Source organism: Aeromonas sp. ASNIH5, assembly GCF_002902865.1.
GTDB lineage: Bacteria > Pseudomonadota > Gammaproteobacteria > Enterobacterales > Aeromonadaceae > Aeromonas > Aeromonas caviae.
This window is the reverse complement of record NZ_CP026122.1, coordinates 3,514,588-3,568,209: the sequence shown is the minus strand read 5'-3', so window position 1 is coordinate 3,568,209 and position 53,622 is coordinate 3,514,588. Positions and strand designations below refer to the sequence as shown.

Sequence of the window (53,622 nt, the reverse complement as noted above, 5' to 3'; positions counted from 1 at the left end):
GGTTGATGGCAGCACGCCCAGCACCCCCAGGATAATGAAGCAGACCACGAACTGGGCGATGTTCAGCTTGTGCAGGGTGCTGCGGTAACGCACCGAGCGCACCTTGCAACGATCCAGCCAGGGCAACAGGAACAGCACCACGATGGAGAGGCCCATCATGATGACCCCCAGCAGCTTGTCAGGCACCGCACGCAGGATGGCGTAGAAGGGGGTGAAGTACCAGACCGGGGCGATATGCGCCGGTGTCTTCAGGCCATTGGCCACCTCAAAGTTCGGTTTCTCGAGGAAATAGCCCCACATATCCGGCTTGAAGAAGATGATGGCACAGAAGAAGAACAGGAAACCGGCTACTCCGATCATGTCCTTCACGGTGAAATAGGGGTGGAACGCGACCGCATCCAGTGGCCAGCCGTTCTCGTCCTTGTGCTTCTTGATGTCGATACCATCGGGGTTGTTGGAGCCCACCTCGTGCAGCGCCAGGATATGCATGGCCACCAGCATCACCAGCACCAGCGGCAGAGCGATGACGTGCAGGGCAAAGAAGCGGTTCAGGGTCGCACCCGAGATGACATAGTCCCCCCGGATCCACAGGGTCAGATCGTCACCGATAACGGGGATGGCACCGAACAGCGAGATGATGACTTGGGCCCCCCAGAACGACATCTGCCCCCAGGGCAGCAGGTAACCCATGAAGGCCTCGGCCATCAGTACCAGGAAGATCAGCATGCCGAAGATCCACAGCAGTTCCCTTGGCTTCTGGTAAGAGCCGTAGATCATGCCGCGGAACATGTGCAGGTAGACCACGATGAAGAAGGCGGATGCCCCGGTTGAGTGCATGTAACGCAGCAGCCAGCCGTAATCCACATCCCGCATGATGTATTCCACGGAAGCGAAGGCACCTTCCGCCGAGGGGTTGTAGTTCATGGTCAGCCAGATGCCGGTGATGATCTGGTTGACCAGCACCAACATGGCAAGCGAGCCGAAGAAGTACCAGAAGTTCAGGTTCTTGGGCGCCGGATACTTGGCCATATGGTCGTTGTACATGGCCGTGAGCGGGAAACGATCATCGATCCAGCCCATGAGTTTGGCAAACATGGTCAGGCCTCCTTGCCATCGGCACCGACCAGAATGGTGGTGTCGCTAAGAAATTGGTATGGCGGAATGACCAGGTTCAGCGGTGCGGGGACGCCCTGGAACACTCGACCAGCCATGTCGAATTTGGAGCCATGGCAGGGGCAGAAGAAGCCGGAAGTTACCCCTTGAACCTGCTCGCCGAAGCTGTCGGGCAGATAGGACGGGGAGCATCCCAGATGAGTGCAGATGCCAACGGCCACGAAGATTTCCGGTTTGATGGATCTGTAGCCATTGTGGGCATAGTCCGGTTGCTGTGGCTCGTCTGACGCAGGATCCCGCAGCTTGTCATCGTGTGCAGCCAGAGCATCCAGCGTCTGCTTGGTGCGCTTCACCACCCAGACCGGTTTACCACGCCACTCGACGCGGATTAGCTGACCCGGCTCCAGCTTGCTGATATCCACTTCAACCGGGGCGCCTGCCGCCTTGGCTTTGGCACTCGGATTCCATGACTTAATAAACGGCACTGCGGTAAAAGCAGCTCCTACACCGCCAACGGCAACCGTTGACCAGGTAAGAAATCTGCGGCGACCGGTATCAACTGGCGCATTGCTCATCCAAAAACTCTCCCATGTGGACTCCGCTCATTCTTATAGTGTCCCTGTTTACTTCTCCTCTCCCTCTGACAACTGCAATGGAAGCGGAGTGGCAATTGACACAGAAAGACCATGGAAATTTTAAAGAAAAGATAACAATTTGACAAGAAAGGGAGTCGATGGGCAAAAACAATAAATACACAATTTTTTGTCTTTTGTGACGTATGCTTAGCATTGTCACATGTAACATTACCAATAAAAAAAGCCTGGCAAATTGCCAGGCTTTTTTGACACTCCTGAGAGTGCGTACCAAAAGCGAATTAACGCTTGGAGTACTGCGGACGCTTACGCGCTTTGTGCAGACCGACTTTCTTACGCTCAACCTTACGGGCATCACGAGTAACAAAGCCAGCTTTACGCAGTTCGGAACGCAGGGTCTCGTCGTACTGCATCAGAGCACGAGTGATACCGTGGCGGATCGCACCAGCTTGACCGGAGATGCCACCACCGTTAACGGTAATGTACAGATCCAGTTTCTCGGTCATCTCGACCAGTTCCAGCGGCTGACGAACTACCATGCGGGCAGTCGGACGGCCGAAGTATTGCTCCAGGGAGCGCTGGTTGATTACGATTTTACCGCTACCCGCTTTGATGAATACGCGAGCAGTGGAGCTTTTGCGACGGCCGGTACCGTAGTATTGATTTTCTGCCATGTTGCCAGTTCCCGTTAGATATCCAGTACTTGAGGTTGCTGAGCAGCATGAGCGTGCTCTGCGCCTGCGTAAACTTTCAGCTTACGGAACATGGCACGGCCCAGCGGGCCCTTCGGCAGCATGCCCTTGACGGCAGCTTCGATTACCATTTCCGGCTTACGCTGAATCAGCTTGTCGAAGCTGATGGACTTGATACCACCCGGGAAACCGGAGTGAGCGTGGTACATTTTGTCGGTAAATTTCTTACCGGTTACGTGTACCTTCTCAGCGTTTACAACGATGATGTAGTCACCGGTGTCAACGTGCGGAGTGTACTCGGCTTTGTGCTTACCACGCAGACGAGCAGCGATCTCGGTTGCGATACGACCCAGAGTTTTACCTTCTGCGTCCACAATGTACCAGTCACGTTTTACGGTTTCTGGCTTGGCAACGAAAGTTTTCATTAAGTTAAACCCAATTACCTGTTACAGACCCAATTGCTTATGGGGGCTCTCCCACAAACAACAAACGATGGCCTACCTGTACCCCTTCGAATACAAGTAAAGCTTAAAGTGTTGCTGTCTTATCGACAGCTGTAACGTGGGCCGGGCGATTATAAGTGAAGTTGCCTTAAATATCACCTGCTAATTTCACTGCCATGAAGCTAGCAAATGTCGCCCGGCCCTACCTGCCGCAGATGCCCATCCGACTGGCAGGCGCGGTATTGTGACTAAGGAAGGTGCACTCTGGCAAGGTATTCGTGCGATTGCATCTCCTGAAGCCGTGAAAGGCAACGCTTGAATTCGAAATTCAGCAAGCCTTCGCCATAGAGCCCGGTCATGGGGACCGCCGCCGATATGATGAGCTTTACATGCCGCTCATAAAACTCATCCACCATGGCGATGAAGCGGCGGGCCGCGTCATCCGTGCCGCTGCCCATGGGTTGCACATTGGCCAGCAGGACGGTGTGGAACTCACGGGCCAATTCGATGTAGTCGCCCTGGGAGCGTGGAGTACAGCACAGCTGTTCAAACTCCATATAAAGCACCCCTTCCCCCACGCCCAGTGCACTCAGTTGGCGATGGTTGATTTCCAGTGCGGCGGCAGTCACCTGCCCAATCCCGGTCAACTGGCTGAAATAACGATCCAGGTTGCTCCTGACCTGATCATCCAGCGGGAAGTGATAGATCTCTGCCTGTTCCAGGGTTCGCAGCCGGTAATCGACACCGCCATCGACATTGATCACCTCGCAGTGGCGCTCGATAAGCGCGATGGCAGGCAGGAAGCGAGCACGCTGCAACCCGTTGCGGTAGAGATCCTGAGGGGGGATGTTGGATGTGGCCACCAGCACCACGCCATGGCCAAAGAGTTCCTGGAACAGAGTGCCGAGCAGCATGGCATCCGTGATATCCGAGACGAAAAACTCGTCGAAACAGATGACGTCGGTCTCGTCGGTCAGCTTGCGGGCGATCAGCTTGAGCGGATCGGACTGACCGGTCAGCCCTCTGAGCTCGTCGTGCACACGTTGCATGAAACGGTGGAAGTGGATGCGCAGTTTGCGCTCCCCCGGCAGGCTCTCAAAAAAAGTATCCATCAGCCAGGTCTTGCCTCTGCCCACACCGCCCCACATATATAACCCCTGGACGGGGTCACGGGTTTTCGGCTTTTGCAGCCAACCCAGCAGGCCACGGGATCTGGTCGGAGTCGGGCTTGCGCACAGATCCTGATAGAGTCGCTCCAGGCGGGCGACTGCCATGGCCTGGGCCGGATCGGCCACAAAGCCGGGGCGCTGCAAATCCTGCTGATATTTTTGCTGCGGGGTCATCCTGTAAACCGCCTCCAAGTCCCTGAATGAGGGACAAAATGGTATCACGCTCTCGGGGGGCACGGTATAGTGCCAACGAGGCGTTGCGGTCCATCCGACCGCTTCAAATTCATCGTGTTAGCTGTAACAAGGAGCTTCTATGACTCTGTTTAACGGGATCCTGCTGGCGATCGCCGCCCTGATCATCGGCGTGCTGATCGGCCGCTTCTCTGTCCGTAGCCGGGATGCCGGACGCCTGGAACAGGAGCTGAAAAAAGCCCACAAGGAGCTGGAAAGCTACCAGGGGCAGATCACCACCCACTTCGCCGACAGCGCAGCCCTGATGGAGCAACTGGCCGAACAGTACCAGACCCTTTATCGCCATATGGCGGAACAGAGCAAGTTCCTGGCCAAGGTACAGGAACCACTGTTCCGCGAACCCGAAGTGGAAGAAACAGGCGATGCCGCCAACAGCGAGGAGCCGGGCCTTCCTCCCCGCGATTACGCCGGTGCGTCCGGCCTGCTCAAGCAGCCGGGCTGATCGTCGGTTGAACTAATTACGCTTTATCGTGGTCAGACCTTGACGATTGCACTGCAACTTTTTCTGGGAGCTGTTTCTCATATGCGTAAATCTCTTTCTGTATTCAGTGTCTTAGCCCTCAGTGTCGGTATCGCCATGTCCTCAGCACCGGCGCAGGCCGCACTGCCCCTGATGGCGAACAACCAGGAGATGCCGAGCCTGGCCCCCGTCCTCGAGCAGGTGACCCCTGCCGTGGTCAACATCTCCGTCTCTGGCAAGAAGATCACCCGCCAGCGCCTGCCGGAACAATTCCGCTTCTTCTTCGGCCCCAACATGCCTGACGAGCAGGTGAGCGAGCAGCCCTTCCAGGCGCTTGGTTCCGGCGTCATCATCGATGCCAAGAAAGGCTACGTGATCACCAACGCCCACGTGGTCCACGAGGCGGACGAAATCAAGGTCAACCTGAAGGATGGCCGTGAGTATGCAGCCAAGAAAATAGGGGAAGACAAACAGTCGGATATCGCCCTGCTGCAAATCAAGGCCGAGGATCTGGTGCAGATCAAGTTCGCCGACTCCGACGAGCTGAGAGTCGGTGACTACGCGCTGGCCATCGGCAACCCGTTCGGCCTGGGCCAGACCGTCACCTCCGGCATTGTCAGCGCCCTGGGTCGCAGCGGCCTCAACATCGAAAATCTGGAGAACTTCATCCAGACCGATGCGGCCATCAACTCCGGCAACTCGGGCGGCGCCCTGCTCAACCTGCGCGGGGAGCTGATCGGCATCAACACCGCCATCCTGGGCCCCAACGGCGGCAACATCGGCATCGGCTTTGCCATCCCGTCCAACATGGTGCGCGATCTCTCCGAGCAGATCGTGAAATACGGCGAAGTGCGCCGTGGCCAGCTGGGGATTACCGGCACCGAGCTCACCAGCGAAATCGCCAAGACCTTCGGCTACAACAAGAAGGACGGTGCCTTCGTCAACCAGGTCATGCCTGACTCCGCTGCCGCCAAGGCAGGCATCAAGGCAGGCGACATCATCATCAGCATCGATGGCAAGCCCATCCGCTCCTTCGGCGAGCTGCGTGCCAAAATCGCCACCATGGGGGCCGACAAGCAGGTCTCGCTCGGCCTCATTCGTGACGGCAAGGAGCAGACCGTCAAGGTCACCCTGAAGAAAGCAGATGACAGCGAGATCCTGGCCAGCGCCCTGCATCCGGCACTGGAAGGGGCCAAGCTGAGCACCACCACGGACCCCGTGACCGGCGTGGCCGTCTCCGACATCGATCCCCGCTCACCGGCAGCCGCCTCCGGCCTGCAAAAGGGCGACATCATCATCGGGGTCAACCGCCAGCGCATCAACTCCATGGGTGAACTGACCAAGGTGTTGAAAAACAAGCCGGAAGTCCTGGCGCTGAACATCCAGCGCGGCGACTCCTCACTCTATTTGGTGATCCGTTAAGCCCCTCACACCCGCGGCAACCGCCGCGGGTGATTTTTATCCATCGATAATGTTATTCTCTGCCCGCAGCCTGTACGGACGAGAAAGACATGAAAATCCCACCTCTGATCAGCTACTTGGGCAAGTCCGTCGGCTTTGGCCTCGCCATGGCTGCGCTTTTGTTGCTGGTGTTCCCCAATTTTCGCGGCGGCGCCCCCCTGCCGGGCCTCATCACCAATGCCCGCGAGCTGAGCTTCTCCTACGCGGCCCATCGTGCCGGCCCTGCCGTCGTCAACATCTACACCCGCAGCTTCGCCGGCAATCGCGGTGAAAAAGCCGAACTCAGACCCCAGGGGCTGGGGTCCGGCGTCATCATGAACCAGCGCGGTCACGTGCTCACCAACTATCACGTCATCGCCGATGCGGACCAGATCATCGTCGCCCTGCAAGATGGTCGGGTATTCAGTGCAGAGCTGGTCGGCACCGACAAACTGACCGATCTGGCGGTGCTCTACATCGAATCGGACAACCTGCCGGTGATCCCTCAGGACCCGGATCGTCTGCCGGACGTGGGAGACGTGGTGCTCGCCATCGGCAACCCCTACAACGTCGGCCAGACCATCACCCAGGGCATCATCAGCGCCACCGGGCGTATCGGCCTCTCCAGCATGGGGCCGGACAGCAACGGCCGGCAGGATCTGCTGCAAACCGATGCCGCCATCAACGAGGGCAACTCCGGAGGCGCCCTGGTCAATGGCCGTGGCGATCTGGTGGGTATCAATACCGCCGCCTACCACCTCAACGGCAATCAGGAGAGCTATGGCATCAGTTTTGCCATCCCCTACAAGCTGGCCAAGCGCATCATGGACGAGCTGATCGCCAACGGTCGGGTCATCCGCGGCTACCTCGGCATCTCCAGCGTCGAGATCAATCCCATCGTCGCGCGCATGCTGAACCTGGGGGACTTGCAGGGGTTGGTGGTGGAGAGCCTGGATCCCAATGGCCCAGCCACCAAGGCCGGTCTCAAACGTGGGGATGTGCTGCTCAAGATCAACGGAGAGGCCATCACCGGCGTGCGTCCCGTCATGGACAAGATCGTCGAGAGCCGCCCCGGCACCAAGCTCACCATCTCGGTGATCCGCAACGGCAAGCCGCTGGACGTCGATGTCATCATCGAAGAGGACCTGCGCTACCAGAATCAGACCCTGCCGACCAGCAGTGCGGCACCCGCCACCTGAAGGGCGGATCCTCGCGGGGCCCGACAAGGCCCTTTTTTGTGCCCGCTTTCCTCCGGCTCCCACCTGTGCGTGAGACAGCTCACACATTGCGCCAATGGGCAATCGGGCGAAGACGCCGTCAAAACCCGCCACCGATCACACTCCCTTGCAGCCAGTCCGCTCCTTTCCTCTCCTTGATCGCCAAAAGGGCTTCTTTTGATGCCTTTCCCTCCAAATTTCCACTTCGAATCGGAAAAAACCTGCCTCCTCCCGCACTCTCCTCCGCTTTATGGTGATCCCATCCTTTCTGCCAGCCTGGAGAGCAGACCTTGAATACCGACACCCATGACGCCCCCCTGACCCCGGACAGCCCGGCACTGCTGCGCAAGACCGACCTGACCCTGGCCCGCATTCACAACCTGCTGGCGGATCAGGGCATACGCCCCAACGACGTGCAGCAGCAGATGCTGGCCTCCCACGTCAAGGCCATGGTGTGGCGCTCCTACAGCGGGGAATCCCTGCCGGAGGTCGACCTCAACCTGTTCGAGGAGATCTCCCCCCTTTCCCTGCGCCTGGCAGAGCAGGTCGTCGCCTGGCTCGACCGCCTCGCCTACGAGGAGGCGCACCTCTTGTCCGTCCATTTTGAAGTGGCCAAAGAAAACGAACTCAGCTCAGTAAAAGGAGAAAGCTAAATGACTGCCATCAAACTCGTGATTGGAGATCGTCTCGGCAAGGGTCAGAAAGTGGGGGCAGGCGCAGAAGCCGCCGGCGCCACCGTGACCGTCATCCCCGGCATGGCCGCCGACATGAAGCTCGGTGATGTGATGAACAAGGAGCAGGCCGACCTTGGCATCTCCTTCTGCGGCAGCGGTGGCGCGGGCGCCATCACGGCCCAGACCAAGTACGGCTACAAGTGCCGCTACGGCATGCGATCCATCGAGGAGGGTGTCACCGCCATCAACGAGGGGTGCGTGGTACTGGGCTTCGGCTTCATGGACAAGGAAGAGCTGGGCCAGAAGCTGATCGAAGCCTTCGCCAAGAAACACGGGCGCACCTGATGAAAGAACACTTCACCACCCGGATCACGGTCAACGGCAAGGGGGCGACTCGCCAGCAGGCGTTCGCTGCAGCCCTCAGCCAGGTGCAACCCAGCCTGCTCAAGGAGAGCCCCAAGGTGATGCTGCGCATCGAACCCCTCGAGGTCGAGGTGCTCGAGGCCGAGGAGTCGGTACGGGTGGAGAAGTTCCTGTTCTTCTTCCTGCCACGCCAGCGCCACGAGTTCCGGGTCCGGCTGGCGATCACCGTCAAGGTCATCAGCCTGGATGTCGACAAGGTGGATTTCACCCGGGCCTGACCCCACAACCAAAAGGACAAGTTGGATGTTTCTAATCATTTTGATGAAGTCACTCATCATCGGCGGCCTGGTAGGCGTCGGGGTGGGGGCTGGCGCGGCGCGGATGTTCCACGCCCCGACCGTACAGGGGATGGGCGCGTTCCGTACCCTGGGCGAGCTCAACTCCTGCGAAGGGGACCCCGCCTCCCACTTCTCGTTCGGTCTGGGCTTCTTCTTCAACGCCTGGGCCTCCACGGTCGCGGCCGGCGCCTTCACCCAGGACGTGGATCACCGCATCCTGCCGAACTGGGGTGCAGCGACCCTGATGATCAAGAACCGGGATCTCGCCACCACCCTCCATGATCCCAAAAAGATGGCCATCGCCTGCGGCATCATTGGTGCCATCGTGGTCGCCTTCCTCAACAGCACGGCCGCCGCCGTACCTGCCGCCCTGCAGGTGACCGCGGTCAAGGTGCTGGTGCCCGCCGCCAACCTGCTGGTCAACACCGTCATGCCGGTGATCTTCTGGCTGGCCGCCATCGAGGCAGGCAAGAAGTCCGGCTTCTGGGCCACCATCTTCGGCGGTCTGGCCCAGCTCATCATGGGCAACGCGGTACCGGGCCTGGTGCTTGGCATCCTGATCGGCAAGGGGGTGGAGGAGAGCGGCTGGAACCACGTCACCAAGGTGATGATGAGTGCCATCGTCCTGCTGTTCGTGCTGAGCGGCTTCTTCCGCGGCTTTGACATGAAACTCATTGAATCCTTCCACCTGGGCGTTCCCCTGTGGCTGGAAAACGTCCACAACCTCATGAGCGGCAAATAAGGAAGCACACCATGGATGAGAAACTGAGAAACAACTTCTGGTATGCCGACTGGTCCTTCCCCATCTTTGTCGGTCTGCTCTCTTCCGGCGTCTTCGCCGGTACCCACATGTTCTACCTCTACGGGGTCGGCGCCTTCAACGAGGTGGCCTTCGTTGCCATGCTCAAGGCCGGTATGGACACGGGGGCCTATGGTGCAGTCGCCGCCTTCGGTGCCAGCTTCCTGTTCGCCCGCATCATCGAGGGCTCCCTGGTGGGGATCCTCGACATCGGCGGCGCCATCCAGACCGGAGTCGGCCTAGGGGTGCCCGCCCTGCTGCTGGGGGCCGGCATTGTCTATCCGGTGGAAAATTTCACCGCTTCCCTGATCACCGGCATGGGGATTGGGATGGCCATCGGCTACGTGATCATCCTGGCGCGCAAGTTCACCATCAACCAGAGCAACTCCACCTACGGGGCGGACGTCATGATGGGGGCTGGCAACAGCTCCGGCCGCTTCCTCGGTCCCCTCATCATCCTCTCCGCCATGGGCGCCTCCATTCCCATCGGGATAGGCTCCCTGCTGGGTGCCCTGCTGTTCTACATCTGGGAGAAGCCCATCACGGGCGGCGCCATTCTGGGGGCCATGCTGTTCGGGACCTTCTTCCCCATCGCCCTGGCTTAATCCAAGGCCGTCTCTTCGGCGGCATTCAAGAACCTGTTTGCGCTCTGTCGCGAGAGGTCGTCAGCAAGGTGAAGAGCAACACATGAGCCTTGGAAGCAGCCTCGCAGTAAGAGCACAAGCAGGTTCCAAGAGGGATATCAGCATGTACGACATGATCATCAGGGCGGGACGCCTGGGAAACGGGCAGCTTGTCGACGTCGCCATCAAGCATGGCAAGATAGCGGCGCTGGGTTCGCTGCCAGGGAGCACGGAGGCGAAGCAAACCCTCACTCTGGGCGGGCAGGTCCATGTGAGCGCCGGCTGGATCGACGGCCACACCCACTGCTACCCCGCCTCTCCCATCTATCACGATGAGCCGGACAAGGTGGGCGTGGAATCCGGCGTCACCACCGTCATCGACGCCGGCAGCACCGGAGCCGACGATGTGGACGACTTCCAGCGTCTCGCCGCCACCTGCAAGACCCGGGTGCATGCCCTGCTCAACATCTCCCGCATCGGTCTGCTGCGTCAGAACGAGCTGGCGGATCCGGCAGACATCGATCCCGTCCTCGCCCAAGCGGCCATCCGGCGCCATCCCGGCTTCATCGTCGGCATCAAGGCGCGCATGAGCGGCAGCGTGGTGGGTGAAAGCGGTCTGCAACCCCTGCGCATGGCCAAGCAGATCCAGCAGGCCAATGGCAACTTGCCGCTGATGGTGCACGTGGGCAACACGCCGCCGGATCTGGACGAGATCGTCGCCCTGCTGGGGGAGGGCGATCTGCTGACCCACTGCTTCAACGGCAAGCCCAACCGCATCCTGACCCCGGCCGGCGAACTGCGCCAGGCGGTGCGTGAGGCGATGCGGCGGGGGCTCTTGCTCGACATCGGCCACGGCGGCGCCAGCTTCAGCTTCGAAGTGGCGGAGCTGGCCATTGCTCAGGGGATCCTGCCCCACACCATCAGTTCAGACATCTACTGCAAGAACCGCATCAAGGGGCCCGTCTACAGTCTGGCCCACGTGATGTCGAAGTTCTTCGCCATCGGCATGACCCTGGAGCAGGTGCTCGCCTGCGTCACTCACCAGGCCGCCGATGCCCTGCGCCTGCTCGGCAAGGGGCGACTCGAGGTGGGCGCCGATGCAGACATCACCCTGTTCGAGGTGAGCTGCGGCCCCACTCTCTTTACCGATACCGAGGCCGGCGCCCGCAGCGGTGACCGGCAACTGCTCCCTCTCGCTGCCTTGGTGGGCGGCGAACTGGTTCTGACTCACTACGGGAAATCACACCATGCCTTCTGTGTATGAGAAATACCGGCTCAAACCGGTGATCAACGCCTCCGGGCGCATGACCATCCTCGGCGTATCCACCCCCGAGCAGGAGGTGGTCGATGCGGTCAACTTCGGCCTCGGCCACTACTTTGAGGTGAAGGATCTGGTCAACAAGACCGGCGCCTACCTGGCCGAACTGCTGGGCGTTGAAGATGCGGTGGTGGTCTCCTGCGCCAGCGCCGGCATCGCCCAGTCGGTGGCCGCCGTGATCGTGCGCGGCGACCCCTATCGCCTCGAGCAGTTGCATGCTCATGCCCACGACGTGCCGAGCGACATCGTGCTGCCCAAGGGCCACAACGTGAACTTTGGTGCCCCCGTCGGCACCATGGTCAACCTGGGGGGCGGCAGGGTGGTGGAGGCAGGCTACGCCAACGAGTGCTCACCCGCCCAGCTGGCCGCCGCCATCCATGCCAATACCGCCGCCATCCTCTACATCAAGTCCCACCACTGCGTGCAGAAGAGCATTCTGTCGGTGGCCGAGGCAGCCGAGGTGGCCAAGGCCCACGGGATCCCGCTCATCGTCGATGCAGCGGCCGAAGAGGATCTGCGTCTCTACTACAACCAGGGTGCGGATCTGGTCATCTACAGCGGCGCCAAGGCCATCGAAGGGCCCACCAGCGGCCTGGTGCTCGGCAGGCGTCAGTATGTGGAGTGGGTCAAGCAGCAGGCCAACGGCATCGGCCGTGCCATGAAGGTGGGCAAGGAGGGGATCCTCGGCCTCACTCACGCCATCGAACGCTATCTGGCCAAAGAGAAGGAGAGCGGCGCCGCCATGGTCGCCAAGATGACCCCCCTCATCGAGCGCCTCAACCAGCTGCCCGGCGTCACCGCCAAGGTGGTGTGGGACAGCGCGGGGCGCGACATCGCCCGCACCGACATCACCTTCGACCACCAGCAGATCGGCATGACCACGGCGGAAGTGGTCTCCCGTCTGCAACAGGGTACCCCCGCCATCTACTGCCGCAGCTACAAGGCCAACGAGGGGCACATCGAGATAGACGTGCGCAGCGTCACCGTGCCCCAGCTCGACCAGATCCACTCCGCCATTGCCCACCTCGTTCAGGAGAACAACTGATGTCTCTTACCCCCAATTACTACCGCGATCGGGTCTGCCTCAACGTGCTGGCAGGTTCCAAAGAGAATGCCGTCGACATTTATGAGGCCGCCGAGGGTCATGTGCTGGTCGGTGTGCTCTCCAAGAACTACCCGGACATTCCCTCTGCCGTCGCCGACATGCAGGCCTACGCCAAGCTCATCGACAACGCCCTCTCCATCGGGCTGGGAGCCGGTGATCCGCGCCAGTCCGCCATGGTGGCCGAGCTGGCCCGCCAGTTGCAGCCCCAGCACGTCAATCAGGTGTTCACCGGGGTCGGGGCCAGCCGGGCGCTGCTCGGTCAAGCTGATACCCTGGTCAATGGCCTTGTCTCCCCCACCGGCACCCCCGGCATGGTGAAGATCTCCACTGGCCCCCTCAGTAGTCAGCAGCCCGATGGCATCGTCCCCATCGATACCGCCATTGCCCTGCTCAAGGACATGGGGGGCAGCTCGGTCAAGTTCTTCCCCATGGGGGGACTCGCCTACCGCGCCGAGTATCAGGCTGTGGCCGAGGCCTGTGCCCGCCACGGCTTCTGGCTGGAGCCCACCGGCGGCATCGATCTTGAGAACTTCGAGGAGATAGTGCGGATCGCGCTGGAGGCAGGAGTCGAGAAGGTGATCCCCCACGTCTACAGCTCCATCATCGACAGTGTCAGTGGCCAGACCCGGCCGGAGGATGTGCGTACCCTCCTCGCCATGGTGAAGGCACTGCTGGCATAGCAACCCCACAGGCACCGGTCCGATCACTGGGCGGTGCCTGGCTTGTTAATGACCCCCTTGTTAACATCGCCCCACCATCCGCGACAGGAGTCCCCACCCCTCATGACCAAGCTGCCCCACCCCAGACTCCAGCAACTGCTCGCCCTGCTTCACGCCGAGCCTCTGCCACAGGAGGAGCTGGCCCGCCGTCTCAATGTTTCCACCCGCACGGTGCGTACCGACGTGGCGACCCTGAACGAGCTCATCGCCACCCGGGGCGCCCACCTGATCCATCAGCGGGGCAGCGGCTACCAGCTCAAGATCTACAATCAGGGACTGTTCGATGCGCTGCTGGCCGCCCAGGGGCAGGAGAGCCCCCTGCCTCGCACCAGCCGCGAGCGGGTGCTGCACCTCCAGGTCTTGCTGCTGACGGCGGAACAGGGGATCAAACTCGACGAGCTGGCGGACACCTGGTATCTGAGCCGGGCGGCTTTGCAAGGGGACATGACGGAGGTGCGGGAGCGGCTCGCCCACTTCGGGCTCACCATCGACAGCAAACCCAGAGTGGGGATGCGCATTGCGGGAAGCGAGATGGCGATCCGCGCCTGCCTCACCCAACTGCTCTGCCAGGAGCTGCTGCACCAGCATCCGCTCCAGAGCCTGTTGCCCACCCTCTGTCCCAGCAAGACGCTGGAGGTAGTGGGCAACCACATTCACGAGCAACTCGGTCGCCATCAGCTGCGCCTGGCCGACGAGAGCCTGCAGCAAGTCACCGTCTACTGTGCCGTCGCACTGCTTCGCCAGGCGTCTGGCCACGAGTTGCGCCAGTTTGCCAGCGACGACATCACCCCACCCCTGGCAGTGGTGGCCCGCGACATCTATGCCGAGCTGCCAACCCTGACGTCACCGGGGCAGGAAGAGATCGCCTGTCTCGCCATCCAGATCCAGGCTCGCCTCACTGCAGAGACGCCCCTGCTCAGCCCGGCCATGGCGGCCGAGAGCGAGCAGCTGACTACGCACCTGCTGGGTTACATCCACCACCACTACCCCTATGACCTGCGCGGCGACCCGCAATTGCGAGCCGACCTGCAGACCCATATCGGCGCCATGCTGCTGCGAGTCAAATACCAGATTGGCAGCCACAATCCCCTGGCGGACCACATCAAGCAGTATTACCCCCTCGCCTACGACATCACCCTGGCGGCCATCTCTGAGTGGATCAGGCAGACCCCCTACCGGTTGACCCATCACGAGATCGGCTACCTGGTGATCCACATCGGGGTCGGCCTGGAGCGCCACTACGACATCGGTTACACCCGGCGCCCCCAGGCGCTGCTGCTGTGCGATGCGGGCAACGCCACCTTCCGGGTGCTGGAAGCACGCATCCGGCGGGAATACCCCCAACTGCAGCTGACCACGCTGGAGTCGGTACGGGATTACGAAGGGCTTGCGCGGATCGAGCAGGATTTCGTCATCAGCACCCTCAAGGTGAGCGAGAAGAATGCTCCCGTGGTACAGGTCTCCCCCTTCCCGACTCAGTACCAGCTGGAGCAGCTCGGCAAGCTGGTGCTCGTCGATCGCACCCGTCCCTATCTGCTCGACAAGTATTTCGATGCCGACCACTTCATGGTGCTTGATGAACCCATCAGCCAGGGGGTGCTGTTTGATCGCATCTGCAGCCAGCTTGAGGCGGAGGATCTGGTGGAGAGCGGATTCCGGGGATCCTTGCAGGAGCGGGAGCGAATTGTCTCAACCATGCTGGGGGACGGCATCGCTCTGCCCCACTCCCTCGGCCTGCTGGCGCGCCGCACCCTGGTCTATACCGTGCTGGCCCCCCAGGGGATCGATTGGGGCAACGGCGAGAGCGCTACCCTCATCTTCGTGCTGGCCATCGCCAAGGCGGATTATGAGGAAGCCATGGGACTTTATGATCTGTTTCTGGCACTGATGAACGAAAAAGCCAGCAGAAGTCTGCTGGCTTGTCGGGATTTTGCCGCTTTCAAGGCGCTGGCTCGCAGCGCACCTTGAGCACGCCGAGGCGTATTACTCCTCATTGAAGCCCGAGGTGAACAGCGCCACCACGGCGGCCAGGGCCTCCACCTCTTCGGGGCCCTCCACCTGCACCTCCACCTGTTTGCCCTGGGCGGAGTCCAGCATCAGCAGGCCGATCACGCTGTCCGCGTCGGCCTCGACCCCCTCTTCGTTGCGCAGCAACACGTGGGCATCGAACCCCTGCACCAGCTCGAACAGCATCATGGCCGGTCGCGCGTGAATGCCTAACTTGTTTTTGACTTCTACCGAGGCGGAAACGGTCATCTGAGCATCCTGTGGATCTGTCAGGCGGGGTTTGAACGCTTGTCCAACGTGCGATGGCGGATCTGCACGTTCTTGCCAAGCAAGCGGAATGCGCTGGCCAGCCGTTCGGCGATGAACACCGAGCGGTGTTGTCCGCCGGTACAGCCAATCCCGACGGTCACATAGCTGCGATTGTTGCGCTCCAGGTGGGGCAACCAGGTCCCCAGCATATTCTCGATCTGCTGGATGAACAGCATGACATCCGGCTGGCTGGAGAGGTAGTTGGCCACGGGCTCATCCTTGCCGGTGAAGGGCTTGAGCTCCGGGATCCAGTGCGGGTTGGGCAGGAAACGGGCGTCGAACACGAAGTCCGCATCCTTGGGAATGCCGTACTTGAAGCCGAACGACTCGAACACCAGCACCAGCTCGTTCTCTTTCTTGCCGAGCACCCGGGTTTTGATGAGCTCGCTGAGATCGTGAATGCTGAGGTTGGTGGTGTCGATGCGCAGGTCGGCGGTCGAGGAGAGCGGTGCCAGCAGGTGGGTCTCTTCCCGGATCGCCTCGTCCAGCGAAAGCTTGTTGCGGGACAGAGGATGCAGACGGCGGCTCTCACCGTAGCGTTTGAGCAGGGTCGCGTTGTCCGCATCGAAGAAGAAGCTCGAAAACTTGACTCGCCCCTCGTTGCGCACCTGGCTCAGCAGGTTCTCCAGCCTGTCTGCCTGGGCAGGCAGGTTGCGCACGTCGATGCTGACAGCCAGCTTGTCATACTGGCTCTCCACCGACACGATCAACTGGGGCAGCAGGTTGACCGGCAGGTTGTCCACGCAGTAGTACCCGAGATCCTCGAGCACCCTCAGGGCCACCGTCTTGCCGGAGCCCGAACGACCGCTTACTACTATTAACTGCATCTTGTCCCCTCACGCCAACGTGGCTGTGTCAGACCCGGCCTCAGGCCGACGTCATGATCTGATAGAGTTCTTCGTCGCTGGTCGCCTGGCGCAACTGGCGGCAGACGGCCTTGTCACCCAGTTTGGATGCCATCAGGGAAAGAGTCTTGAGGTGCTGCTTGCACTCGCTTTCCGGCACCAGCAATGCAAAGAGCAGGTCAACCGGTTGATTGTCGATAGAATCGAAAGGGATGGGCTCGGAGAAGGTCATCAACACGGCGGTCGGCGCGAAGGCGTCGTCAATCCGGCCGTGGGGGATGGCGATACCGGCTCCGATCCCGGTACTGCCCATCTTTTCTCGCGCCAGCAGGCTTTCAAACAGGACCTGGCGGGAAGCGCCGAGGCGCTCTGCGGCCAGTTCACTGATGATCTCGAGCGCGCGTTTCTTGCTGGTACAAGGGACCGCACTCTTGGTGCAGTCCCGACTCAGTATGTGTTCAAGTTGCATAGTTATTTTTGATTTAACTTATCTTTGTGCTTGATGATCTGCCGATCCAGTTTATCCAGCAGGGTATCAATCGCCGCATACATGTCGGCATGCTGCGAATTGGCGAACACCTCTCCCCCGCTGACATGCAGCTTGGCTTCGGCGATCTGGTTCAGTTTTTCGACGCTCAACACCACGTGTACGTTGTTGATATGGTCAAAGTGACGCTCGAGTTTGGCAAATTTGTTGTTCACATAATCACGCAGAGCTTCGGTAATCTCGACATGGTGTCCGGTCAGGTTAATTTGCATAACGTCTTCCTTTTGTTTGCCTAAACCAGGCGTTTGCGCTGATTGGATGGCGGGATCAACAAGGATTCACGGTACTTTGCGATCGTGCGTCTCGCCACCATAATACCCTGTTCGGCCAGCAAATCCGCGATCTTGCTATCACTAAGCGGCTTGGCGGGGTTTTCCGCCGTCACCAGCTTCTTGATCAGGGCGCGAATAGCGGTCGATGAGCACTCTCCTCCTCCCTCCGTATTGACGTGACTGGAGAAAAAAAACTTCAGTTCAAAAATGCCGCGGGGCGTATGCATGTACTTCTGGGTCGTGACCCGTGAAATGGTCGACTCATGCATCTCCACCGCTTCCGCGATGTCGTTGAGTACCATGGGTTTCATGGCCTCTTCGCCGTACTCGAAAAAGCCCTGCTGCTGCTCGACGATGCAGCTGGCCACCTTGAGCAGGGTGTCGTTACGACTCTCCAGGCTCTTGATGAACCACTTGGCCTCCTGCAAATGAGAACGGATGAACTGGGTATCCGTGCTGCTGCGGGCATTGCGCGCCATGGCCGCATAGGCCTCGTTGACACGGATGCGCGGAGCAGAATCCGGATTGAGTTCAACCACCCACTTGCTGCCCTTCTTGACCACGGACACATCCGGGATCACGTACTGGGATTCACTCTGGATGATGCCGTTGCCGGGTCTGGGCTCCAGTTGCTGGATGAGATCCAGCACCTCCTTGAGATCGCTCTCCTTGAGGCGGGTCTTGCGAGCCAGGGTGCGGTAGTCGCGATTGCCGAGCAGGTCCATGTGTTCGCGGATCACCTCTCTGGCTTCGTCGAGCCAGGGCAGGTCCGGCGAATACTGGCCGAGCTGGATCAGCAGACACTCTTGCACCGAACGGGCGGCGATGCCGACCGGATCGAAATGCTGCACCCGCTTGAGCACGGCTTCGATCTCATCCAGTTCGACTTCTACCTCCTCGCTGCTGACTGCAGCCTGAATATCCTCGAGGGTGGCAGTCAGATACCCGGATTCGTCGATGGCATCGATGATGGCAAGGGCGATGGCCGCATCCACATCACTGAACGGGGTGAGCCGCATCTGCCACAGCAGGTAGTCTTGCAGGTTCTCGGTGGTCTCCCCCTGATAGACGCTGTCTTCCCCGTCATGGATGGGGCCTGCGCTCTGGGCCGTACCGGCCGAGTAGACCTCGTCCCAGGTGGTGTCCACCGGCAGTTCATCCGGCATGCTCTCCTGGGCCATGGCATCGCTGGAGTCGAGTTGACTGGCGTCCTGTGTCTCTGCCTGACTGGTTTCCTGCGCCTCGTTCTCCTCTTGCTCCAGCAAGGGGTTGTTGTCGAGCGCTTGCTGAATTTCCTGCTGGAGTTCCAGGGTGGAGAGCTGGAGCAGACGAATCGCTTGTTGTAATTGTGGCGTCATGGTCAGGGACTGACCGAGACGCAACTGTAATGTCGGCTTCATCTACGTCGGGATATCCTTATGTTCAGCGAGGCAGTCACCTAACAAAAATGAGGGGTGCCCCCTTACTATAGACTGAATTGATCGCCCAAATAGACGCGCTTGACCTGCTCATCGGCGAGGATATCGGCCGGCGCGCCCTCGGCAATCATCTTGCCGTGGCTGACGATGTAGGCCTTCTCGCACACATCCAGCGTCTCTCTGACGTTGTGGTCCGTTATCAGCACACCCAACCCGCGTTCTTTCAGATGCTGGATGATCTTTTTGATATCGATGACTGAAATAGGATCAACACCTGCGAAAGGCTCATCGAGCAGAATGAATCTCGGCTCTGCCGCCAGCGCCCGGGCGATTTCCACCCGGCGCCGCTCCCCACCCGAGAGGCTCTGACCCAGGCTGTCGCGGATATGGGTGATATTGAACTCTTCCAGCAACTGTTCGACCTTATCCTCCCGCTCTTCGCGGCTCAACCCCTTGCGGGTCTGCATGACCCCCATCAAGTTGTCGAACACCGACAGGCGCCGGAAGATGGAGGCCTCCTGGGGCAGATAGCCGATGCCATTGCGGGCACGGATATGCATGGGCTGCAGGCTGATGTCCTGCTCGTCGATGGTGATGAGGCCGGCATCTCGCTGCACCAGGCCCACGATCATGTAGAAGGAGGTCGTCTTGCCCGCGCCGTTCGGGCCGAGCAGGCCCACGATCTGGCCCGTTCCCACCTCCAGGCTCACATCGCTGACCACCATGCGGCGCTTGTAGCTCTTTTGCAGACCCGTTGCTTTTAACACTGCCATGGCTGTTGTTTCCTACTTCTTCTGATCGGCGGGTTTGTCGAAGTTCTCCACCTGATCCGGCAGGAACACCGTCTTGACGCGCTGGGTGGGCCCCTTGCTCTCGGCAATCATCTTCTGCTTGACGATGTCGTAGCGAATGAGATCGCCGGTCACCTGGCTGTCTTCCTGCTTGAGCTGGCCATTGCCGGTGATGGTCACCAGCCGGTTCTTAAGCTCGTAGCGGATGCTGTTGCCATGGGCATTGACCGGTTTGCCGTTGTCCAGCACCTGGAAGAAGGTGGCTGGGTTGCCATACGCGGTCATCACCTCGGCGCCCTTGTCGCCGGAGCGGATCACCACCACCTTGTCGGCCTTAATCTTGATGGTGCCCTGGGTGATGATGACATCCTCGCTGAAGGTGATGCGGTTGTCCTGCATCTCGGCCACCTGCTTGACCGCATCCACATAGACCTTCTCGGCAAAGTCGGACTCTTTGGCATTCAGGGAACCGCACAGCAACAGGGCCGTGAGGGCCAGATTAACGTTTTTCATTGAAATAAGTGGCATGGCCTTTATCCAGTAACTCGAAATATTTACGTTCCAGGTGGCCCTTGAGGCCAACGCCCTCGGTCTGGAACTCCTGGCCCACAATGCTGATGTGCTGGTTGCTTCTCATCCCCTGCGTCACCAGATCCAGCTCCAGATAGGAGGTATCCAGCGTGGAGATGAAGGAAGCGGGCAGCAGACCGTCCAGATGCACCTTGTCACGGAGGATCACATTGTCATCGGTGTTGAGCACCCCGGTTTCGGCCGTCAGCTTCCATTCGGCCGCGCCCTTGTCATCGAACATGTAGACCACCGGCTTGGTGAAAGTGGCCTGCTCGAGCACCTGGTAGTACTCCGCATATTCGGATTCCAGCCGCTCGGTGCGCTTGCCCTGCTCGTTGAAGCGGGTCGTCACCAACTCTCTGGCGGTGAAGTCCGGTTGAAAATTTTCCGTCTTGGTGGTCGGCTCGGGGACCAGCTCGATCTCCCCCAGCTGCCAGGCCGCCAGCGCAGCCAGAAACAGCAGGCCGAACAGCACAGTCTGTTTGTTCATCGCGACGCCTCGGGTTGATAGTCAGCCAATCCCTGGGCCTGCAAGATCAGGTCGCACACCTCGCGCACGGCCCCGACGCCACCGCCAAGCCGCGTCACCAGATCCGCCTTCGCCAGCACAAGCGGATGGGCGTCGGCAACAGCGATACCCAGGCCGCAAGCCTGCATCACCGGCAGATCGATGGTGTCATCTCCCATATAGGCGGCTTGCGATCCATCCAGCCCGAGCTTGGTCAGCAAGGCCTCGAAGTGGGGCAGCTTTTTGTCTGCACCCTGCACCAGGTGCTGGACTCCCAGACTCCTCATGCGATCGCTGACGATGCGGGAGTTTCGCCCCGTGATGATGGCAATCTCGATGCCCGCATTGAGCAGAGCACGCATGCCGGCACCATCACGGGTGCAGAAAGTCTTCAGCTCTTCGCCGTTATTGCCCATATAGATGAAGCCGTTGGAGAGCACCCCATCCACATCGCACACCAGCAGGCGGATCTGCGCCGCCTTCTCGTACTGGCTGCGCGTCACCGGACCATAGAGGGTCGGTACGTCTTGCATCAAATTACTCCGGCTTTCAGCAGATCATGCATGTTGAAGGCACCCAGCGGGTGTCTCTCCCCATCCACGACCAACAACCCGTTGATTTTCCTGGTTTCCATCAGCTTGACGGCCTCGGCCGCCATCATCTCAGGCCCTACGGTAACACAGTTCACCGTCATGACGCGGCTGATGGGGGTGTGATGAATATCCACCTGCAGGTCCAGAATGCGGCGCAGGTCACCATCGGTGAACAGACCGGCAAGCAGCCCTTGATCGTCCACCACCGCCGTCATGCCGAGCCCCTTGCGGCTCACTTCCAGCAGCGCCTGGCTGATGGTGGCATCTATCCCCACCTTGGGCAACAGCTCGCCGCTGTGCATCAGATCGCCCACTCGCAACAGCAACCGCTTGCCGAGGGACCCGCCCGGGTGCGACAGCGCAAAGTCATCGGCGGTGAAGCCACGGGCCTCCAGCAGGGCCACGGCCAGCGCGTCCCCCATCACCAGGGTGGCGGTAGTGCTGGATGTCGGGGCCAGACCGAGGGGGCAGGCCTCTTTCTCCACCTTGATGCACAGGTGCACGTTGGCCTCTTTCGCCATGGTGGAAGCAGGATTGCCTGTCATGCAGATGAGTGGAATGCCGCGGCGCTTGAGCACCGGCAGCAGGGCCAGGATCTCGTCGCTCTCGCCGGAGTTGGATATGGCGATGATGAGATCCCCGGCTGAGATCATGCCGAGATCCCCGTGGCTCGCCTCGCCCGGGTGCAGGAAGAAGGCGGGCGTTCCCGTGCTGGCCAGGGTCGCGGCAATCTTGTTACCGATATGACCCGACTTGCCCATGCCGGTCACCACTATCTTGCCGCCACAGCGCAGCACCATCTCGCAGGCGCGCTCGAACGCCTCGTCAAGGTACTGGTAGAGTCCATCAATGGCTTGTTTTTCTATGTCCAGCACCGCTCGGGCGCTGCGACGGAAATCGAACAATTCAGACACTTTTTCAGGCTTTACAGACATAAAGGCACAGCTCCGGGCCGAAATTTGCTGCGGGATTATAAAAAAGTCTGCCGAGATAAGCGAATCGGATGCGGAATGGGCGGTCATTGACGCAGGTTGTTACATAAAACTGTCGCGTACTTGGGGGGGAAACCCGCTCAATAGTTGTTCCTCGCTGTTGCTTAGACCTAGACTAGCCCATAAAATTCGCTCTTCATTTATACCGGATGGACAATTGTTTGAACGATGACCTGATCACCATCTCCGACCTGACCTTCAGTCACGGGGATCGGCTGCTGTACGACAGGATCAACCTGACCATTCCCCGTGGCAAGGTCACCGCCGTCATGGGTCCGAGCGGGATCGGCAAGACCACCTTGCTGCGCCTGATCGGGGGCCAGCTCAAGCCTGAGTCCGGTCACATTCTGTTTGACGGGGAAGACGTTCCCACGCTCTCCCGTTCACGCTTGTATGAAGTGCGTAAACGGATGAGCATGCTGTTCCAGAGTGGCGCATTGTTCACCGGCATGACCGTCTTCGACAACGTGGCTTTCCCGCTGCGGGAGCACTCCGGCCTGCCGGAAGAGCTGATCCGCACCATCGTCATGATGAAACTGCAGGCTGTCGGTCTGCGCGGGGCGGCCAAGCTGATGCCGTCCGAGCTCTCCGGTGGCATGGCGCGTCGCGCGGCCCTGGCGAGATCCATCGCGCTGGATCCGGATCTCATCATGTATGACGAGCCCTTCGTGGGGCAGGACCCCATCACCATGGCGGTGCTGGTGAAGCTCATCAAGGAGCTCAACGATGCCCTCGGCATCACCTCCGTCATCGTCACCCACGACGTGAAAGAGGTGCTGAGCATCGCCGACTACGCCTACATCATCGCCAACCGCAAGGTAGTGGCACACGGCACACCGGAGCAGCTGCGCGAGGAGCACAATCCCGAAGTCGAGCAGTTCCTCAAGGGATTGCCCGACGGTCCTGTTCCGTTTCATTTTCCGGCAGGTGACCTGCTACAGGATCTGTGATGTTGACAAGTCAGATAAGCAAGCTGGGCCGCAGCGGTGTGCGTTTCATCAACGCCGTCGGCCGGGCAACCATCATGCTGTTTCATGCACTGGCAGGACGGCCCCAGCCACGCAAGCACTTCCCGCTGCTGGTGCAGCAACTGTATGTGGTGGGAGTGCAATCCGTCGCCATCATACTGGTGTCCGGCCTCTTCATCGGCATGGTGCTCTCCCTGCAGGGTTACAACGTATTGAAGGATTTCGGCGCAGAGCAGAGCCTGGGGCCTCTGGTTTCCCTCTCCCTGCTCCGTGAGCTGGGCCCTGTGGTCACAGCCCTGCTGTTCGCCGGTCGTGCGGGCTCCGCCCTCACCGCCGAGATCGGCCTGATGAAGGCCACCGAGCAGCTCTCCAGCCTGGAGATGATGGCGGTCGATCCGCTGCGTCGGGTCGTGGCGCCCCGCTTCTGGGCCGGGGTCATCAGCATGCCGCTGCTGGCCTTCATGTTCAGCCTGATCGGCATCTTTGGCGGCAAGCTGGTTGGTGTCGACTGGCTGGGGGTGGACGAAGGCAGTTTCTGGTCCGCCATGCAGGCCTCCGTCGACTGGCAGGACGACATCATGCAGGGCGCCATCAAGAGCCTGATCTTCGCCCTGGTGGTGACCTGGATAGCGCTCTTCAACGGCTATGATGCCAAACCGACCTCGGCCGGGATCAGTCAGGCGACGACCCGTACCGTGGTTCACTCATCCCTGGCCGTGCTCGGTCTGGATTTTATACTCACCGCAGTCATGTTTGGATAAGGGAAAGATGAAGTTCAGCAAAGTAGAATTTCTGGTTGGCGCCTTCATGCTGGCTGGCATCGCGGCCATTCTGGCATTGGCACTGCAAGTGGCGGGATTGAGTTTCAAACCGGAAGGAGAAACCTATACCCTGCGCGCCCATTTCGATAATATCGGCGGCCTGAAAGTACGCTCGCCGGTCAAGGTCGGCGGCGTCGTCGTCGGTCGTGTCAGCGACATCACCCTGGATCCCAAGAGCCAGGTCCCCATCGTTTCCCTGCAGATGCAGAAGAGTGCCGGCGAGTTCTCCGAGACCAGCACCCTCTCCATCCTGACTTCTGGCCTGCTCGGTGAGCAGTACATCGGTCTGGCACCGGGGTTCAGCGATGAGGAGATGGGCACCAGCATGCTCAAGGATGGCGACATGATCGAAGACACCAAGTCCGCCATCGTGCTGGAAGATCTGATTGGCAAGTTCCTCTACAGCCAGTCCTCTCCGGCCAATACACCCGCAACCAAGGAGTAACCATGTTCAAGAAGATCGCCCTGATGCTGGGTCTGATGACCAGCATGCTGTTCTCCCTCGTCGCCCATGCGGATGTCAATACTTCGGACCCCTATGCCCTCGTGGATCAGGCCGCCCAGCAGACCTTTGCCCGCCTGAAAGCCGATCAGGCCCAGGTAAAGAGCAACCCCGATCACCTGCGCGTTATCATCCGCGAGGAGCTGCTGCCCTACGTGGACAACCGCTTCGCCGCCTACAAGGTGCTCGGCAACCAGATCAAACAGACGACCCCTGCCCAGCGTGACGCCTTTGTGGACGTCTTCACCGAGTACATGGTGAGCTCCTACGCCGACGCACTGGCACACTTCGACAAGCAGACCGTCAAGGTCCAGCCCGGCAAAGCCGCCGAGAGCAACATCACCGCCGTCAACGTCAGCGTGAAAGAGGCCGGCAAGCCGGACATCTTCCTCGAGTTCAAGCTGCGCAAGAACAACAAGACCGGCGAGTGGAAAGCCTTCGACATGGTTGCCGAAGGGATCAGCCTGCTCTCTGCCAAGCAGAACGAGCTGGGTGGCCTCATCCGCCAGAACGGCATCGATGCGGTGATCGCCCAGCTGCGTGAACACAACGCCAAGCCGCTGGTGATCAAGTCATGATCCTGAGCGGTGACTTGCAGGCCCCGCAGGTCAACGATCTGTGGCAACGCCGCGCCGACTGGTGGCAGGACGACCGGCTCGAACTCGATGCCGTCACTACCCTGGATTCCGCCGGCCTTGCCCTGCTGGTCAAGTGGGCCAAGGCGGCACTGGCACGGGGTGCCACTCCGACACTGGTGGGTGCCTCCAACGATTTCCATACGCTGGCCAACCTTTACGGGGTGGCCAGCCTCTTTCATTCAACCCCGCTCACAACTGAGGACTCATAATGCAAGTCTCTGAAATTGAAGCGATACTCCTCGAGGCTTTGCCATTGTCCGAAGTCCATGTCAAAGGGGACGGCAGTCACTACCAGGTGATCGCTGTCGGCGACATGTTTGACGGCATGAGCCGGGTCAAGAAACAACAGGCCATCTATGCCCCACTGATGGACAAGATCGCCACCAACGAGATCCACGCTCTCTCCATCAAGGCCTATACCGACGCCGAGTGGAAACGCGAGCGTAAATTCCAGCTGCCCTCCTGATTTGGTAAAGAAGTAAACCATGGACAAATTCAAGATCACCGGCCCCTGCACCCTCTCCGGTGAAGTGACCATCTCCGGCGCCAAGAATGCCGCCCTGCCCATCCTGTTTGCCACCCTGCTGTGTGACGAAGAGGTTCAACTCTCCAACGTACCGCGTCTGAAAGACGTGGGTACCACCCTCAAGCTGCTGGAGATGCTGGGCGCCACCACCAAGGTCAACGGCAACGTGACCGTGCTGACCGGCGCGGTAAACAATCATGTCGCCCCCTACGAGCTGGTGAAGACCATGCGAGCCTCCATCCTGGCCCTGGGCCCGCTGGCAGCCCGCTTCGGTGCAGCAGACGTCTCCCTGCCCGGCGGCTGTGCCATCGGTGCCCGCCCGGTCAACCTGCATGTCCACGGCCTGGAGCTGATGGGCGCGAAGATCGTCATCGAAGAGGGCTACATCAAAGCCCGCGTCGACGGCCGCCTGAAAGGTGCCCACATCCTGATGGACATGGTTTCCGTGACCGGTACCGAGAACCTGATGATGGCCGCCACCCTGGCTGACGGTCGCACCGTGATCGAAAACGCCGCCCGTGAGCCGGAGGTGGTCGATCTGGCCAACTTCCTCAACGCGCTCGGAGCTAACATTCAGGGCGCCGGCACCGATACCCTGACCATCGACGGCGTAGAACGTCTGCACGGTGGCAGCTACAGCGTGCAGCCCGATCGCATCGAGACCGGCACCTTCCTGGTAGGCGCCGCCGTGACCGGTGGCAAGATCACCTGCCGCAACACCGACCCCAGCCTGCTGGAAGCCGTACTGGTCAAACTGGAAGAGGCTGGCGCCCTGATTGAAAAGGGTGACGACTGGATAACCCTCGACATGACAGGTCGCACCCTGAAACCTGTCACCATCAAGACCGCCCCCTACCCGGCGTTCCCGACCGACATGCAGGCCCAGTTCACCGTGCTGAACGCGGTCGCCCAGGGCACCGGCATGGTCACCGAGACCATCTTCGAGAACCGCTTCATGCACGTGCCCGAGCTGGTACGGATGGGTGCCGACATCGAACTGCAGGGCAATGTGGCCATCTGCCGCGACACCCAGCAGCTCAAGGGTGCCCAGGTGATGGCGACCGATCTGCGCGCCTCCGCCAGCCTGGTGCTGGCCGGCTTCGTGGCCGAAGGGGCCACCATCGTCGATCGCATCTATCACATCGACCGTGGCTACGAAGACATCGAGCACAAGCTGCAAGGCCTGGGTGGTCGCATCGAGCGCATCAAGGAATAAGCTGGCTTCACCATGAGCCGACGATAAAAAGGCCCCCTCGCCAGGCGAGGGGGCCTTTTTCATGACTCCGAATGGCGGCACCCTCTTCTCCCCTTGCGGGAGAAGGGGGTGGGGACGAGGAGGACAAGCAGACACCCTTTCACCGAGGGAGAGGGTCAAGGGCTCAGGCGGTCAGCCGCTCCAGCTCGCCGATAAGCCAGATGGCCTCCTGGCGATGGGAGCCGCACACGTCCGCCATGGGGCGAAAGCCGCCGCACACCGCCGGGCGCTCCGGCTGGCCGAAGATCTTGCACCCCAGGTGCGCATCGAGCTGCACACAGGGCACACCGGCGGGCTTGCCGTCCGGCATGCCGGGAATGGCACTGCTGATGCTGGGGGCGATGCAGCAGGCACCGCATCCCTGACGACATTCCATGTGATTTTTCCTCTGTGGGGCACCGCAGTGTAGCAAGGAGTCCGGTTTCTCCTAAGCCTTATCCCTGCACGGGCATCCTGGCGCCCTGCAGAGCGCAAAAAGCCCGGCAGTGCCGGGCTTTTTGCTGCGGGAGTCAGCACATCACAGGATGATGTCGCGTACCACACTGTCCTTGCGATCCAGGAAGTGGATCGACTTGATGCGACGGCATGAGAGTACGTGACTTGCCGCCACCGTCATCCTCCTGCTTACAGGATGATGTCGCGTACCACGCTGTCTTTGCGATCCAGGAAGTGGATCGACTTGATACGACGAATGGTGCGCGATTTGCCGCGGATCAGCAGGGTCTCGGTGGTCGCCATGACGCCGTCGCTGGTGATCCCTTCCAGCAGATCACCCTTGGTGATGCCGGTAGCCGAGAAGATGACGTTGTCATTCTTGGCCAGATCTTCGAGCTTGAGCACCTTGCTCACGTCGATGCCCAGCTCCTCGCAGCGCGCGATCTCCTGTTCACCCAGGGCGCGAACCTCGGGGCTGTCACCCTTGACCTGGTGGCGGGGGATCAGGCGAGCCTGCATGTCTCCGTCCAGGGCGCGGATCACCGCGGCGGAGATCACCCCTTCCGGCGCGCCACCGATGCCGTAGAGCATGTCCACTTCGCTGTCCGGCAGACAGGTGAGGATGGAGGCGGCCACGTCGCCGTCGGGAATGGCGAACACCCGCACTCCCAGGCCCTGCATCTCCTTGATCGCCTTGTCATGACGCGGCTTGGCCAGGGTGATGACGGTCAGACGGGAGAGGGGCTTGCCGAGCGCCTTGGCCACGGCCTTGAGGTTCAGCTCCAGGGCCTGATCGAGATCGATGGCGCCTCTCGCCTTGGGGCCCACGATCAGCTTTTCCATGTACATGTCGGGGGCCTTGAGGAAGGATCCCTTGTCGCCCACCGCCAGCACGGCCAGAGCATTGGCCTGACCCATGGCAGTCATGCGGGTCCCCTCGATGGGGTCGACCGCGATGTCCACGGCGTCGCCCTGACCCGTGCCCACCTTCTCGCCGATGTAGAGCATGGGGGCTTCGTCGATCTCCCCTTCGCCGATCACAATCTCACCATCGATCTGGATCTGATTGAGGATGTGACGCATGGCCGCCACGGCCGCGCCATCGGCGATATTCTTGTCACCACGTCCGAGCCACTTGTAGCCAGCCAGTGCAGCCGCTTCCGTCACTCGGGAAAATTCGATTGCCAGTTCACGTCTCATCGCATATCCAACCTTAGGAGCTCGAAAACGGGCGGCATTCTACCACAAGGGCAAACCTTTGCGCGTAAAAGTGGCGACCAGCCACATAAATCCCGGTTTTCATCCCGCTGACATGGAACCGACACGGTTTGTTCATTGCACGGTCACCCGACTGTCATCTGTCACTTCTAGCATGGCCCCGTCTTTTAAAACAAAAGCTTGCAACACAAGGGATCATGATGAAAAAGCTGACAGTAGTAGCATTGGCTCTTACCGCCGCCTTCCAGGCTCAAGCCGTCGAAGTGTACAAAAACGAGAGCACCCTGCTCGACCTCTACGGCCGCATCTACGCCGGCCAGTTCTTCGGCGAGAAGAAAGAGCTGGACGCCAACGGTGACATCAAGAACGAATACAGCGACAAGCAGGGGGCCAACCAGTTTGTCCGTCTGGGCGCCAAGGTAGAGAGCGAGATCAACCCGGGTCTCAAGGCGCTGGCCCAGTACGAACTGCAGATGTACATCAACGACAGCGAGAAGACCGTCAGCGAGAACTCCGACAACCTGCGTACCCGTCTGGCGTTCGCCGGTGTCGGCGCCAACTGGGGAACCGTCACCTTCGGTCGCCAGAAGGGGGCCCCTGGCTTCCTGGCGGACTGGACTGATGTCTCCCTCTCCGACGGTTACGGCAACGAGGCACTGGGCGCCAAGACCGACACCTTCGCCACCAACCGCGCCGGCTCCGTGCTGAAGTACTCCGGCCTGTTCAACGGTTTCCAGGTAGATACCAGCTACAAGTTCGATGGCGGTGACACCGAAGAGACCTCCAGCAAGGACAGCGATGCCGCCTACGGTGCCGCCGTGGCCTACACCTTCCCGTTCAACCTCTCCCTGGGGACCGCCTACAACGTGGGCATCCGCGACAAGAGCGGTGAAGAGGATGCCAAGCTGTGGCTGCTCTCCGCCAAGTACGACAACAAGGCCCTCTACGCCGCCCTGAGCTATGCCGACGGCAGCGACTTCCTGGCCACCGGCAAGGATCACACCGGCTGGGAAGGGGCGCTGGGTTACAACTTCGAGAGCGGCTTCGGCCTGATGGCCCTGTGGAACAAGCAGAAGGTGGAGCAGGCTGGCAAGTCTGACTACGACTCCATCGACTACTACACCCTGGGTGCCCAGTACAAGTTCAACAAGAACCTGCGCGTCATCGGCGAGTACCGCATCAACAACCTCGACAGCCATGACAGCGGCAAGCTCAACACCAAGGATGACTTCCAGCTGGCGGCCCGCTACGACTTCTAAGTCGGCAACCACCTGACGACACGGCGCGCAGAGCACTCTGCGCGCCGTTTTTTATTGCGTCAGGCCAGGGGTTTGTACGCCGACACCAGCAACAGCATGGGGCGCTCCGCCTCCTCCGCCAGGGCAGGGTTGGCCGCAATCTGCGCCGCCGTCGGCCCCCACTCCTCCACGCGGCGGATCTGGAACCCGGCGGCGACAAGGGCATTGAGGTAGGTGCCCAGGGTGCGGTGATACTTGACTACCCCCTCCGCCAGCCAGTTGCTGACCCGCTTGCCCTCGGCCTGGTAGCCGTTGACGGGCCAGGAGCGGCGTCCCTCTGCATCCGCCAGCCAGCCCTGCGGCTGCGGGCAGGTGAAGATGGGGTGCTCCACCGAGAACACCAGGCTGCCGCCAGCCACCAGCGCACGGTGGATCTCCGCAAACAGCGGCGCCACCTCGGGCAGGTAGTGCAGCGCCAGGGAACTGTAAATGAGATCGAAAGGCTCATCGGACAGCGCAAGACCGTCCAGATCCCCCTGCCGATAGCGGATGGCCTCATCCCGGGTCAGCTCGGCGGCACGGGCCAGCATCTTCGCGGAGAGATCGATACCGACCACATCGGCAGCCCCGAGATCTCTGGCTGCCCGGCAGAACCAGCCATAACCGCAGCCCAGATCCAGCACCCGCTTGCCGGCAAGATCCGGCAGCATGGCGTGCAGCGCCGGCCACTCCGGCGCCCCCGCCAGCCCGTGGAGGGAGCGTGGCAGTTGGGCATAGCCCTCAAAAAACCCTGGTTCGTCATAGATATTTTGTGACATTGCACTGTTTCCTCTTGAAGATGGTCAGCCTCTCTGGCCGACGACCCGGCCCTTGCCAAGCATACCCGTCGGTCATTACAGACCATAAAAAAAGCAGAGACCCGGGCGGGCCTCTGCTCTGTCTCGCACCCGCAGCCTGGCTGCGGGACAACAAAAAAGGCCATAGACGAGGCAACGTCTATGGCCTTGGTTCAGTCGTGCGGCAAGGTCACGGCTCCCGCGAGGTAGCGAGATCCGGTCGTCACTGCACGATGAATGGATGGGAGGTCTGGGCCTCCACCGGCTCCGGACAATGCTTCATCGTGCGCATCTGTACGGAGTTCATTCGGGTCACTCGCTGATCCGAAGCATAAAGGGTCATGTCACTCACCCGGCCGGGCCGGTTCCATCAACACATTGAAAAATCTGGTGTCACTCTAGAGGACAGGAGTCTCAGAGGCAAGCCCGGCAGATCATGTTTGCCGACCCTCTCACCCCAGCTTCTTCTGCCAGAACATGGCCCGGCCCACCTCGGGATCCAGCTCATAACCCGCAAAGCCGCTGGCACGATAGGCAGCCTGGGCCACCTTGTTCCCCTCCAGCACCTCCAGGGTCAGCTTGCAGCAACCGAGCTGCCGGGCGAGCCGCTCCGCCTCCGCCAACAGCTGCTTGCCGATGCCCTGGCCGCGATGGGCAGGGTGCACCGCCACGTCGTGGATATTGAGCAGCGGCTGACAGGCGAAGGTCGAAAAACCCTCGAAGCAGGTGGCAACGCCAGCGGGCTCCCCATCGACCCAGGCCAGCAGCACATGAGCACCGGGTCGCGCGGCCAGGGCTTCGGCCAGATTCGCCTTCACCTCGTCCGCCAGTGCACTGCCGCCCCCCATCTCGTCCCTGGCGTATTCGTCCAGCATCGCGATCAGCGCCTCGCCGTGGCGAGGGTTGTGCAGATCCGCCCTGATGATCTCGACCATGTTTCTCTCCCTGTGTGTTCCGGATGGTGCGCCAAGGCGCGAGGCCACCATGGTAGCGTCCCCTCCGAACCGAACCAAGGTTCCCCCGGCCTTTTCCCCGAGGTTCCAGCCCCCTCAGTGCCTGCCCGCCAATGTTCTCTTTTTCTTGCATCTTCTCCTTGCAAGGCAAATGAAAATCAATATCATTAGCAACCTCTCGCGATGAGAGAAATCAATAATTACAATTAAATCAACAAGTTCAGGCCAATTGGTCGACAAAGAGTCACACCCAGATGAACCATTCCAACTCCCCGCGCGCCTTGCTGGGCGTCGCCTTGCTGGCGGTTTGCACCAGCCCCCGTGCCGAAGACGAAACCCTGACCGTGGTCGGCAAACGCAGCCAACATGAAGAGGTCGCCACCGCGACCCGTACCGCCACCCCGGCCAAGCTGGTGCCCCAGAGCATCGAGAGCGTCAAGGCAAGCGAGCTGACCGCCTTCGGCCAGCCCACTCTGAGTGAAGCCCTGACCGGCATCCCTGGCGTCAACGCCAGCGGCGACACCCGCTTTGACGGCGTCACCATCCGCGGTTTCAGCGCCAGCAACGACTTCTACCTCGACGGCCTGCGCGACGACATGCAATACACCCGCGACCTTGGCAACATCGAACGGGTCGAAGTGCTCAAGGGCCCCGCCGCCGTGCTCTACGGCCGTGGCAGCACGGGCGGCATCGTCAACCGGGTCAGCAAGGTTCCCCAGAAGGGGCAGGCCTCCAGCGTCAGCGCCCAGGTCGGCAGCTTCGACAGCCGACGCTTCGCCGCCGATCTCAACGGCGAGGCAGGAGAGCGGGTACAGGTGCGCCTGAACCTGGCCCAGGAAGACAAAGACAGCTTTCGCGACGACGTGACCAGCAAGCGCACCCTGCTGGCCCCCTCCGTCAACTGGGAGATCACCGACACCCTGAACTGGCTGGTGCAATACGAGCGCAACGAGCACGATCGCACCCCGGATCGCGGCATTCCCGGCGTCGATGGTCGCCCGGCGGATGTCCCCATCGAGAGCGTCTACAGCGACACCCGCCGCGACTTCATCGACGATGTGGCCCAGTCCACCCGCTCCCGCTTCACCTGGGACATCAACGATCAGTGGCAACTGCGCCAGCAGCTCGGCTACACCACCCTCGACAGCCAGTTCGACAATACCTATGTCACCAGCGTCAAGGGTGACAAGGTGACCCGCGCCCGCTGGCAGCAGGATCTCAAGGCCAGCAGCCTCACCAGCAACACCGAGGCAGAAGGCCAGCTGCAAACCGGCCCCATCGCCCATCGTCTGCTGGTGGGCCTGGAGCAGGGCTGGCAGGATCGCACCCCCAAGCTCTACCAGAACGCCAACCCGATCCCGGCAGGCAACCTCTATGATCCGGGCTCCCTGCCCACCTACGACGGCGCCATGAAACTCTCCAGCGACGCCCATCACAGGGTGCGCGGTGTCGGCCTCTATGTGCAGGATCAGCTCAGCCTGGGCGACTGGCACCTGCTGGCAGGCCTGCGCCGCGACGACTTCACCGTCACCAGCCGCCGCAACGACCTCGACAAGGAAGAGACCCTCTCGGTCACCAGCCTGAGTCCGCGCCTGGGCCTGGTGTGGAACCCCATCGAGGAGCATGCCTTCTACACCTCCTACAGCAAGACCTTCACCCCGGTGGGCGGTGAGCTTATCGGCATCACCCCGGGGGACAAGAACAACAACCTGGATCCCCAGCACACCCGGCTCTATGAAGGGGGCGTGAAGAGCGACTGGCTGAACGGCCGCCTCGCCACCACCTTCTCCCTCTACCGGCTGGAGATGTACAACAAGCGCAGCAAGGATCCGCTGGATCCCACCCGGGTGATCCTCACCGGTCTGCAGCGCACCGACGGCATCGAGCTGAGCGCCCGTGCCCAGCTGACCGACGAGATCTATCTGCGCGGCGGCGTCGCCATCCAGGATGCCGAGCAGGTCAAGGCAGACGCGGACCTGCAAGGCAAGCGGCCGATGAACGTCTCCCGCCAGAACGGCCAGCTGTTCGCCGGCTACCAGAGCGGCAAGCAGGGCTGGTTCGGCGAGACCGGGGTGACGGCGGTGGGGGATCGCTTCGCCGACAACGCCAACACCACCACCTTGCCCGGTTACGCCCGCTTCGACGCCCGTGCCGGCTACCGCTGGCCCCAGTGGGAAGCCCAGCTGAGCGTGGAGAACCTGACCGATCACGACTACTTCGTCAGCGCCACCAGCGCGGCCCAGATCATGCCGGGCACGCCCCGTCAGCTGCACCTGACCGCCGCCTACCGCTTCTGATCCTCCCTGTTTACCGACCCCTCTGGCCAGCGTTCGCTGGCCAGATTGTTATGAAGCACCGAACGATGACACGCAGAAAACTTCCCCTGCACAACAACAAGTGGGTGCGCCGCATCCACGCCTGGGCCGGCTTTGCCACCCTCACCCTGATGCTGCTCTACGGCCTCACCGGCCTCTGGCTGCAACACAGGGCCGTGCTGCCCCTGCCCGGTCCCCACACCGCCAAATCGAGCGAAGAGATAGTACTGAGCACGCCGCTGGCCAGCCCGGATGAATTGAAAGCCCTGCTGCAACAGCGTTATGCAGACATGTTCGAGGAGGGGAGACCCCAGATCACCCCGCCCCAGACCCTGCCCACACCATCCGGCGCCCTCACCCTGCCGGCCCGCTGGGAGCTGCGCGGTGTCACCCTCAGCCAGAGCGTGGCCGCCAGCTATGTGGAAGGCACTCTGCTGGTGCGCACCGAGCTGCAGCAGGCCAACTTCGCTGCCAGCCTCAACCGGCTGCACCGTGGCATGGGCACCGGCCTGCCCTGGCAACTGGTGGGCGATCTGGCGGCCCTGGCCATGCTGCTGCTGGCCCTCACCAGCCTGCTGATGTGGAACAAGCTGCACGGCCCCGCCGGTCGCGGCATCACCCTGCTGCTGCTGGGCGCCCTGGTCACCGTGCTGGTGGCCCTGCTCTAGCCCTTTTACCGACACCAAAACGGGATCCCGCTCCCGGCGGCGGTAACCTTGCCCGCACCTCGGGTAACAAAGGGTAACCGGCCGCCGATGGGGGTCACAGTTGGCGACCAGGCGGCTGGATAGGGAGCACCTGCGGCTGATAGGGTGCGCCCAGCTCCCGAACGCCACGAGGAATCATGCGCATCTCCAGCATCGAATGCGGGCGAGTGGTGGCCATCCTGGCCGTGATGACCATCCATCTCTCCCCTTTCAGCAACCCCTTCGACCCCGCCCTGTGGGACGGCACGCCCTACCCTCTGGTCGGGGCCGTCATCAACCAGCTCTGCCGCTTCGCGGTGCCGCTGTTCTTCCTGTGCGCCGGTTACTTCTTGCAGCCCGCCCTCGCCGCAGGCCACCCGCTGACGGTCGCACTGCGCTACTGCCGACCCCTGCTGGGGCTCTGGCTGGCGTGGAGCCTGCTCTACGTGCTGATACCCTTCAACCCGCTCGCGGCGGTGAGCGAGGGCTACCTGCCCGCCATGGCAGGCCAGTGGCAGATGCAGCTCGGGGATCCGCTCAACGTCTGGTGGGTGGGCGGCATGATCCACCTCTGGTTCCTGCCCGCCCTGATGGTGGCGGTGCTGATCCTGGGGCTCTGCCAGCAGGTCCGCCTGCCGAGGCTGGCCCTGCTGCTGGGGGCCCTGCTCTACAGCCTGGCCCTGATCGGTGGCTCCTATGGCCCGCTGCTGCCGGGGGGCGAGTGGGCCCTGCTGACCCGCAACGGCCCCTTCTTCTCCTTGCTGTTCGTGGCGCTTGGCGCCGAGCTGCGCCTGCGTGCCTGGCAGCCGGACGCCAGGCGCTGCGCCCTGATGATGATGGCGGGGATGGGGCTCTACGCCCTGGAGGCCGCAGGTCTGCTGCGCGTTGCCGCCGTCCCCCTCGCTCGTCATGATTTCCTGCTGGGTTCGCTCCCCTGGGCGCTGGGGCTGTTCGGCCTGCTGCTGGCCAACCCGGCATGGGGCAAAGGCAGCTGGCTGGAGCGCCAGGCCCCCAAGGTGCTCGGCCTCTACTGTCTGCACATGATGCTGGTGGTGTGGCTGATGATCTTCGGCCCCCAGGGCAAACAGGTGTGGTGGGAACTCCTCAAGGTACCCGCGCTGCTGGCGCTCACTCTGCTCGGCTACCGACTGCTGGCGGCCACCGCCCTCAGCCGCTGGTTGCTGCGGGCTCGCTAGAAACAGGACCCTGACCAGCCAGCAGATCAACGTGGTTCAGCGCAAAATCGTGCATCTGCTGGAGCAGGGGGATCAGGGCGGCGCCAAGCGGGCTCAGGCTGTACTCCACCCTGGGCGGTACGTCGGGGTAGAGGGTGCGAATGATGACACCGTCGCTCTCCAGCTCCTTGAGCTGGGCGGTGAGCACCTTCTGGCTCACCTCGGGCAGGCAGCGGCGCAAGTCGCCAAAGCGCAGGGTCTGTTCGCGCAGATGAAACAGAATGGCCGGCTTCCATTTGCCGGTCAGCAGGCGCAATACCTGATAGGCGGGACAGGGCAGTGAGGGCACGGTATGGCTCGCGAGTGGTTACTTTGCGGTAACTATGCCACGAAAATGTGCCTTCTTGCAGCCAAGATGCCGGCTTCCTATGATGCGGATTCCGTCAATCAACGCCCACGAGAGGTTTATCATGCCCAGCCTGCTGCAGATCCATTTCAACTTCCCCGCCGAGATGATGGGACTGGCCCTCACTGCTGCGGCCATGCCGCTGGCCGACTCCATCACCCGGGAGCCGGGCTTCATCTCCAAGATCTGGACCGAGAACCCGCGCACCGGCGAGGCGGGCGGCATCTATCTGTTCGAGGATGAGGGGAGCGCCCTCGCCTACGCCACCATGCACGAGCAGCGGGTGCTCGCCATGGGCGCCAGCGCGGTGCAGTACAAGGTGTTCGACGTCAACGAGCCCCTCAGCCGCGTCACCAAGGGCATCGCCTAGTCCGAACGGGGCTCAGAACCTCAGGGTCAAGCCGATATTGGCCTGCCACTGGGTGATCAGCTCCCCTCGCACCCGAAAGGCGCAGATCTCGGGGTTGCAGAGAAACTGGCTGTCGTCGTTGACCAGGGCACCATAACCGCGCACCTCGGCCCGCACAGCCAGATGTTCGGTCAGGCGCGGCTGCACCCCGAGGGCCAGGGACATGGAAGGGGCCGTCTCGCTGTCGTAGGCATCGAAGCGGGTGACCCCTATCCCGGCACCGATATAGGGGGCCATCAGGTTGTCCGAGAGAGTCAGGGCCCCGGCAAACTGCAGGGTGTCCACCGTCAGCCTGTCGGGCAGTTCGGGGGACATCCGGGTCGACTGGTGGCTGTAGAGCAGTTCCACCATGCCGGGGTCATCCACCTCCCTGCTGATGAAGAGCCCCCAGCTGCCGGAGCGCTCCCCTTGCAGGGTGTCGATGTCGCTCCCGTGCGGCGTGGGGGCCGGCTCGTCCATGGCCCGAAAGTCGATGGCCGAGCTGTATCCCGCAAAGGGAGTCAGCTGCCAGCCCGTCGCCGGGGGCTCGGCTGCCCAGCCCGCCAGGGGCAGCAGCAGCCCAGGCACCATCCCCATCGCTCCTCTCATGTGCTCATCCTTTGGTGAAAAGACCTGCGCAAAGCATATCAGAGCGCCCGTCTCCCACACTGGACAGGCGCTGTACAAGCCTCATTGCCCCGCTCCCGATGGAAAAATCTGTGCTCCCCGGGGTTATTCATCCGGGATTAACCTCGGCCCCGTAAGCTGGCGGCGCCACAGCGGTGGCATCAACAAACGAGGATCTCAGGAATGGTTGCCGCGCAACTCAACGACCCCCAAAGCACGCTCTCCGATACCCTGAGGGCCACCGCCCACGCCATCGAGGAGAGCCACATCAGCCTGCGCCAGATGCTGGCCCTGGTGGGCGAGCAGGGCATGCTGCTGTTTTGCGTGCTGCTCACGGTTCCCTTCCTGCTGCCGGTTTCCATTCCCGGCGTCAGCACCCCCTTTGGCCTGCTGATCCTCTTCATCGGCATCGGCATTACCCTCAACCGGGTGCCCTGGCTGCCCGCCTTCCTGATGGAGCGCCGCTTCGCCGCCGAGCACCTCAAGCCGACCCTGCACAAGGGGGCGGATCTGCTGGCCCGCATCGACCGCTTCATCCGCCCGCGCCTGCTCATCCTGACCGGCAGCGTGACCATCAACCGCTGCAACGGCCTGCTCATCATGCTGGCCGCCCTGCTGCTGATGCTGCCGCTCGGCGCCATTCCCTTCACCAACGCCATGCCCGCCTGGGCCATCCTGCTGCTGGCCATCGGCATGTTGCAGCGGGACGGTCTCTTCGTCGCCCTCGGCTATGCTCTGGTCGCCGCCACCCTGGTCTGGTTCAGCGCCCTGGCCATCGGCCTGCTGATGGCGGGGCAGAATATCTCGACCCTGTTCGGCTGATCTGGCCCGGCCAAATGAAAGAGGGCGACCCCGGGTCGCCCTCTTTCCTGTTCACTGCGCCCCTCAGGGCGCCCCATCGTGGGCCACCCGGTTGCGCCCGCCCCGCTTGGCCCGATAGAGCCACTCGTCCGCCCGGGCCAGCACGGTGCCAAGATCCTCTCCCGGCCGGATCAGGGTGGTGCCCAGACTCACGGTCACGGGGGCGGGATCCGGCGCCATGGCCGCCACTGCGGCGCGGATCCGCTCCGCCACCTTCAGCAATATCCCCTCGTCGATCTGCGGCAGCAGGATCAGAAACTCCTCGCCACCGCTGCGCACGAAGAGATCCTCCCCCCGCAACTGGGCGGAGACGCACTCGCAGACCCGGCACAGGACCTTGTCACCGGTCTGGTGGCCGAAGCGATCGTTGATCTGCTTGAAGTGATCGAGATCCAGCATGATGAGGCCGGTGAGATGCTGCCCCTGCACCTTATGGTGATACTGGTCGAAGAAGAAGTGGCGGTTGTAGAGGCCGGTGAGCTGATCCGTCTCCCCGAGCCGCTTGAGCCGCTGTTGCAGCTCGTGCTGGCGGGTGATGCTGCGGGTCATCCAGGCCACCGCCCGCTTCCCCTCATATAAAGAGGGCAAGGGCGCTATCTTGCCCTCGAAACGCTGCATTCCCTGGGGCCCGGCGTCAGCGTCGATGCCGTCCACCTCGGCGGGGGAGAGGTCATACTCCACCACCTGCACCTGGCCGCTGGCGAGGGCCTGAGCCACCTGCGCCATCACCCACTGCGCCTTGTCCTCGGGCAGCACGTCCAGCAGTTGTCTGCCGATCAGCGGGTTGCCGTTCTGGTAGGACTGCTGCTCCATCCCGCCGATGTACTCGATGTAGTAGCCATCTTCGCTGAGGATGAAAACGGGATCCGGCAACTGGGCCATCACTTCGTAGAGTTGTGCCACTGAGAGCGCCATCCGAGCTCCTTGCTATCCGTGGGAGTGGGTCCCTGTACTCCTGTTATACAAGACTCATGGAGTATCGCACAGGGGCAGAAAGCTGCCTGCCGGGCGGGAAGGATGCGGTCGGTGACGTGCCCACCGGACAAGCCTCCGGCAAAGTGAATGGTAGCAATCGGGGATGCTGTCAGAACCAGGGTTGTCAGACAGTCAGGAAGGTTTTTTTGCCTTCAGGCAGTGCGACATGCCAACCCCTGTGACGTCAGGGGCGCCACAGGGGTATTCCCGCCCCCGGACAAGGGGGGCAGGGCCGGATCCCGGTCAAGAGGGATCCGGCGAGCCGACATCAGCGGGCAGCGGATCGACTGGCGTTCCAGAGCAGTTCGCCGCTCTTGAGATCCATCAGGCTCATGGCGAGCCGGCATCAGCGGGCAGCGGATCGGCTGGCGTTCCAGAGCAGTTCGCCGCTCTTGAGATCCATCAGGCTCATGGCGAGCCGGTAGCGGCCCCCTTCAGAGAGGAGATCCCCGTAGAGCATGTAACCCGCCCCGGTCTGGCGACCCAGGCGCACCAGGGAGGCGGGGTTCATGCCCCCCTGCTGGTATTCGAGCTGACCCGTGATGGCCGCCACCTGGCCCGGGTCTGCGAAACGAAAGCCGCTATTGGCCTGAATGCGCTGGATCATGGCCACCGCCAGGGGCTGGGTGCTGAAGGGCTCACCTGTACCGTTCTGGGGCGCCATCAGCAGCAGTACCGGGCTGCTGCCCGCCAGCGCCTGCACATCGGCGGCCTTCAGGAAGTCATCGGCCAGGGCGACCGCCAGCCCCGTCGGTGCCACGGGTTTGGGAGCAGGCACCGGCTCGGCCTTGTCAGGCTCGGCCACGGGTTTCTCTGGTTTGGTCACCGGCTTGTCCGGCTCGCCGACCGGCGCAGGCGTCCCCCCATAGGGATTGACCGCACATCCGCCCAGCAGCAGGGCACCCACCATCAACAAGGAACGCAGCTTCATCTTTTCTCTCCGCCAGAAGTGTGCAAGGCGCACTTCGTCCATCATCCACTTTGACGGAGCCAGACTCCGCCGCCCCTCCATGCTAGAGACAAACCCGCCCCGGGTCGATGCGCACATGGGCAGGGGGCGACAGAGACTGGCGAAGCGGAGGGCACAAAAGGGTGGCAAGGCTCCACCCGATTCCGTTAGGGTAGCCAGAGCCCAGACCCCAGAGGAGCCCCCATGCACGGACCCGATCCCGCCAACCCCCACCCCATGAACGGCTTCCCCCAGGTGTGCTTTATCAAGAACACCATCAAGGGACCCAATATCGAGGTGGGTGACTACACCTATTACGACGATCCGGAGGATGCGGCGGGCTTCGAGCGCAACGTCCTCTACCACTTCCCCTTCATCGGCGACAAGCTCATCATCGGCAAGTTCTGCGCCATCGCCCGCGGGGTGAAGTTCATCATGAACGGCGCCATCATCGCCGCCCGCTCCGTGGTCACCGGCGATGTGCCCGCCTACGCCGTGGTCGGCGGCAACCCCGCCAAGGTGATCCGCTATCGCTTTGACGACGACACCATCGCCCGTTTGGGCGCCCTCGCCTGGTGGGACTGGCCGGTGGAGCGGATCAGCCGGAATTTGCAGTTGATCGGTGGCGGGGAAATGGACGAGTTGGAGAGGGCGGGGTGATGGCTGCCCACCTGAAGGCATCGGGAGAACCTCCCCCTACAGCCCTGGAGAGCACGGAGCCATCACCAGAGCAGTGCGTTACAAGGAATTTAAAACAATCAGGTCCCACTGGAGTTATCAACATGACCACACCCGCTTTCACTGTCGTCCACTCAACACCGCCCGTCGAAACCTATCGCTATCTTCGAACCGCAGCCGGGCTCAGCCCAAAGACGCTTGAGGCCGCAGAGCGTGGTCTGCCCAATACGCTGTTTGCCGTCCAGGTGTTTTGCGGCCAGACCGCCATCGGCATGGGCCGCATCATCGGAGATGGCGGGACATTTTATCAAGTGGTTGATATTGCAGTGCTACCTGAATATCAGGGTCAAGGGGTAGGCAAAAAGATCATGACGGAGATCGCCGACTATATCGCCCGCGAGGTACCGGAGTCAGGCTATGTCAGCTTGCTGGCAGATGGGGAGGCTTACCGACTCTATCAACAATTCGGTTTCTCGCTCACGGCGCCTGCCAGTCTTGGTATGGGGCTTAAGCGGATTGCCGCCGAAAAGTCCTGACCAATCAATCACCGTCATACCCAGGACTGTCATGTTGGGATATCCGCCTTCTTGTCTGCCCGGTGACACAGGTCAGCCCGCAGGTGACACTGAACAGCCGCGGACAGATAGCCGTGCAGGAAGCCATCCCCCAGCCATCATCAAACAGGAAGCACCATGCAACTCACCCCACCCCAACCGCCTCAGGACGATGAGATCGAAGCGCTGCGCATTGGTCTCTCGGGCTACAACAAGGATCACGCCGGCACCCATCTGCGCGAGCGGATCGCCAGCTTTATCAAGGATGAAGAGGGCAAGGTACAGGGCGGTATCATCGCCGACATCAAGTGGGGCTGGCTGCACGTCGACTGGCTCTGGATCGACGAACGCATCCGCCGCGACGGCTGGGGCGGCCGCCTGCTCGGCGCCATGGAGCAGTACGCCCAAAGCAAGGGCATCACCAACTACCATCTGGAAACCACCAGTTTTCAGGCCCTCCCCTTCTACCAGAAGCAGGGTTACGAGGTCTTTGGCCAGCTGCCCGATATGCCGCCGGGGCATGTCAGTTATTTCCTGAGGAAGATGACGCAATGAGCCCCCCCTCCAATAATGCAGACTTGTCACCTAGAAATTGGTGGGCGTCAAAATCTATGGATCGAATGCGGAGCGCTGCCCCCCACGATAAAAACGGAGTTCTGTGACAGATTATTATTTACATGTGTTTCAATGCTGTAAATATAGTCATATTATCACAGTCATATTTATCTCCTGAGAAAAAACAATGAAAATACAAATACAAAAATTCAAGAAGATTGATGAAGCAACAATTACATTGGCACCTATAAATATCTTTATAGGTGCCAATAATTCAGGTAAAAGCAGTTTTATACAAGGCATCCAATTTGCGGTCTCAAGCTGCCAGACTCTGAAGCTGAAAGGATCCAGTTGGTCAAGAACAGCTCTTCGAACACTATCACTAGATTCCAGCGAGTACCTTTACACCCCAACAAAAAACATCGAATACTTATATCATGGTAGAAAACTCACTGGGGCCAAAACAAGAGATGCACAAAAATCTATAGAATTTATATTCTCAGATACACATAATGCTTCTCTCAGTATATCTAAAGGGAAAAATGGTGGATTCACTACCAAGTTGCAAGGAAAAGAACTGGGTGAATTACTTTGTGATATAAACTCACCTTACTGTGTTTACATTCCTGGTTTAGCGGGCATACCCATCCATGAGAAATATGAAGTCCCTATAGCAGTTAAAAAGTCTGCAACTCGGGGTGACAGCAATAATTACCTAAGGAATGTATTATTACATATATATAAGCAAGAAGAAAGATGGGGGCAATTTCTATCATCTGTCAATAATATATACCCTAACACAGAAATAACTATTCTATTTGATGAGCATGTTTCAGAGTTCATTGAGGTTAAAGTTTTAAAGGAAAATGTCGAACTTCCTCTTGATTCTGTAGGTAATGGTCTTCTACAGGTCATTCAAATATTTGCATATATTGAGTACTTTTCTCCAAAAATAATATTACTGGATGAGCCAGATGCTCATATACATCCGACTAAGCAAAAACTTCTTGCCGAAGAACTAGTTAAGAAGTCAACGATAAATACAGACCTAAAAGTTATTTTTTCCACTCACTCTAGATACATACTCGACGCCCTTGAGGATAAGGCCCAAGTCGTACACTTCCAAGATGGAAAAGTAAGCTCCAATATAAAGAGCAGCAAGATACTCGTTGATATCGGAGCAATTGATGCTGACTATCTGTTCTCAAAAAGAAATTTAAAATATGTTGTCGTCACTGAAGACCGCGTTGAAGGTGTGCTTGAAAAAAAGAATTACCTAAAAAACTTCTTACTTTCTAATGGACTCCAAGAAGATGAATTCGTTCTCCACTCTTATGAAAGTTGTACCAAAGTAGATTTCGCCAAAATTTTACAAGGATTTGTACAAAAGCAAATACCAACAGTTAAAGTAATTCTTCATTTGGATAGAGACCAGAAGATAGATAGCGACCATGAAATTATTAAACTCAGGGCAGACTGTAAAGCCAAGGATATTATCCTTTTTGTCACAGAGTACCAAGAAATTGAATCATACTTCTGTAAGCCAGAACATATAAGTAGTGTTTATGATGTTAGCTTAGATACCTCCACCATTATTTATAACAAGTTAACTGACGAGCTTGAATCTGAAACCAAGAGAAAACTAACTAATTTCATTCTTAGGGACCGACCAGATAAAGGGTTTAACAAAAACAATCAAACGGACATTGCAGTTGTGGAAAAAGTGGTCAATGAATGGTACGAGGACTATAAGCATCAGCTCACTCCGGGTAAAGAGTTACTGGGTAAAATAAAGTCATACATTCAAAATGAATTACATGAAAAACCAAATAATCTAATTTCAACATCTGCAGGACTTTCTTCAGAGTATTTCAGAAGTTTAATTATAGAACTAAATAACTGATCCCAATAGTGCTACACCTTCGCTGTGCCATAGCCATTCCCCGGGAAAGGAGACACGGTATCCATGAAGTGTTTCACTCGGGCCAGCAGGTTTGCCATCCCTCTGCATTGATGATTGCGCGTGATGGTTTCATGTAACTTGTGCCATAGCCGTTCTATGTGATTAACCCAAGGGCTGTAAACTGGCTGGAACACCAGGCAGAACTTGGGATTCTTCTTCAACCATCGCTCGGTCTGTTTGCTTTTGTGAATGATGTAGTTATCGAGGATCAACGTGATGGTTTTGGCTCGTCGGTAGTGGTGGCGCAGCTTTTCCAGCATGGCAATAAACAGCGATGAGTTTTTCTTGATCCCGCTGACGTAAAGTACCCTTCCGTTGCCTGCGTGGAGAACGCCTGCCAGATAATGCTTGGCATTCTGCCCCGGTGTGACAACCCGCTTTTGCTGCGCTCTGAACATCCAGTCGGCTCCTAATTTGGGATTGAGGTCTATATCGACTTCATCCTCATAAAACACCGGATTATCGGCATCACAGCGGGCCAGCGCGGCGTCGATATTCGCCATTTTTTCCTGATAGGCTGGGTCTTTTATCCGCAAGGTCGGCACGGGCCTGCGCCAGACAATGCCCATACGAGGTAACCATCGGCGGAGCGTGGAGGCTGCCACATTGAGCCCTGTTAACCGATTGATTTTTATAGCCAATAGTTCAGTACACCAACGGCTGCGCTGATAACCAAAATCTTGCGGAGAAAACTGCATGAGCAGCACCAGTAAGGTGACAATCTTGGCGATAGGTAAGACTGGGGCACGGCCAGCCGGTAAGGCTTCTAGCGCATCTATGCCTTCATCTCGATACCACCGAAGCCAACGACCGATGGTCGAGCGCGCAGCGCCGGTAAGGTGATGAACATCGGTGATCGTGCGTCCTTCATGTAACAGCAAGATGGCCATCAAGCGACGAGCATGTCCTTTATCACGGGTGGCATGGATGATTTTGTGAATGCGGCGCCGTTGTGGTCGTGGCAGAGGTGGTAGGATAGGCATCAACTCAGTCCTTTGGGTGTGGCTTGTTTTGTTTAGCGACTAATCAGATCGCACAAACTGGACTGAGTTCCCTTCCTCCGGTGATCTACTATTCGGAACAGCTATTTAGGACCTGTCAGTACAAATGACCAAGATGCAATTTTTGAAGACTTGGCTTAACAAAAGTTAATATCATCAAGGGGGAATCAACAACATGAATTGCACCGCTGGCCGTTACAAGATCACTCATTATCGGTGCAATGCGCGCCGCTTATCGCACCCTACGACTACCCCCTGAGGTTATGGTGGGCACGGTTTTGGTTCCCCCTCCAATCCGCCGAGGGGAAGGGGCAAGGTCAGGAGCGCCATCAGGGATGATGGCGCAGACGCAGCCGGCACAGGGATGTGCCGTCTGCGGCGGTCCGTCCGACCTTACACCTGACCCGAGGGCAACCGCGTAGCGGTCGGGTTGGCGGGGGAGAAGACCTTTGGTGACTTTGGGTCTTTCCAAAGTCACTCGCCAAAGCCCGAAGGGCGGGCGAAACCCCGTCGAGGCCAGCGGCCTCGCGTCCTGCACGGCGAAGCCGTGCCACCACACAACGGCCCCTGCCGCCAACACCATACCTCGGAACGGACGATTACGCCTACCGGCTAATCGACCCTACGATTGCACGGTGCGGCCGTGCCTGCTCGCCACAGGCACGGAGTCTGGCTGGACGCCGGGATGCCACCGGCAAAGGGGCGTGGCCGCCCCTATCGGCCCAGGAAGGGCTCCCAGTCCTTGAACACCGGCTGCAACCCTGCCAGCCGCACGGCGGCGGCCACTTCCCCCACCGGGCGGTCGTCGTGGATGGCGAACTGCTCCAGCTCCTCTTTATCCCCCTCGGCATAGCCACCCGGCTGGGTGCGCGACTCGGCCGACATCTGGGTGATGCCAAGGCGCACTGCGCCGTTGCGAAAGGTGGCGGACTCGCGGGTCGAGAGGGACAAGTCCAGCGTGGGCGAGAAGAGGCGCCAGGCGCAGATAAGCTGGGCCAGCTGGCGATCCGACATGACCACGGCAGGCTCCAGCCCGCCGGTGCAGGGGCGCAGGCGCGGGAAGGAGAGCGAGTAGCGGCTCTGCCAGTGGTGGCGCTCAAGCCAGGCGAGGTGCTCGGCGACGAAGTAGCTGTCGGCACGCCAGTCCGCAGAGAGACCGATGAGCGCCCCCAGCCCTATCTTGTCGATACCGGCGCGGCCGAGCCGATCCGGCGTGGCGAGGCGCCATGCGATGTCCTGCTTGTTGCCGCGCAGGTGGTGGCGGGCATAGGTGGGGGCGTGGTAGGTCTCCTGATAGACCATGACCGAATCGAGGCCGAGGGTTTTCAGCTCGGCGTACTCGGCTTGCGAGAGGGGCTGCACCTCCATCCCCACCGTGCTGAAGTGACGGCGGATGATGGGCAACACCTGCCGAAAATAGGCGAGCCCCACCTTGTGCTCGTGCTCGCCGGTCACCAGCAGCACGCTGTCAAAACCGCGCGCCTTGATGGCCAGACACTCGCGCTCAATCTCCTCTGCATTCAGGGTCTTGCGCTTGAGGCGGTTGCTCATGGAGAAGCCGCAGTAGGTGCAGTCGTTGGCACAGAGGTTCGACAGATAGAGGGGCACATAGAAGCCGATGGTGTTGCCAAAGCGCTGGCGGGTCAGGCGCTCGGCCTCGGCTGCCATCTGCGGCAAATACGCCTCGGCGGCCGGGGAGATCAGCGCCATAAAGTCGGCCAGGGTGCGGCGGGAGGTAGTCAGCGCCCGCTCTACATCGGCGGCGGTCTTGGCGCGGATCTGCATGCCGATATCGTCCCACTCCAGCTCCTGCCATCTATCGAGAAAACTCTCCGACTTTCTCTCAACCCCCTCCCGGCCTCCCCCTTCACAAGGGGGAGGTGTTAATCCGCCCCCCCGATCTCCTACTTCACAAGAGGGCGAAGTCGACACTCCCTCCCCTGGCAAGGGGAGGGTCGGGGTGGGGTCATTGGCATGCTGACTCATAACGCCCCCAGAAAATCGGTAAGCGGGCTGGAGGCTTGCGCCTGCAGGGCGCGGGCGCCGAGACCGGCTTCATAGGCACTGCGCCCGGCGGTGCAGGCCAGCGCAAAGGCGCGGCCCATGGCGATCGGGTCGCCGCTCACCGCGATGGCGGTGTTGACCAGCACGGCATCGGCGCCGAGCTCAAAGGCGGCGGCGGCGTGGCTCGGCGCACCGATCCCCGCATCCACCACGACCGGCACATTGGCCTGCTCGACGATGATGGAGAGAAACTCCCGGGTCACCAGCCCCTGATTGGAACCGATGGGCGCACCGAGCGGCATCACGGCGGCGCAGCCCACCTCTTCGAGCCGTTTGCACAGCACGGGGTCGGCGCCGCAGTAGGGCAGCACCACAAAGCCCTCTTTCACCAGCTGCTCGGCGGCTTTCAGCGTCTCGATGGGATCGGGCAGCAGGTAGCGCGGATCGGGGTGGATCTCGAGCTTGAGCCAGTTCGTCCCCAGCGCCTCGCGGGCGAGGTGGGCGGCAAATACCGCCTCGGCGGCGGTCTTGGCCCCCGAGGTGTTGGGCAGCAGCTTGACCCCGAGTTGCCGAAGGGGCGTGAGGATATCGTCGTGGGCCTTGCCCGGTTCGAGCCGCTTGATGGCCATGGTCACCAGCTGGGAGCCACTTGCCTCGATGGCGGCGGCCATCAGTTCCGGGCGGGCAAACTTGCCGGTGCCGGTGAAGAGGCGCGAAGAGAAGGTGTGATCGGCAATCTTGAGCATGTCAGCCTCCGGCCACTGCGATAAGAAGAGATGAGGCCCCGCCGCAAGGCAGAGCGCGCGAAGATGGGACTGCGAGCATCATGGATCAGCCTCCCGCGATGGCGGTGAAGAGGTGGAGTTCGTCCCCGTCATTGAGACGGGTCTCGGCCCAGCGGCCACGGGGCAGCACGGCACCGTTGAGGGCCACCGCTACCCCCTGAGGGGAAATCTCCTGCACCGCCAGCAGCTCAGTCAGGCGCTGGCCGGTGGGCAGCGTCAGCTCGATATCGTTCAATCGGATCTTCATGGTTAATTCTCCAGGGCCGCGTGGGTGCTGCCGCAGACCGGGCAATCGGGGTCGGGAGCCAGCGTGAGGGTCTGCCACTGATGGGTCAACGCATCGAAGCGGCGCAATGTGCCCGCCACCGGGCTCGGCATCCCGAGCAGCATTTTCAGTGCCTCCAGCGCCTGCAAAGAGCCCATCACCCCGACCAGCGGGCCGGTGACACCGCTGGTCTCGCAGCTCTGGCTCACCTTGGTATCCAACGGATAAAGGCAGGCGTAGCAGGCGTGATCGCTGCTGGTGCGCACCATCAGCTGCCCCTGCCAGCCCACTGCGGCGGCACAGACCCAGGGCTTGCCCTGGGCCACGCAGGCGGCGTTGATGGCCTGGCGGGTGGCGAGGTTGTCGCAGCAGTCGATCACCAGATCCACCTCGGTCACAAACTCCGGCAGGCTGGCGGCATCGAGTCGCTGATTGATGGCAATCAGCTCCACCAGCGGGTTGTGGGCGGCCAAGCGCTCGCGGGCCAGCTCCGCCTTGGAGTGGTTGACCGCCTCGCTATCGAACAGGATCTGGCGCGGCAGATTGCTGGAGTCCACCGTATCGCCATCGGCCAGCCACAAAGTGCCCACCCCGGCCCCGGCCAGATAGAGGGCGAGCGGCGAGCCGAGCCCGCCGAGGCCCACGATCAGCACGGATTTATCCTTGAGCCGTGCCTGACCGGCTTCCCCCACTTCCGCCAGCATCAGCTGGCGGCCGTATCGCAGATACTCTTTGTCACTAAGAGAAGCGGCATCAGAGCGCATGTTCTGCCTCCCGTATCACGCAGGCCGAGCGCGGTTCATCCCCCGCCCCCACGGCGGCGAGCAGCCGCTCGGTCGCCCCCTGCCAGTCATCGCTTGCCGTGATGGCCGAGACCAGCGCAATGCTGCCGACCCCGCTTGCCTTGACCGCCGCCACCCGCTCCTCGCTGATGCCGCCGATGGCCACCGTGGGCCACTGCGCCATCAGGGCGCGGTAGTGGTGCAGCCGCGCCAGCCCCTGGGGGCGCGAAGGCATCGCCTTGGTGTTGGTCGGGAAGATATGGCCGAGCGCGATATAGGAGGGGGCCAGCTCGCGGGCCCGCATCAGCTCGAAGTAGCCGTGGGTGGAGATGCCAAGGCGCAGCCCGGCCGCCTGAATGGCGGCGAGATCGGCGGTCTCCATATCCTCCTGCCCCAGGTGCACGCCCCAGGCACCCGCCTCGATGGCCTGCTGCCAGTAGTCGTTGATAAAGAGCCGCGCCCCATGGCGGCGACCGAGCGCTACCGCATCACGAATGGCCGGCGCCACCTCTGTGGCGGGCAGATTCTTGATCCGCAGCTGGATGGTCTTGACCCCGGCCCCCAGCAGGCGTTTGAGCCACTTGACCGAGTCCACCACCGGATAGAGGCCGAGGTTGTGTTCGGTCGGCGCGAAGGGGCCCTGCGGCAGACGGGCGCTGCTCGCTTCATACAATCCAAAGCGGCGATCGAGCGGTGAGCCCGCCAGCACGGCACGGGGGAAGTGGGCAAGATCGGCAGGCCAGCCGAGATGGGCGATGGGCCCCGGGCCTGCGCCCACCCCTTGCGCCGCCGCCAAGCCCTGTTGCAGGTAGGCCCGCGCCAGGGTGATGGCGTCCTCCACCGGATAGTCCTGCGCCACCACGGCGGCGATGGCGCTGGCGTAAGCGCAACCGGTGCCGTGACCGTGGCGGGTATCGAGGCGCGGCGCGGCGAGCCAGAATTCGCAGCTCTCGTCCTGGTAGTAGTCGAGGCAGAGATCCCCGCCCCATTCAAGGTGGCCCCCCTTGACCAGCACGGCGCGAGCGCCGAGTTCGCGCAGCCGCCGGGCGGCGAGGCGCACCAGCTCGGGACTGGTGGCGGGCAGGCCGGTCAGGGCTTCCAGCTCGGGACCGTTGGGGGTGATGAGGGACAAACGGGGCAGCAGGTGCTCGCGCACCGCCACCAGCATGCCGGGCTCCGCCATGGGGGTGCCGGTGCTGGCGATGGCCACCGGGTCGTAGACCACGAAGGGAGCCTCGACGGTCGACAACCTGCGTGCCAGCACCTCCACATGCAGCCGGGTCGGCAGCAGGCCGATCTTGATGGCGGCGGGTGGCAGATCCAGCCCCAGGGCATCGATCTGGGCGGCGAAGGTCTGCATCAGCACGGGGTCGACCATCTTCACCGCCACCGAGTTCTGGGCGGTGATGGCAGAGATGACCGAGCAGCCGTGCACGCCGAGGTCATGCATTGTGTGCAAGTCGGCCTGAATGCCGGCCCCGCCGCCGGAGTCAGACCCGGCGATGGTCCAGACCACGGGGCGGGCCTGCGTCACAGGCGACAGGTCGGCGGGGCTGACAGCCCCGCGCTCGCTGCTCACGCCTCCTCCCCTGCGGCCTGCTTCAGGGTCGCCGCCTGATGGTAGATCTCGCCGCCGGTCTCCTTGAAGGTTTCCGCCATGCGGGCCATGCCGCTCTCCACCTCGGCCACCACCCGCTCCTGCTGACCGTCCATGCCGACCAGCTTGATCTCCACGGCTTCCAGTTTCGCCGCATAATCGCGCACGTCCTGGGTGATCTTCATGGAGCAGAACTTGGGCCCGCACATGGAGCAGAAGTGGGCCACTTTGCCGGACTCCTGAGGCAGGGTCTCGTCGTGGTAGGCGCGGGCGGTGTCGGGATCCAGGGCCAGGTTGAATTGATCCTCCCAGCGGAACTCGAAGCGCGCCTTGGACATGGCGTTGTCGCGGATCTGGGCGCCCGGGTGGCCCTTGGCCAGATCGGCGGCGTGGGCGGCGATCTTGTAGGTAATGAGCCCCTGCTTCACGTCCTCCTTGTTGGGCAGGCCCAGGTGTTCCTTGGGGGTCACGTAGCAGAGCATGGCGCAGCCGTACCAGCCGATGAGCGCGGCGCCGATGCCGGAGGTGAAGTGATCGTAACCCGGGGCGATGTCGGTGGTGAGCGGGCCCAGGGTATAGAAGGGCGCCTCGTGGCAGTGCTCGAGCTGCTCGGTCATGTTGCGCTCGATCATGTGCATGGGCACGTGGCCGGGGCCCTCGATCATCACCTGCACGTCGTACTCCCACGCAATTTTGGTGAGCTCGCCCAGAGTGCGCAGCTCGGCGAACTGGGCCTCATCGTTGGCGTCATAGACGGAGCCCGGACGCAGACCGTCACCCAGCGACAAGCTCACGTCGTAGGCGGCGCAGATCTCGCAGATCTCGCGGAAGTGCTCGTAGAGGAAGTTCTCCTTGTGGTGCGACAGGCACCACTTGGCCATGATGCTGCCGCCGCGGGAGACGATGCCGGTGAGGCGCTTGGCGGTCATGGGCACGAAACGCAGCAAGACGCCGGCGTGGATGGTGAAGTAGTCCACCCCCTGCTCGGCTTGTTCGAGCAGGGTGTCGCGGAACAGCTCCCAGGTGAGGTCTTCGGCAATGCCGTTGGTCTTCTCCAGCGCCTGGTAGATGGGCACTGTACCGATGGGGACCGGACTGTTGCGCAGGATCCACTCACGGGTCTCGTGGATATAGCGGCCGGTGGAGAGATCCATCACGGTGTCGGCGCCCCAGCGGGTGGACCACACCAGCTTCTCCACTTCCTCTTCGATGCTGGAAGTGACCGCCGAGTTGCCGATGTTGGCGTTGATCTTCACCAGGAAGTTGCGGCCGATGATCATGGGCTCCGCTTCCGGGTGGTTGATGTTGCTGGGGATGATGGCGCGACCGGCGGCCACCTCATCGCGCACGAACTCGGGGGTGATGTTCTGGGGCAGTCTGGCGCCAAAGCCCTGACCCGGATGCTGGGTGCGCAGGAGCTCGGAGCGCACTCGCTCGCGGCCCATGTTCTCGCGGATGGCGATAAATTCCATCTCGGGGGTGACGATGCCTTGGCGGGCATAGTGCAGCTGGGTGACCCGGCGGCCCGGCTTGGCACGGCGGGCCTTATGTTGCGAAGAGTGCAGATGCTCGAAGCGCAGGTGATCCAGCCCCTCGTCCGCCAGCCGCTCCTGAGTGAAGGTGGAGCTCAGCCCGTCCAGCGCGTCGGTGTCAGCACGCTCCAGCACCCAGGCTTCGCGCAGGCGCGGCAGACCACGGCGCACGTCGATGGGGGCGGCCTCTTCCCCATAGGGGCCCGAGGTATCGTAAACCGGCACCGGCTCGTTGGGCTCGAACTGGGGAGCCTCCTTGGTGCCGCCGACGAAGGTGTCGGCCAGCTGGATCTCCCGCAGGGGCACCCGGATATCGGCGCGGGAGCCTTCGATAAAGATGCGGCGGGAGTTGGGGTGAGCCATCCCTTTCAAGTTGTCGATAAAGGTCTGGGCGCTGGAGCGCTGCTCGCGGCGGCTGGATTTGGTGGTATCAGATACATTGGTAGACATAGCAAAACTCACATTAACTGGTTGAAGTTATGGGTGTTTGCTTGTCTGGAGTTCGAGGAGAAGATGAACTTGCGGCGGGGTGTGCTCGGGGGAGTGAGTCGGGCATGGATCTTCCCTGCTCTGCCGTCCCGGTGTTTCCCTGGTCTGGAAACCCGGCGCCCTAAGGACAGCCGGACGGGACAACCTCCCCCTGTGCGCCTGTGCCAGCCAGAGGCGGTCTGCCTCTGGCTGGCGGGAAGGTGTGCCTTCCCCGGCGCGGTAACCCGCAAGTTACCCTTGTTTCCCTTCGCAGGTCTTAACCTGATCAGGTTCCACGGATCCCGAATTAACGGTCTCAGCTTAGCGTCGTTCGACGGTCAGCACTCCGACAAGATGTGCGCCAGTATAAGTGGGGAAATTTAAAGTACAAGCCATTAACAAGGGGAAAGGGAGAGAGGTCTCACTCTTCGGCGTCGAGGGGATCCTCGGGGTCGGGAATGAGGATATCGGTGAGGCGGCCCTCTTCATCCCGGCTCAGCACCAGGCGGCGACCCGGTTGCAGATCGGCGGCGCTGCCGTTGATCCAGCGAGTGTCAGCATCAAACACCAGCACGCCGAGTTCCTGTAGCAGCAATGCCTGCTGATTGTGGGTGAGCAGTCGATCCTCCGCCCGCCGCCAACTGGCCCCGAGCGCCGGATCCGGCGCCCCGTCGAGCACCCGGATCGTCTCGGCGACGCCGTAGCGGCTCTGGATCGCGAGGTGCATGCCGGGCACGAGCCCGTCCGGCTGCGCCACGCCGTGCAGTTCGGCACTGCCGAGCTCCAGCTCAGCCCCCTGGAATTGCAGGCGCACCCCGTCGTTGTGCTCCAGCTCCACCAGCCAGAGCTCGGCGTCGTCGGCAAAGGTGCAGAAGGGCAACAGCAGCAGGCAGAGTGCGGTTCGGGTCATGGCAGGCGGTCCGGGGTCACGGGGTGAGGTTTAACTATGGCCCCGGACGGGCAATTTTTCCCGGTCCGCACTGACCGGTCAGTCATCCTCCCGGCACTGGCTCAGGCGCATGCCGTCAAACTTGCACTCCAGCTCCAGCCAGCGTCCCTCGAACGGGGAGAGGCTCCCATCCGAGGTGATATAACCCCAGATCCGTCCCCCTTCCACCGGCCCTTCGAGCTCCATCTCGTCCTCCTCCTCCAGCGCCTCCACCTCGCGAACGAGCCGCCGCGCCCCTGCCGCCGTCTCCTGCACGACCCCTTCCAGATCGACCCAGGTCCCGCCGAGATCGTCCTCATCCAGGCCATCCTTGAAGCGGGTGCGCTCATCGATCACGAAGGGAATGCCATTGACCATCAACTGGCCAAGCTGCCAGGTGGTGCGGCCCGTGAGCTTGAACTCGGCCGCCTGCACCAGACCAAAAGGCAATAGAATCAATAACCAGAAGGCGCAGAGAGACTTCTTCATCGGGGATCCTCGGGGTTACACTGGCACACAGGATGACCCATCCGGTGTGAAATGGCCGTGAAATATCGGCACAGACCAG

At 61.1% G+C, this 53,622-nt stretch carries 61 protein-coding genes and 1 riboswitch (1 of these 62 only partly in view); of the genes, 29 read left to right on the top strand and 32 right to left on the bottom strand.

What is annotated here, in order from left to right; translation table 11 throughout:
• From C2U30_RS16790 to zapE, 5 genes are all read right to left on the bottom strand, one after another.
• On the bottom strand, nt 1–1,095 hold the 5' portion of the coding sequence (locus tag C2U30_RS16790) for a cytochrome b (RefSeq protein WP_010675853.1). Its footprint begins 123 nt before the window's first position; only the first 1,095 of its 1,218 coding nucleotides appear in the window; it begins with the start codon at nt 1,093–1,095; its stop codon lies beyond the left edge, outside the window.
• A 2-nt stretch (nt 1,096–1,097) separates the two neighbouring features.
• The gene (gene petA / locus C2U30_RS16785; RefSeq protein WP_010675854.1) at nt 1,098–1,688 is read right to left on the bottom strand and encodes a ubiquinol-cytochrome c reductase iron-sulfur subunit; all 591 of its coding nucleotides are present in this window, start codon (nt 1,686–1,688) and stop codon (nt 1,098–1,100) included.
• Nucleotides 1,689–1,987: 299 nt separating this feature from the next.
• Nucleotides 1,988–2,380 (bottom strand): 30S ribosomal protein S9, encoded by a 393-nt coding sequence (gene rpsI, locus C2U30_RS16780; protein WP_005336286.1) that lies wholly within the window; start codon nt 2,378–2,380, stop codon nt 1,988–1,990.
• A 14-nt stretch (nt 2,381–2,394) separates the two neighbouring features.
• The gene (gene rplM, locus C2U30_RS16775) at nt 2,395–2,823 is read right to left on the bottom strand and encodes a 50S ribosomal protein L13 (RefSeq protein ID WP_005336289.1); all 429 of its coding nucleotides are present in this window, start codon (nt 2,821–2,823) and stop codon (nt 2,395–2,397) included.
• Nucleotides 2,824–3,089: 266 nt separating this feature from the next.
• Nucleotides 3,090–4,184: a cell division protein ZapE gene (gene zapE, locus C2U30_RS16770; protein ID WP_103244146.1), complete on the bottom strand. Its 1,095-nt coding sequence runs from the start codon at nt 4,182–4,184 to the stop codon at nt 3,090–3,092.
• Nucleotides 4,185–4,323: 139 nt separating this feature from the next.
• Between zapE and C2U30_RS16765 the strand changes: the two genes are divergently transcribed.
• The 12 genes from C2U30_RS16765 (at nt 4,324) to C2U30_RS16710 (ending at nt 15,286) form a co-directional block, all read left to right on the top strand.
• Nucleotides 4,324–4,704 (top strand): YhcB family protein, encoded by a 381-nt coding sequence (locus tag C2U30_RS16765; RefSeq protein WP_010675856.1) that lies wholly within the window; start codon nt 4,324–4,326, stop codon nt 4,702–4,704.
• Nucleotides 4,705–4,785: 81 nt separating this feature from the next.
• A complete protein-coding gene (locus C2U30_RS16760) occupies nt 4,786–6,144 on the top strand; it encodes a Do family serine endopeptidase (RefSeq protein WP_042015057.1) in 1,359 nt (452 codons plus the stop codon).
• An 89-nt stretch (nt 6,145–6,233) separates the two neighbouring features.
• The gene (gene degS / locus C2U30_RS16755) at nt 6,234–7,361 is read left to right on the top strand and encodes an outer membrane-stress sensor serine endopeptidase DegS (RefSeq protein WP_010675858.1); all 1,128 of its coding nucleotides are present in this window, start codon (nt 6,234–6,236) and stop codon (nt 7,359–7,361) included.
• Between the two features lie 308 nt (nt 7,362–7,669).
• Complete coding sequence (locus C2U30_RS16750; protein WP_043154577.1) at nt 7,670–8,032, top strand: transcriptional regulator; 363 nt, start codon at nt 7,670–7,672, stop codon at nt 8,030–8,032.
• A complete protein-coding gene (locus tag C2U30_RS16745) occupies nt 8,033–8,398 on the top strand; it encodes an SFCGS family glycine-rich protein (protein ID WP_049637185.1) in 366 nt (121 codons plus the stop codon). It abuts the gene before it with no gap.
• On the top strand, nt 8,398–8,694 hold the full coding sequence (locus C2U30_RS16740; RefSeq protein WP_049637184.1) for a DUF4312 family protein: 297 nt from the start codon (nt 8,398–8,400) through the stop codon (nt 8,692–8,694). The genes C2U30_RS16745 and C2U30_RS16740 overlap by 1 nt, the downstream gene beginning before the upstream one ends.
• 25 nt (nt 8,695–8,719) lie before the next feature.
• Nucleotides 8,720–9,496, top strand: a complete 777-nt coding sequence (locus tag C2U30_RS16735) for a DUF4311 domain-containing protein (protein WP_049637183.1) — start codon at nt 8,720–8,722, stop codon at nt 9,494–9,496.
• Between the two features lie 11 nt (nt 9,497–9,507).
• Nucleotides 9,508–10,158, top strand: coding sequence for a DUF4310 family protein (locus C2U30_RS16730; RefSeq protein WP_041211843.1), 651 nt, complete (start codon nt 9,508–9,510; stop codon nt 10,156–10,158).
• 142 nt (nt 10,159–10,300) lie between these two features.
• Nucleotides 10,301–11,440, top strand: a complete 1,140-nt coding sequence (locus C2U30_RS16725; protein WP_049637182.1) for an amidohydrolase/deacetylase family metallohydrolase — start codon at nt 10,301–10,303, stop codon at nt 11,438–11,440.
• Nucleotides 11,424–12,539 carry a DgaE family pyridoxal phosphate-dependent ammonia lyase gene (locus C2U30_RS16720; RefSeq protein ID WP_049637181.1) on the top strand — a complete coding sequence of 372 codons (1,116 nt, stop codon included), beginning with the start codon at nt 11,424–11,426 and terminating at the stop codon, nt 12,537–12,539. The genes C2U30_RS16725 and C2U30_RS16720 overlap by 17 nt, the downstream gene beginning before the upstream one ends.
• Nucleotides 12,539–13,279, top strand: coding sequence for a 2-dehydro-3-deoxy-phosphogluconate aldolase (gene dagF, locus C2U30_RS16715; protein WP_049637180.1), 741 nt, complete (start codon nt 12,539–12,541; stop codon nt 13,277–13,279). The genes C2U30_RS16720 and dagF overlap by 1 nt, the downstream gene beginning before the upstream one ends.
• Before the next feature lie 102 nt (nt 13,280–13,381).
• Entirely contained in the window at nt 13,382–15,286 is a 1,905-nt protein-coding gene (locus C2U30_RS16710) for a BglG family transcription antiterminator (RefSeq protein WP_103244145.1), read from the top strand.
• Between the two features lie 15 nt (nt 15,287–15,301).
• On the opposite strand, the gene npr is transcribed toward C2U30_RS16710, so the two are convergent.
• From npr to C2U30_RS16660, 10 genes are all read right to left on the bottom strand, one after another.
• Complete coding sequence (npr, locus tag C2U30_RS16705) at nt 15,302–15,574, bottom strand: PTS phosphocarrier protein NPr (RefSeq protein ID WP_010675868.1); 273 nt, start codon at nt 15,572–15,574, stop codon at nt 15,302–15,304.
• Nucleotides 15,575–15,594: 20 nt separating this feature from the next.
• Complete coding sequence (gene rapZ / locus C2U30_RS16700; protein WP_010675869.1) at nt 15,595–16,461, bottom strand: RNase adapter RapZ; 867 nt, start codon at nt 16,459–16,461, stop codon at nt 15,595–15,597.
• A gap of 40 nt (nt 16,462–16,501) precedes the next feature.
• Nucleotides 16,502–16,948 (bottom strand): PTS IIA-like nitrogen regulatory protein PtsN, encoded by a 447-nt coding sequence (gene ptsN / locus C2U30_RS16695; protein ID WP_010675870.1) that lies wholly within the window; start codon nt 16,946–16,948, stop codon nt 16,502–16,504.
• A gap of 2 nt (nt 16,949–16,950) precedes the next feature.
• Nucleotides 16,951–17,238 (bottom strand): ribosome hibernation promoting factor, encoded by a 288-nt coding sequence (hpf, locus tag C2U30_RS16690; RefSeq protein WP_005305957.1) that lies wholly within the window; start codon nt 17,236–17,238, stop codon nt 16,951–16,953.
• Between the two features lie 20 nt (nt 17,239–17,258).
• Nucleotides 17,259–18,698, bottom strand: coding sequence for an RNA polymerase factor sigma-54 (locus tag C2U30_RS16685; protein WP_041211850.1), 1,440 nt, complete (start codon nt 18,696–18,698; stop codon nt 17,259–17,261).
• A 65-nt stretch (nt 18,699–18,763) separates the two neighbouring features.
• Nucleotides 18,764–19,489: an LPS export ABC transporter ATP-binding protein gene (lptB, locus tag C2U30_RS16680; RefSeq protein ID WP_010675872.1), complete on the bottom strand. Its 726-nt coding sequence runs from the start codon at nt 19,487–19,489 to the stop codon at nt 18,764–18,766.
• A 12-nt stretch (nt 19,490–19,501) separates the two neighbouring features.
• Nucleotides 19,502–20,020 carry a lipopolysaccharide transport periplasmic protein LptA gene (lptA, locus tag C2U30_RS16675; RefSeq protein WP_010675873.1) on the bottom strand — a complete coding sequence of 173 codons (519 nt, stop codon included), beginning with the start codon at nt 20,018–20,020 and terminating at the stop codon, nt 19,502–19,504.
• Nucleotides 20,007–20,567, bottom strand: coding sequence for an LPS export ABC transporter periplasmic protein LptC (gene lptC / locus C2U30_RS16670; RefSeq protein WP_039040473.1), 561 nt, complete (start codon nt 20,565–20,567; stop codon nt 20,007–20,009). The genes lptA and lptC overlap by 14 nt, the downstream gene beginning before the upstream one ends.
• A complete protein-coding gene (kdsC, locus tag C2U30_RS16665; protein WP_103244144.1) occupies nt 20,564–21,118 on the bottom strand; it encodes a 3-deoxy-manno-octulosonate-8-phosphatase KdsC in 555 nt (184 codons plus the stop codon). Before kdsC ends, lptC begins: the two co-directional genes overlap by 4 nt.
• Nucleotides 21,118–22,113, bottom strand: a complete 996-nt coding sequence (locus C2U30_RS16660; protein ID WP_029314845.1) for a KpsF/GutQ family sugar-phosphate isomerase — start codon at nt 22,111–22,113, stop codon at nt 21,118–21,120. Before C2U30_RS16660 ends, kdsC begins: the two co-directional genes overlap by 1 nt.
• Nucleotides 22,114–22,319: 206 nt before the next feature.
• Between C2U30_RS16660 and mlaF the strand changes: the two genes are divergently transcribed.
• From mlaF to murA, 7 genes are read left to right on the top strand one after another with little or no spacing between them, the layout of a single operon-like run.
• Nucleotides 22,320–23,120: a phospholipid ABC transporter ATP-binding protein MlaF gene (gene mlaF / locus C2U30_RS16655; RefSeq protein ID WP_029314846.1), complete on the top strand. Its 801-nt coding sequence runs from the start codon at nt 22,320–22,322 to the stop codon at nt 23,118–23,120.
• On the top strand, nt 23,120–23,899 hold the full coding sequence (gene mlaE / locus C2U30_RS16650) for a lipid asymmetry maintenance ABC transporter permease subunit MlaE (RefSeq protein ID WP_010675878.1): 780 nt from the start codon (nt 23,120–23,122) through the stop codon (nt 23,897–23,899). Before mlaF ends, mlaE begins: the two co-directional genes overlap by 1 nt.
• Before the next feature lie 7 nt (nt 23,900–23,906).
• Nucleotides 23,907–24,404, top strand: a complete 498-nt coding sequence (mlaD, locus tag C2U30_RS16645; protein ID WP_010675879.1) for an outer membrane lipid asymmetry maintenance protein MlaD — start codon at nt 23,907–23,909, stop codon at nt 24,402–24,404.
• 2 nt (nt 24,405–24,406) lie between these two features.
• Nucleotides 24,407–25,039, top strand: coding sequence for a phospholipid-binding protein MlaC (gene mlaC / locus C2U30_RS16640; RefSeq protein ID WP_010675880.1), 633 nt, complete (start codon nt 24,407–24,409; stop codon nt 25,037–25,039).
• Entirely contained in the window at nt 25,036–25,308 is a 273-nt protein-coding gene (locus C2U30_RS16635; protein WP_042015861.1) for an STAS domain-containing protein, read from the top strand. Before mlaC ends, C2U30_RS16635 begins: the two co-directional genes overlap by 4 nt.
• The gene (gene ibaG, locus C2U30_RS16630; protein ID WP_010675882.1) at nt 25,308–25,565 is read left to right on the top strand and encodes a BolA family iron metabolism protein IbaG; all 258 of its coding nucleotides are present in this window, start codon (nt 25,308–25,310) and stop codon (nt 25,563–25,565) included. Before C2U30_RS16635 ends, ibaG begins: the two co-directional genes overlap by 1 nt.
• Before the next feature lie 19 nt (nt 25,566–25,584).
• Nucleotides 25,585–26,841, top strand: coding sequence for a UDP-N-acetylglucosamine 1-carboxyvinyltransferase (gene murA / locus C2U30_RS16625; protein ID WP_041211853.1), 1,257 nt, complete (start codon nt 25,585–25,587; stop codon nt 26,839–26,841).
• Between the two features lie 163 nt (nt 26,842–27,004).
• Here the strand turns inward: murA and C2U30_RS16620 are convergent, their stop codons facing one another.
• On the bottom strand, nt 27,005–27,256 hold the full coding sequence (locus C2U30_RS16620; protein ID WP_010675884.1) for a YkgJ family cysteine cluster protein: 252 nt from the start codon (nt 27,254–27,256) through the stop codon (nt 27,005–27,007).
• 248 nt (nt 27,257–27,504) lie between these two features.
• The gene (glpX, locus tag C2U30_RS16615; protein WP_039040467.1) at nt 27,505–28,515 is read right to left on the bottom strand and encodes a class II fructose-bisphosphatase; all 1,011 of its coding nucleotides are present in this window, start codon (nt 28,513–28,515) and stop codon (nt 27,505–27,507) included.
• 218 nt (nt 28,516–28,733) lie between these two features.
• Here glpX and C2U30_RS16610 point away from each other — a divergent pair, with 218 nt between their 5' ends.
• Nucleotides 28,734–29,792, top strand: a complete 1,059-nt coding sequence (locus C2U30_RS16610) for a porin (protein WP_029313567.1) — start codon at nt 28,734–28,736, stop codon at nt 29,790–29,792.
• A gap of 59 nt (nt 29,793–29,851) precedes the next feature.
• On the opposite strand, the gene C2U30_RS16605 is transcribed toward C2U30_RS16610, so the two are convergent.
• A complete protein-coding gene (locus C2U30_RS16605; RefSeq protein ID WP_103244143.1) occupies nt 29,852–30,589 on the bottom strand; it encodes a class I SAM-dependent methyltransferase in 738 nt (245 codons plus the stop codon).
• A 470-nt stretch (nt 30,590–31,059) separates the two neighbouring features.
• Nucleotides 31,060–31,542, bottom strand: a complete 483-nt coding sequence (locus C2U30_RS16600; RefSeq protein WP_103244142.1) for a GNAT family N-acetyltransferase — start codon at nt 31,540–31,542, stop codon at nt 31,060–31,062.
• A gap of 272 nt (nt 31,543–31,814) precedes the next feature.
• Here C2U30_RS16600 and C2U30_RS16595 point away from each other — a divergent pair, with 272 nt between their 5' ends.
• From C2U30_RS16595 to C2U30_RS16585, 3 genes are all read left to right on the top strand, one after another.
• Entirely contained in the window at nt 31,815–33,857 is a 2,043-nt protein-coding gene (locus tag C2U30_RS16595; protein ID WP_103244141.1) for a TonB-dependent receptor, read from the top strand.
• A gap of 65 nt (nt 33,858–33,922) precedes the next feature.
• On the top strand, nt 33,923–34,543 hold the full coding sequence (locus C2U30_RS16590) for a PepSY-associated TM helix domain-containing protein (RefSeq protein ID WP_069652288.1): 621 nt from the start codon (nt 33,923–33,925) through the stop codon (nt 34,541–34,543).
• A 176-nt stretch (nt 34,544–34,719) separates the two neighbouring features.
• On the top strand, nt 34,720–35,757 hold the full coding sequence (locus C2U30_RS16585) for an acyltransferase (protein ID WP_103244140.1): 1,038 nt from the start codon (nt 34,720–34,722) through the stop codon (nt 35,755–35,757).
• Here the strand turns inward: C2U30_RS16585 and C2U30_RS16580 are convergent.
• On the bottom strand, nt 35,729–36,085 hold the full coding sequence (locus C2U30_RS16580) for a winged helix-turn-helix transcriptional regulator (protein ID WP_103244139.1): 357 nt from the start codon (nt 36,083–36,085) through the stop codon (nt 35,729–35,731). The two genes, C2U30_RS16585 and C2U30_RS16580, sit on opposite strands and share 29 nt — an antisense overlap.
• A 121-nt stretch (nt 36,086–36,206) precedes the next feature.
• On the opposite strand from C2U30_RS16580, the gene C2U30_RS16575 reads away from it, so the two are divergent.
• Nucleotides 36,207–36,512, top strand: a complete 306-nt coding sequence (locus C2U30_RS16575) for a monooxygenase (protein ID WP_103244722.1) — start codon at nt 36,207–36,209, stop codon at nt 36,510–36,512.
• 12 nt (nt 36,513–36,524) lie between these two features.
• Here C2U30_RS16575 and C2U30_RS16570 read toward each other — a convergent pair whose 3' ends face one another.
• The gene (locus C2U30_RS16570; protein WP_103244138.1) at nt 36,525–37,139 is read right to left on the bottom strand and encodes an outer membrane beta-barrel protein; all 615 of its coding nucleotides are present in this window, start codon (nt 37,137–37,139) and stop codon (nt 36,525–36,527) included.
• Nucleotides 37,140–37,340: 201 nt separating this feature from the next.
• Here C2U30_RS16570 and C2U30_RS16565 point away from each other — a divergent pair, with 201 nt between their 5' ends.
• The gene (locus C2U30_RS16565; RefSeq protein ID WP_010672675.1) at nt 37,341–37,979 is read left to right on the top strand and encodes an exopolysaccharide biosynthesis protein; all 639 of its coding nucleotides are present in this window, start codon (nt 37,341–37,343) and stop codon (nt 37,977–37,979) included.
• A 63-nt stretch (nt 37,980–38,042) separates the two neighbouring features.
• Here the strand turns inward: C2U30_RS16565 and C2U30_RS16560 are convergent, their stop codons facing one another.
• Together C2U30_RS16560 and C2U30_RS16555 are read right to left on the bottom strand one after the other, a co-directional pair.
• Nucleotides 38,043–38,933: a sensor domain-containing diguanylate cyclase gene (locus C2U30_RS16560; protein WP_041214332.1), complete on the bottom strand. Its 891-nt coding sequence runs from the start codon at nt 38,931–38,933 to the stop codon at nt 38,043–38,045.
• Nucleotides 38,934–39,339: 406 nt separating this feature from the next.
• A complete protein-coding gene (locus C2U30_RS16555; protein ID WP_010672673.1) occupies nt 39,340–39,924 on the bottom strand; it encodes a hypothetical protein in 585 nt (194 codons plus the stop codon).
• Nucleotides 39,925–40,146: 222 nt separating this feature from the next.
• Between C2U30_RS16555 and C2U30_RS16550 the strand changes: the two genes are divergently transcribed.
• From C2U30_RS16550 to C2U30_RS16535, 4 genes are all read left to right on the top strand, one after another.
• Nucleotides 40,147–40,602 carry a CatB-related O-acetyltransferase gene (locus C2U30_RS16550; RefSeq protein WP_103244137.1) on the top strand — a complete coding sequence of 152 codons (456 nt, stop codon included), beginning with the start codon at nt 40,147–40,149 and terminating at the stop codon, nt 40,600–40,602.
• Between the two features lie 122 nt (nt 40,603–40,724).
• Nucleotides 40,725–41,156: a GNAT family N-acetyltransferase gene (locus C2U30_RS16545; RefSeq protein ID WP_041997343.1), complete on the top strand. Its 432-nt coding sequence runs from the start codon at nt 40,725–40,727 to the stop codon at nt 41,154–41,156.
• Between the two features lie 156 nt (nt 41,157–41,312).
• Nucleotides 41,313–41,729, top strand: a complete 417-nt coding sequence (locus tag C2U30_RS16540) for a GNAT family N-acetyltransferase (protein ID WP_103244136.1) — start codon at nt 41,313–41,315, stop codon at nt 41,727–41,729.
• A gap of 187 nt (nt 41,730–41,916) precedes the next feature.
• Complete coding sequence (locus C2U30_RS16535) at nt 41,917–43,632, top strand: ATP-dependent nuclease (RefSeq protein WP_103244135.1); 1,716 nt, start codon at nt 41,917–41,919, stop codon at nt 43,630–43,632.
• A gap of 11 nt (nt 43,633–43,643) precedes the next feature.
• Here the strand turns inward: C2U30_RS16535 and C2U30_RS16530 are convergent, their stop codons facing one another.
• The 9 genes from C2U30_RS16530 to C2U30_RS16490 form a co-directional block, all read right to left on the bottom strand.
• Complete coding sequence (locus tag C2U30_RS16530; protein ID WP_001809438.1) at nt 43,644–44,675, bottom strand: IS630-like element ISAhy2 family transposase; 1,032 nt, start codon at nt 44,673–44,675, stop codon at nt 43,644–43,646.
• Between the two features lie 732 nt (nt 44,676–45,407).
• Nucleotides 45,408–46,679 carry a 2-iminoacetate synthase ThiH gene (thiH, locus tag C2U30_RS16525; RefSeq protein WP_103244134.1) on the bottom strand — a complete coding sequence of 424 codons (1,272 nt, stop codon included), beginning with the start codon at nt 46,677–46,679 and terminating at the stop codon, nt 45,408–45,410.
• Complete coding sequence (locus C2U30_RS16520) at nt 46,676–47,443, bottom strand: thiazole synthase (RefSeq protein WP_052815867.1); 768 nt, start codon at nt 47,441–47,443, stop codon at nt 46,676–46,678. Before C2U30_RS16520 ends, thiH begins: the two co-directional genes overlap by 4 nt.
• A gap of 85 nt (nt 47,444–47,528) precedes the next feature.
• Nucleotides 47,529–47,729, bottom strand: a complete 201-nt coding sequence (thiS, locus tag C2U30_RS16515; RefSeq protein ID WP_010672666.1) for a sulfur carrier protein ThiS — start codon at nt 47,727–47,729, stop codon at nt 47,529–47,531.
• Between the two features lie 2 nt (nt 47,730–47,731).
• A complete protein-coding gene (locus C2U30_RS16510; protein ID WP_103244133.1) occupies nt 47,732–48,511 on the bottom strand; it encodes a HesA/MoeB/ThiF family protein in 780 nt (259 codons plus the stop codon).
• Nucleotides 48,501–50,108: a thiamine phosphate synthase gene (thiE, locus tag C2U30_RS16505; protein WP_103244132.1), complete on the bottom strand. Its 1,608-nt coding sequence runs from the start codon at nt 50,106–50,108 to the stop codon at nt 48,501–48,503. Before thiE ends, C2U30_RS16510 begins: the two co-directional genes overlap by 11 nt.
• Nucleotides 50,105–52,108, bottom strand: a complete 2,004-nt coding sequence (thiC, locus tag C2U30_RS16500; protein WP_103244131.1) for a phosphomethylpyrimidine synthase ThiC — start codon at nt 52,106–52,108, stop codon at nt 50,105–50,107. Before thiC ends, thiE begins: the two co-directional genes overlap by 4 nt.
• Before the next feature lie 263 nt (nt 52,109–52,371).
• Nucleotides 52,372–52,485, bottom strand: a riboswitch (TPP riboswitch).
• 62 nt (nt 52,486–52,547) lie between these two features.
• Entirely contained in the window at nt 52,548–53,036 is a 489-nt protein-coding gene (locus tag C2U30_RS16495; RefSeq protein ID WP_103244130.1) for a hypothetical protein, read from the bottom strand.
• 78 nt (nt 53,037–53,114) lie between these two features.
• Nucleotides 53,115–53,543, bottom strand: a complete 429-nt coding sequence (locus C2U30_RS16490) for a hypothetical protein (RefSeq protein ID WP_103244129.1) — start codon at nt 53,541–53,543, stop codon at nt 53,115–53,117.
• Nucleotides 53,544–53,622 lie beyond the last annotated feature (79 nt).

Bases quoted from the DNA above. Each gene is read 5' to 3' on its own strand.
- ptsN (WP_010675870.1), bottom strand. From the start codon at position 16,948: ATGCAACTTGAACACATACTGAGTCGGGACTGCACCAAGAGTGCGGTC.
- C2U30_RS16560 (WP_041214332.1), bottom strand. From the start codon at position 38,933: ATGGCGCTCTCAGTGGCACAACTCTACGAAGTGATGGCCCAGTTGCCG.
- lptC (WP_039040473.1), bottom strand. From the start codon at position 20,567: ATGAACAAACAGACTGTGCTGTTCGGCCTGCTGTTTCTGGCTGCGCTG.
- C2U30_RS16635 (WP_042015861.1), top strand. From the start codon at position 25,036: ATGATCCTGAGCGGTGACTTGCAGGCCCCGCAGGTCAACGATCTGTGG.
- C2U30_RS16490 (WP_103244129.1), bottom strand. From the start codon at position 53,543: ATGAAGAAGTCTCTCTGCGCCTTCTGGTTATTGATTCTATTGCCTTTT.
- C2U30_RS16510 (WP_103244133.1), bottom strand. From the start codon at position 48,511: ATGCGCTCTGATGCCGCTTCTCTTAGTGACAAAGAGTATCTGCGATAC.
- C2U30_RS16620 (WP_010675884.1), bottom strand. From the start codon at position 27,256: ATGGAATGTCGTCAGGGATGCGGTGCCTGCTGCATCGCCCCCAGCATC.
- C2U30_RS16685 (WP_041211850.1), bottom strand. From the start codon at position 18,698: ATGAAGCCGACATTACAGTTGCGTCTCGGTCAGTCCCTGACCATGACG.
- C2U30_RS16610 (WP_029313567.1), top strand. From the start codon at position 28,734: ATGAAAAAGCTGACAGTAGTAGCATTGGCTCTTACCGCCGCCTTCCAG.
- lptA (WP_010675873.1), bottom strand. From the start codon at position 20,020: ATGAAAAACGTTAATCTGGCCCTCACGGCCCTGTTGCTGTGCGGTTCC.
- C2U30_RS16545 (WP_041997343.1), top strand. From the start codon at position 40,725: ATGACCACACCCGCTTTCACTGTCGTCCACTCAACACCGCCCGTCGAA.
- C2U30_RS16765 (WP_010675856.1), top strand. From the start codon at position 4,324: ATGACTCTGTTTAACGGGATCCTGCTGGCGATCGCCGCCCTGATCATC.
- rapZ (WP_010675869.1), bottom strand. From the start codon at position 16,461: ATGCAGTTAATAGTAGTAAGCGGTCGTTCGGGCTCCGGCAAGACGGTG.
- C2U30_RS16535 (WP_103244135.1), top strand. From the start codon at position 41,917: ATGAAAATACAAATACAAAAATTCAAGAAGATTGATGAAGCAACAATT.
- thiC (WP_103244131.1), bottom strand. From the start codon at position 52,108: ATGTCTACCAATGTATCTGATACCACCAAATCCAGCCGCCGCGAGCAG.
- mlaD (WP_010675879.1), top strand. From the start codon at position 23,907: ATGAAGTTCAGCAAAGTAGAATTTCTGGTTGGCGCCTTCATGCTGGCT.
- ibaG (WP_010675882.1), top strand. From the start codon at position 25,308: ATGCAAGTCTCTGAAATTGAAGCGATACTCCTCGAGGCTTTGCCATTG.
- thiS (WP_010672666.1), bottom strand. From the start codon at position 47,729: ATGAAGATCCGATTGAACGATATCGAGCTGACGCTGCCCACCGGCCAG.
- mlaC (WP_010675880.1), top strand. From the start codon at position 24,407: ATGTTCAAGAAGATCGCCCTGATGCTGGGTCTGATGACCAGCATGCTG.
- petA (WP_010675854.1), bottom strand. From the start codon at position 1,688: ATGAGCAATGCGCCAGTTGATACCGGTCGCCGCAGATTTCTTACCTGG.
- C2U30_RS16740 (WP_049637184.1), top strand. From the start codon at position 8,398: ATGAAAGAACACTTCACCACCCGGATCACGGTCAACGGCAAGGGGGCG.
- thiH (WP_103244134.1), bottom strand. From the start codon at position 46,679: ATGAGTCAGCATGCCAATGACCCCACCCCGACCCTCCCCTTGCCAGGG.
- murA (WP_041211853.1), top strand. From the start codon at position 25,585: ATGGACAAATTCAAGATCACCGGCCCCTGCACCCTCTCCGGTGAAGTG.
- C2U30_RS16730 (WP_041211843.1), top strand. From the start codon at position 9,508: ATGGATGAGAAACTGAGAAACAACTTCTGGTATGCCGACTGGTCCTTC.
- degS (WP_010675858.1), top strand. From the start codon at position 6,234: ATGAAAATCCCACCTCTGATCAGCTACTTGGGCAAGTCCGTCGGCTTT.
- hpf (WP_005305957.1), bottom strand. From the start codon at position 17,238: ATGCAAATTAACCTGACCGGACACCATGTCGAGATTACCGAAGCTCTG.
- C2U30_RS16735 (WP_049637183.1), top strand. From the start codon at position 8,720: ATGTTTCTAATCATTTTGATGAAGTCACTCATCATCGGCGGCCTGGTA.
- npr (WP_010675868.1), bottom strand. From the start codon at position 15,574: ATGACCGTTTCCGCCTCGGTAGAAGTCAAAAACAAGTTAGGCATTCAC.
- C2U30_RS16660 (WP_029314845.1), bottom strand. From the start codon at position 22,113: ATGTCTGTAAAGCCTGAAAAAGTGTCTGAATTGTTCGATTTCCGTCGC.
- glpX (WP_039040467.1), bottom strand. From the start codon at position 28,515: ATGAGACGTGAACTGGCAATCGAATTTTCCCGAGTGACGGAAGCGGCT.
- C2U30_RS16530 (WP_001809438.1), bottom strand. From the start codon at position 44,675: ATGCCTATCCTACCACCTCTGCCACGACCACAACGGCGCCGCATTCAC.
- dagF (WP_049637180.1), top strand. From the start codon at position 12,539: ATGTCTCTTACCCCCAATTACTACCGCGATCGGGTCTGCCTCAACGTG.
- mlaE (WP_010675878.1), top strand. From the start codon at position 23,120: ATGTTGACAAGTCAGATAAGCAAGCTGGGCCGCAGCGGTGTGCGTTTC.
- C2U30_RS16555 (WP_010672673.1), bottom strand. From the start codon at position 39,924: ATGAAGCTGCGTTCCTTGTTGATGGTGGGTGCCCTGCTGCTGGGCGGA.
- C2U30_RS16745 (WP_049637185.1), top strand. From the start codon at position 8,033: ATGACTGCCATCAAACTCGTGATTGGAGATCGTCTCGGCAAGGGTCAG.
- C2U30_RS16600 (WP_103244142.1), bottom strand. From the start codon at position 31,542: ATGGTCGAGATCATCAGGGCGGATCTGCACAACCCTCGCCACGGCGAG.
- rpsI (WP_005336286.1), bottom strand. From the start codon at position 2,380: ATGGCAGAAAATCAATACTACGGTACCGGCCGTCGCAAAAGCTCCACT.
- C2U30_RS16585 (WP_103244140.1), top strand. From the start codon at position 34,720: ATGCGCATCTCCAGCATCGAATGCGGGCGAGTGGTGGCCATCCTGGCC.
- mlaF (WP_029314846.1), top strand. From the start codon at position 22,320: ATGGACAATTGTTTGAACGATGACCTGATCACCATCTCCGACCTGACC.
- C2U30_RS16595 (WP_103244141.1), top strand. From the start codon at position 31,815: ATGAACCATTCCAACTCCCCGCGCGCCTTGCTGGGCGTCGCCTTGCTG.
- C2U30_RS16760 (WP_042015057.1), top strand. From the start codon at position 4,786: ATGCGTAAATCTCTTTCTGTATTCAGTGTCTTAGCCCTCAGTGTCGGT.
- C2U30_RS16605 (WP_103244143.1), bottom strand. From the start codon at position 30,589: ATGTCACAAAATATCTATGACGAACCAGGGTTTTTTGAGGGCTATGCC.
- zapE (WP_103244146.1), bottom strand. From the start codon at position 4,184: ATGACCCCGCAGCAAAAATATCAGCAGGATTTGCAGCGCCCCGGCTTT.
- C2U30_RS16725 (WP_049637182.1), top strand. From the start codon at position 10,301: ATGTACGACATGATCATCAGGGCGGGACGCCTGGGAAACGGGCAGCTT.
- C2U30_RS16565 (WP_010672675.1), top strand. From the start codon at position 37,341: ATGGTTGCCGCGCAACTCAACGACCCCCAAAGCACGCTCTCCGATACC.
- C2U30_RS16495 (WP_103244130.1), bottom strand. From the start codon at position 53,036: ATGACCCGAACCGCACTCTGCCTGCTGCTGTTGCCCTTCTGCACCTTT.
- C2U30_RS16520 (WP_052815867.1), bottom strand. From the start codon at position 47,443: ATGCTCAAGATTGCCGATCACACCTTCTCTTCGCGCCTCTTCACCGGC.
- rplM (WP_005336289.1), bottom strand. From the start codon at position 2,823: ATGAAAACTTTCGTTGCCAAGCCAGAAACCGTAAAACGTGACTGGTAC.
- C2U30_RS16550 (WP_103244137.1), top strand. From the start codon at position 40,147: ATGCACGGACCCGATCCCGCCAACCCCCACCCCATGAACGGCTTCCCC.
- C2U30_RS16540 (WP_103244136.1), top strand. From the start codon at position 41,313: ATGCAACTCACCCCACCCCAACCGCCTCAGGACGATGAGATCGAAGCG.
- C2U30_RS16590 (WP_069652288.1), top strand. From the start codon at position 33,923: ATGACACGCAGAAAACTTCCCCTGCACAACAACAAGTGGGTGCGCCGC.
- C2U30_RS16575 (WP_103244722.1), top strand. From the start codon at position 36,207: ATGCCCAGCCTGCTGCAGATCCATTTCAACTTCCCCGCCGAGATGATG.
- C2U30_RS16710 (WP_103244145.1), top strand. From the start codon at position 13,382: ATGACCAAGCTGCCCCACCCCAGACTCCAGCAACTGCTCGCCCTGCTT.
- kdsC (WP_103244144.1), bottom strand. From the start codon at position 21,118: ATGCAAGACGTACCGACCCTCTATGGTCCGGTGACGCGCAGCCAGTAC.
- lptB (WP_010675872.1), bottom strand. From the start codon at position 19,489: ATGGCAGTGTTAAAAGCAACGGGTCTGCAAAAGAGCTACAAGCGCCGC.
- C2U30_RS16570 (WP_103244138.1), bottom strand. From the start codon at position 37,139: ATGAGAGGAGCGATGGGGATGGTGCCTGGGCTGCTGCTGCCCCTGGCG.
- C2U30_RS16720 (WP_049637181.1), top strand. From the start codon at position 11,424: ATGCCTTCTGTGTATGAGAAATACCGGCTCAAACCGGTGATCAACGCC.